Source organism: Rhizobium sp. P1_C7 (assembly GCF_056406295.1).
In genome coordinates this window covers 1-56,443 of the sequence record NZ_JBFUAL010000017.1, presented here as the reverse complement: position 1 = coordinate 56,443, position 56,443 = coordinate 1, and the positions used below count along the sequence as shown (strand labels likewise).

The 56,443-nt window shown below is 59.8% G+C and carries 49 protein-coding genes, 2 tRNA genes and 3 pseudogenes (1 of these 54 cut by a window edge); 34 read left to right on the top strand and 20 right to left on the bottom strand.

Annotation, left to right across the window (positions count from 1 at the left end; all coding sequences use genetic code 11):
• The 7 genes from AC1D2R_RS22710 to AC1D2R_RS22680 all read left to right on the top strand — a co-directional run.
• Positions 1–57, top strand: the final stretch of a protein-coding gene (locus tag AC1D2R_RS22710) for a twin-arginine translocase TatA/TatE family subunit (protein WP_477970718.1). 144 nt of this gene lie to the left of the window's left edge; 57 of the gene's 201 nt are visible here — the last part of the coding sequence; its start codon lies off the left edge, out of view; its stop codon occupies positions 55–57.
• A gap of 49 nt (positions 58–106) precedes the next feature.
• On the top strand, positions 107–757 hold the full coding sequence (tatB, locus tag AC1D2R_RS22705) for a Sec-independent protein translocase protein TatB (protein WP_477970716.1): 651 nt from the start codon (positions 107–109) through the stop codon (positions 755–757).
• A complete protein-coding gene (tatC, locus tag AC1D2R_RS22700; RefSeq protein ID WP_477970714.1) occupies positions 754–1,581 on the top strand; it encodes a twin-arginine translocase subunit TatC in 828 nt (275 codons plus the stop codon). The genes tatB and tatC overlap by 4 nt, the downstream gene beginning before the upstream one ends.
• A gap of 102 nt (positions 1,582–1,683) precedes the next feature.
• Complete coding sequence (gene serS / locus AC1D2R_RS22695; RefSeq protein WP_477970712.1) at positions 1,684–2,967, top strand: serine--tRNA ligase; 1,284 nt, start codon at positions 1,684–1,686, stop codon at positions 2,965–2,967.
• Between the two features lie 4 nt (positions 2,968–2,971).
• Positions 2,972–3,739 (top strand): 5'/3'-nucleotidase SurE, encoded by a 768-nt coding sequence (gene surE / locus AC1D2R_RS22690; protein ID WP_477970710.1) that lies wholly within the window; start codon positions 2,972–2,974, stop codon positions 3,737–3,739.
• 6 nt (positions 3,740–3,745) lie between these two features.
• Positions 3,746–4,399, top strand: a complete 654-nt coding sequence (locus tag AC1D2R_RS22685) for a protein-L-isoaspartate(D-aspartate) O-methyltransferase (RefSeq protein WP_477970708.1) — start codon at positions 3,746–3,748, stop codon at positions 4,397–4,399.
• A 128-nt stretch (positions 4,400–4,527) separates the two neighbouring features.
• Positions 4,528–6,087, top strand: a complete 1,560-nt coding sequence (locus AC1D2R_RS22680; RefSeq protein WP_477970706.1) for a peptidoglycan DD-metalloendopeptidase family protein — start codon at positions 4,528–4,530, stop codon at positions 6,085–6,087.
• Between the two features lie 76 nt (positions 6,088–6,163).
• On the opposite strand, the gene AC1D2R_RS22675 is transcribed toward AC1D2R_RS22680, so the two are convergent.
• A complete protein-coding gene (locus tag AC1D2R_RS22675; RefSeq protein WP_477970704.1) occupies positions 6,164–7,039 on the bottom strand; it encodes an ATP-binding protein in 876 nt (291 codons plus the stop codon).
• 195 nt (positions 7,040–7,234) lie between these two features.
• Here AC1D2R_RS22675 and yajC point away from each other — a divergent pair, with 195 nt between their 5' ends.
• From yajC to AC1D2R_RS22640, 7 genes are all read left to right on the top strand, one after another.
• Positions 7,235–7,582 carry a preprotein translocase subunit YajC gene (gene yajC, locus AC1D2R_RS22670; protein ID WP_477970697.1) on the top strand — a complete coding sequence of 116 codons (348 nt, stop codon included), beginning with the start codon at positions 7,235–7,237 and terminating at the stop codon, positions 7,580–7,582.
• 55 nt (positions 7,583–7,637) lie between these two features.
• Positions 7,638–10,199, top strand: a complete 2,562-nt coding sequence (secDF, locus tag AC1D2R_RS22665; RefSeq protein ID WP_477970695.1) for a protein translocase subunit SecDF — start codon at positions 7,638–7,640, stop codon at positions 10,197–10,199.
• A gap of 4 nt (positions 10,200–10,203) precedes the next feature.
• The gene (locus AC1D2R_RS22660; protein ID WP_477970694.1) at positions 10,204–10,590 is read left to right on the top strand and encodes an Mth938-like domain-containing protein; all 387 of its coding nucleotides are present in this window, start codon (positions 10,204–10,206) and stop codon (positions 10,588–10,590) included.
• Between the two features lie 2 nt (positions 10,591–10,592).
• Entirely contained in the window at positions 10,593–11,444 is an 852-nt protein-coding gene (locus tag AC1D2R_RS22655) for a phytoene/squalene synthase family protein (protein ID WP_477970693.1), read from the top strand.
• Positions 11,445–11,514: 70 nt separating this feature from the next.
• Complete coding sequence (locus AC1D2R_RS22650; RefSeq protein WP_477970691.1) at positions 11,515–11,982, top strand: hypothetical protein; 468 nt, start codon at positions 11,515–11,517, stop codon at positions 11,980–11,982.
• Positions 11,983–12,150: 168 nt separating this feature from the next.
• Complete coding sequence (locus AC1D2R_RS22645) at positions 12,151–12,813, top strand: peroxiredoxin (RefSeq protein ID WP_477970689.1); 663 nt, start codon at positions 12,151–12,153, stop codon at positions 12,811–12,813.
• 41 nt (positions 12,814–12,854) lie between these two features.
• A complete protein-coding gene (locus tag AC1D2R_RS22640; protein WP_477970687.1) occupies positions 12,855–13,892 on the top strand; it encodes an MBL fold metallo-hydrolase in 1,038 nt (345 codons plus the stop codon).
• A 43-nt stretch (positions 13,893–13,935) separates the two neighbouring features.
• On the opposite strand, the gene trmFO is transcribed toward AC1D2R_RS22640, so the two are convergent.
• The 3 genes from trmFO to AC1D2R_RS22625 all read right to left on the bottom strand — a co-directional run bounded on the left by trmFO (position 13,936) and on the right by AC1D2R_RS22625 (position 18,193).
• Complete coding sequence (trmFO, locus tag AC1D2R_RS22635) at positions 13,936–15,369, bottom strand: methylenetetrahydrofolate--tRNA-(uracil(54)-C(5))-methyltransferase (FADH(2)-oxidizing) TrmFO (RefSeq protein WP_477970685.1); 1,434 nt, start codon at positions 15,367–15,369, stop codon at positions 13,936–13,938.
• Positions 15,370–15,451: 82 nt separating this feature from the next.
• Positions 15,452–17,524: a 2Fe-2S iron-sulfur cluster-binding protein gene (locus tag AC1D2R_RS22630; RefSeq protein ID WP_477970683.1), complete on the bottom strand. Its 2,073-nt coding sequence runs from the start codon at positions 17,522–17,524 to the stop codon at positions 15,452–15,454.
• Between the two features lie 51 nt (positions 17,525–17,575).
• Complete coding sequence (locus tag AC1D2R_RS22625) at positions 17,576–18,193, bottom strand: glutathione S-transferase family protein (RefSeq protein WP_477970681.1); 618 nt, start codon at positions 18,191–18,193, stop codon at positions 17,576–17,578.
• 112 nt (positions 18,194–18,305) lie between these two features.
• Between AC1D2R_RS22625 and AC1D2R_RS22620 the strand changes: the two genes are divergently transcribed.
• Complete coding sequence (locus tag AC1D2R_RS22620; protein ID WP_477970679.1) at positions 18,306–19,211, top strand: LysR family transcriptional regulator; 906 nt, start codon at positions 18,306–18,308, stop codon at positions 19,209–19,211.
• A gap of 113 nt (positions 19,212–19,324) precedes the next feature.
• Here the strand turns inward: AC1D2R_RS22620 and AC1D2R_RS22615 are convergent, their stop codons facing one another.
• Positions 19,325–19,468, bottom strand: a complete 144-nt coding sequence (locus tag AC1D2R_RS22615) for a DUF1127 domain-containing protein (RefSeq protein WP_080725599.1) — start codon at positions 19,466–19,468, stop codon at positions 19,325–19,327.
• Positions 19,469–19,765: 297 nt separating this feature from the next.
• Complete coding sequence (locus AC1D2R_RS22610) at positions 19,766–19,909, bottom strand: DUF1127 domain-containing protein (protein ID WP_289802728.1); 144 nt, start codon at positions 19,907–19,909, stop codon at positions 19,766–19,768.
• Positions 19,910–20,753: 844 nt separating this feature from the next.
• On the opposite strand from AC1D2R_RS22610, the gene AC1D2R_RS22605 reads away from it, so the two are divergent.
• The 4 genes from AC1D2R_RS22605 (at position 20,754) to tig (ending at position 24,337) form a co-directional block, all read left to right on the top strand.
• On the top strand, positions 20,754–21,857 hold the full coding sequence (locus AC1D2R_RS22605) for a DUF2157 domain-containing protein (protein ID WP_477970677.1): 1,104 nt from the start codon (positions 20,754–20,756) through the stop codon (positions 21,855–21,857).
• Positions 21,854–22,444 carry a GDYXXLXY domain-containing protein gene (locus AC1D2R_RS22600; protein ID WP_477970675.1) on the top strand — a complete coding sequence of 197 codons (591 nt, stop codon included), beginning with the start codon at positions 21,854–21,856 and terminating at the stop codon, positions 22,442–22,444. The genes AC1D2R_RS22605 and AC1D2R_RS22600 overlap by 4 nt, the downstream gene beginning before the upstream one ends.
• Positions 22,445–22,599: 155 nt before the next feature.
• Positions 22,600–22,684, top strand: a tRNA-Leu gene (locus AC1D2R_RS22595).
• Positions 22,685–22,861: 177 nt separating this feature from the next.
• Positions 22,862–24,337, top strand: coding sequence for a trigger factor (gene tig, locus AC1D2R_RS22590; RefSeq protein WP_477970673.1), 1,476 nt, complete (start codon positions 22,862–22,864; stop codon positions 24,335–24,337).
• Positions 24,338–24,400: 63 nt separating this feature from the next.
• Here the strand turns inward: tig and AC1D2R_RS22585 are convergent.
• From AC1D2R_RS22585 to AC1D2R_RS22555, 7 genes and pseudogenes are all read right to left on the bottom strand, one after another.
• Positions 24,401–25,067 (bottom strand): annotated as a pseudogene (locus tag AC1D2R_RS22585) (IS3 family transposase); the annotation flags it as partial.
• Between the two features lie 96 nt (positions 25,068–25,163).
• Positions 25,164–26,978, bottom strand: a complete 1,815-nt coding sequence (locus tag AC1D2R_RS22580; protein ID WP_477970671.1) for a B12-binding domain-containing radical SAM protein — start codon at positions 26,976–26,978, stop codon at positions 25,164–25,166.
• A gap of 157 nt (positions 26,979–27,135) precedes the next feature.
• On the bottom strand, positions 27,136–28,542 hold the full coding sequence (gene sthA, locus AC1D2R_RS22575) for a Si-specific NAD(P)(+) transhydrogenase (RefSeq protein ID WP_477970669.1): 1,407 nt from the start codon (positions 28,540–28,542) through the stop codon (positions 27,136–27,138).
• 100 nt (positions 28,543–28,642) lie between these two features.
• Entirely contained in the window at positions 28,643–29,230 is a 588-nt protein-coding gene (locus tag AC1D2R_RS22570) for a dual specificity protein phosphatase family protein (protein ID WP_477970667.1), read from the bottom strand.
• 81 nt (positions 29,231–29,311) lie between these two features.
• Positions 29,312–29,988 (bottom strand): annotated as a pseudogene (gene radC / locus AC1D2R_RS22565) (RadC family protein).
• Between the two features lie 121 nt (positions 29,989–30,109).
• Positions 30,110–30,946, bottom strand: a complete 837-nt coding sequence (map, locus tag AC1D2R_RS22560; RefSeq protein WP_477970665.1) for a type I methionyl aminopeptidase — start codon at positions 30,944–30,946, stop codon at positions 30,110–30,112.
• A gap of 594 nt (positions 30,947–31,540) precedes the next feature.
• Entirely contained in the window at positions 31,541–32,854 is a 1,314-nt protein-coding gene (locus tag AC1D2R_RS22555; RefSeq protein WP_477970663.1) for a DUF2778 domain-containing protein, read from the bottom strand.
• Positions 32,855–33,228: 374 nt separating this feature from the next.
• On the opposite strand from AC1D2R_RS22555, the gene AC1D2R_RS22550 reads away from it, so the two are divergent.
• Positions 33,229–34,251: a methyltransferase gene (locus tag AC1D2R_RS22550; protein WP_477970661.1), complete on the top strand. Its 1,023-nt coding sequence runs from the start codon at positions 33,229–33,231 to the stop codon at positions 34,249–34,251.
• Between the two features lie 25 nt (positions 34,252–34,276).
• Here the strand turns inward: AC1D2R_RS22550 and phaC are convergent, their stop codons facing one another.
• Complete coding sequence (gene phaC / locus AC1D2R_RS22545) at positions 34,277–36,121, bottom strand: class I poly(R)-hydroxyalkanoic acid synthase (RefSeq protein WP_477970659.1); 1,845 nt, start codon at positions 36,119–36,121, stop codon at positions 34,277–34,279.
• Between the two features lie 148 nt (positions 36,122–36,269).
• Here phaC and AC1D2R_RS22540 point away from each other — a divergent pair, with 148 nt between their 5' ends.
• The 4 genes from AC1D2R_RS22540 (at position 36,270) to recJ (ending at position 41,455) form a co-directional block, all read left to right on the top strand.
• The gene (locus AC1D2R_RS22540; protein ID WP_477970657.1) at positions 36,270–36,686 is read left to right on the top strand and encodes a gas vesicle protein GvpG; all 417 of its coding nucleotides are present in this window, start codon (positions 36,270–36,272) and stop codon (positions 36,684–36,686) included.
• 224 nt (positions 36,687–36,910) lie between these two features.
• Positions 36,911–38,131, top strand: coding sequence for an LL-diaminopimelate aminotransferase (locus tag AC1D2R_RS22535; RefSeq protein ID WP_477970655.1), 1,221 nt, complete (start codon positions 36,911–36,913; stop codon positions 38,129–38,131).
• Between the two features lie 64 nt (positions 38,132–38,195).
• Positions 38,196–39,518, top strand: a complete 1,323-nt coding sequence (locus AC1D2R_RS22530; RefSeq protein ID WP_477970653.1) for a homoserine dehydrogenase — start codon at positions 38,196–38,198, stop codon at positions 39,516–39,518.
• A 134-nt stretch (positions 39,519–39,652) separates the two neighbouring features.
• Positions 39,653–41,455 (top strand): single-stranded-DNA-specific exonuclease RecJ, encoded by a 1,803-nt coding sequence (gene recJ, locus AC1D2R_RS22525; RefSeq protein WP_477970651.1) that lies wholly within the window; start codon positions 39,653–39,655, stop codon positions 41,453–41,455.
• Positions 41,456–41,474: 19 nt separating this feature from the next.
• Here recJ and AC1D2R_RS22520 read toward each other — a convergent pair whose 3' ends face one another.
• Positions 41,475–41,948, bottom strand: coding sequence for an Lrp/AsnC family transcriptional regulator (locus AC1D2R_RS22520; protein ID WP_477970649.1), 474 nt, complete (start codon positions 41,946–41,948; stop codon positions 41,475–41,477).
• A 97-nt stretch (positions 41,949–42,045) separates the two neighbouring features.
• On the opposite strand from AC1D2R_RS22520, the gene AC1D2R_RS22515 reads away from it, so the two are divergent.
• The 5 genes and pseudogenes from AC1D2R_RS22515 (at position 42,046) to AC1D2R_RS22495 (ending at position 46,777) form a co-directional block, all read left to right on the top strand.
• Positions 42,046–43,251 carry a diaminopropionate ammonia-lyase gene (locus tag AC1D2R_RS22515; RefSeq protein ID WP_477970647.1) on the top strand — a complete coding sequence of 402 codons (1,206 nt, stop codon included), beginning with the start codon at positions 42,046–42,048 and terminating at the stop codon, positions 43,249–43,251.
• Positions 43,248–43,928, top strand: a pseudogene (locus AC1D2R_RS22510) (Zn-dependent hydrolase); the annotation flags it as partial. The gene AC1D2R_RS22515 and the pseudogene AC1D2R_RS22510, both read left to right, overlap by 4 nt.
• A gap of 132 nt (positions 43,929–44,060) precedes the next feature.
• Positions 44,061–45,215, top strand: coding sequence for a M20 aminoacylase family protein (locus AC1D2R_RS22505; RefSeq protein ID WP_477970645.1), 1,155 nt, complete (start codon positions 44,061–44,063; stop codon positions 45,213–45,215).
• A 26-nt stretch (positions 45,216–45,241) separates the two neighbouring features.
• On the top strand, positions 45,242–46,054 hold the full coding sequence (locus AC1D2R_RS22500; protein WP_477970643.1) for an aldolase: 813 nt from the start codon (positions 45,242–45,244) through the stop codon (positions 46,052–46,054).
• Between the two features lie 141 nt (positions 46,055–46,195).
• The gene (locus AC1D2R_RS22495; protein WP_477970641.1) at positions 46,196–46,777 is read left to right on the top strand and encodes a hypothetical protein; all 582 of its coding nucleotides are present in this window, start codon (positions 46,196–46,198) and stop codon (positions 46,775–46,777) included.
• A 28-nt stretch (positions 46,778–46,805) separates the two neighbouring features.
• On the opposite strand, the gene AC1D2R_RS22490 is transcribed toward AC1D2R_RS22495, so the two are convergent.
• Positions 46,806–46,880, bottom strand: a tRNA-Glu gene (locus tag AC1D2R_RS22490).
• A gap of 404 nt (positions 46,881–47,284) precedes the next feature.
• Here AC1D2R_RS22490 and AC1D2R_RS22485 point away from each other — a divergent pair.
• The 3 genes from AC1D2R_RS22485 (at position 47,285) to AC1D2R_RS22475 (ending at position 50,879) form a co-directional block, all read left to right on the top strand.
• Positions 47,285–47,578, top strand: coding sequence for an HdeA/HdeB family chaperone (locus tag AC1D2R_RS22485; RefSeq protein WP_477970639.1), 294 nt, complete (start codon positions 47,285–47,287; stop codon positions 47,576–47,578).
• A 1,292-nt stretch (positions 47,579–48,870) separates the two neighbouring features.
• Positions 48,871–49,239, top strand: a complete 369-nt coding sequence (locus AC1D2R_RS22480; RefSeq protein WP_477970637.1) for a SpoIIAA family protein — start codon at positions 48,871–48,873, stop codon at positions 49,237–49,239.
• 620 nt (positions 49,240–49,859) lie between these two features.
• The gene (locus tag AC1D2R_RS22475; RefSeq protein WP_477970635.1) at positions 49,860–50,879 is read left to right on the top strand and encodes a porin; all 1,020 of its coding nucleotides are present in this window, start codon (positions 49,860–49,862) and stop codon (positions 50,877–50,879) included.
• Between the two features lie 163 nt (positions 50,880–51,042).
• Here the strand turns inward: AC1D2R_RS22475 and AC1D2R_RS22470 are convergent, their stop codons facing one another.
• Both AC1D2R_RS22470 and AC1D2R_RS22465 read right to left on the bottom strand, forming a co-directional pair.
• On the bottom strand, positions 51,043–52,317 hold the full coding sequence (locus AC1D2R_RS22470) for a DUF2254 domain-containing protein (RefSeq protein WP_477970633.1): 1,275 nt from the start codon (positions 52,315–52,317) through the stop codon (positions 51,043–51,045).
• Between the two features lie 402 nt (positions 52,318–52,719).
• Complete coding sequence (locus tag AC1D2R_RS22465) at positions 52,720–53,619, bottom strand: carbonic anhydrase (RefSeq protein WP_477970631.1); 900 nt, start codon at positions 53,617–53,619, stop codon at positions 52,720–52,722.
• 542 nt (positions 53,620–54,161) lie between these two features.
• Between AC1D2R_RS22465 and AC1D2R_RS22460 the strand changes: the two genes are divergently transcribed.
• Positions 54,162–54,473 (top strand): potassium channel family protein, encoded by a 312-nt coding sequence (locus tag AC1D2R_RS22460; protein ID WP_477970629.1) that lies wholly within the window; start codon positions 54,162–54,164, stop codon positions 54,471–54,473.
• Between the two features lie 122 nt (positions 54,474–54,595).
• On the opposite strand, the gene AC1D2R_RS22455 is transcribed toward AC1D2R_RS22460, so the two are convergent.
• Together AC1D2R_RS22455 and AC1D2R_RS22450 are read right to left on the bottom strand one after the other, a co-directional pair.
• Complete coding sequence (locus AC1D2R_RS22455) at positions 54,596–54,808, bottom strand: hypothetical protein (RefSeq protein ID WP_477970627.1); 213 nt, start codon at positions 54,806–54,808, stop codon at positions 54,596–54,598.
• On the bottom strand, positions 54,805–55,935 hold the full coding sequence (locus AC1D2R_RS22450; RefSeq protein ID WP_477970914.1) for a DUF2092 domain-containing protein: 1,131 nt from the start codon (positions 55,933–55,935) through the stop codon (positions 54,805–54,807). The genes AC1D2R_RS22455 and AC1D2R_RS22450 overlap by 4 nt, the downstream gene beginning before the upstream one ends.
• A 328-nt stretch (positions 55,936–56,263) precedes the next feature.
• Here AC1D2R_RS22450 and AC1D2R_RS22445 point away from each other — a divergent pair.
• Positions 56,264–56,443, top strand: a 180-nt coding sequence (locus AC1D2R_RS22445) for a transposase (protein WP_477970625.1), incomplete at its 3' end; no start/stop codon positions are given.

Below are 56,443 nucleotides of genomic sequence, written 5' to 3'. Positions count from 1 at the left end.
CCCGAGGCTACGACCAACGGCAAGACCGTCGATCACAAGGCCGACGAAACGAAGTAATCACGTCCGGGCAAACGCAGCCCCCGCGTTGCCCGCCCAGGAGCCTTGAATGTTCGATATTGGCTGGACCGAGCTGCTTGTCATCGCGGTCGTACTGATTGTGGTGGTTGGTCCAAAGGATCTGCCGCCGATGCTTCGTGCGTTCGGAAAAATGACGCAGCGTGCCCGAAAGGTCGCAGGCGATTTCCGGGCCCAGTTTGACGAAGCTTTGCGCGAGGCCGATCTGGATGACGTCCGGCAGACTTTGAGCGATGCGCAGAAGCTGAACCCTGTCAACAGTCTGCGCGAAGCCATGAATCCGCTCAGGCAGATGGGCAATGAGATCAAGGCCGACCTGCAGAAGTCGACAACAATGGAAAACAAGACCGAAGTCCCGCCGGCTGTCATGTCCACGCCTGAACCGTCGATGAGCTTGCCCGAGACACCTCCGGTTATGTCGCCTCCGACGCCTCAATCGGCTGTAGCAGCCGAACTGCCTGGTGCCGCCGCTGTTGCGGAGACGCCAAAGGCAGTGCGCAAGCCACGTGCCAAGGCTGCGGATAAGGTCTATGCGGCAGCGGCTATCGCCGTTGTTCCGGCTGAAAAAACCAAAAGCGCACCCGCAAAAGCCACCGCAGCAAAGAAGCCGACGTCCGTTGCCGTCGAGTCCACAGCCGCTCCGAAGAAGACGGCAGCCAAAAAGAAGAAGGACGACGCATGAGCGGTGAAATCGAAGACAAGCCGCAGCCTTTGATCGAGCACTTGATGGAGCTGCGCAAACGGCTCATGTGGTCGATCGGCGCGTTTTTCGTTGCCTTCATCGTGTGCTTCGTCTTTGCGAAGCATCTCTTCAATGCGCTGGTCTTTCCGTACAAATGGGCGGTCATGTGGGCCCATCTCGATGTGTCCAAGGCGCAGCTTATTTACACGGCACCCCAGGAATTCTTCTTCACGCAGGTGAAGGTCGCGATGTTCGGCGGTCTCGTGATCGCCTTTCCGATCATCGCGGCGCAGATCTACAAGTTCGTAGCGCCTGGCCTTTACAAGAACGAGCGCGCCGCTTTCCTGCCGTTCCTGATCGCTTCGCCGGTACTGTTCCTCATGGGCGCATCCCTGGTCTACTTCTTCTTCACGCCGATGGTCATGTGGTTCTTCCTGACCATGCAGCAGGCACCGGGCGAGGGCGATGTCGCGATTTCACTGTTGCCGAAGGTATCCGAATATCTCAGCCTCATCATGACGCTGGTTTTCTCCTTCGGCCTCGTGTTCCAGCTCCCTGTGATCACAACCCTGCTGGCGCGCGTTGGGCTTCTGACGTCGGATTGGCTTCGGGAGAAGCGCAAGTTCGCGATCGTGCTCGCCTTCGTTGTCGCGGCGGTGCTGACGCCTCCCGATCCGATGTCCCAGATCGGCCTTGCGCTGCCGACCATCATTCTCTACGAGATTTCTATCTACGCGGCGCGACTCGTGGAGCGCCAGCGTGCTCGTGAGACGGTCAAAGAGGCTGACGGGTCCGCGGACGTTGTCAAGACGGACAGCGTCTGAGCAGTCCTCCTGAAACTCTCTTAATGAGCGCTTCCGAACATCCGGTTGAAGCCCGGTCAGGCTTTGACCGAGCTATCCTTTTTGCAACGACCTGGAACGACAATGCTCGATATCAAATGGATCCGTGAGAATCCCGAAGCGCTGGACGCAGCCCTTGCCAAGCGTGGCGCGGAGCCCTTGTCCGAAGGCCTGATCGCGCTTGACGAGAAGCGTCGCTCAGCCGTTCAAAAGGTGCAGGACATGCAGTCCCGCCGCAACGCCGCCTCGAAGGAGATCGGTGCGGCAATGGCGCAGAAAAAAAGCGAGCTTGCCGACAAGCTCAAGGCGGAAGTCGGTGATCTGAAGGTGCTGCTTCCGGCGGCTGAAGAGGACGACCGCAGGTTTTCGGAAGAACTCAACGACCTGCTTTCGCGCATCCCGAACATCCCTCACGACGACGTTCCGGTCGGCGAGGACGAGAATGGCAACGTGGTTGCCCGCGTGGTCGGGGAAAAGCCGCGCTGGAACCACACGCCAAGGGAACACTACGAAATCGGCGAAGCGCTTGGCTACATGGATTTCGAAAAGGCTGCGAAGCTCTCTGGCTCGCGCTTCACGGTGCTCACGGGTCCGTTGGCCCGCTTGGAGCGAGCGCTCGGCCAGTTCATGATCGACCTCCATACGAGCGAGCACGGCTACACCGAAGTCAGCTCGCCGCTGATGGTGCGCGCCGAAGCGTTGTTCGGCACCGGCAACCTGCCGAAGTTCGAGGAAGATCTCTTCAAAACGACGGATGGCCGCTACCTCATTCCGACCGCCGAGGTGACGCTGACCAACTTGGTGCGTGAGGAAATCCTCGATCACGATAAGCTGCCGCTCCGTTTCACCGCCCTGACGCCGTCATTCCGCTCCGAGGCGGGTTCGGCCGGACGCGACACGCGCGGCATGCTGCGCCAGCATCAGTTTTGGAAGTGCGAACTCGTATCGATCACCGACGCCGAGAGTTCAATCGCAGAGCATGAGCGAATGACGGCCTGTGCAGAAGAAGTTCTGAAGCGCCTTGGTCTGCATTTCCGTACCATGACGCTCTGCACGGGCGATATGGGCTTCGGCTCGCGCAAGACCTACGACCTGGAGGTCTGGTTGCCGGGACAGGATACGTATCGCGAAATCTCGTCCTGCTCAGTCTGCGGCGATTTCCAGGCTCGCCGTATGAATGCGCGCTACCGTGGTAAAGACGACAAGACGACCAAGTTCGTTCACACGCTGAACGGCTCTGGAACGGCGGTTGGCCGCTGTCTCATCGCAGTGCTTGAAAATTATCTCAACGAAGACGGCTCCGTGACAGTGCCGGATGCGCTGCTGCCATATATGGGCGGCCTGACCAAGATCGAACGGGTAGCCTGAGACGATGCGCATTCTGCTTACCAACGACGACGGCATTCACGCAGAAGGCCTCGCGGCGCTGGAGCGGATTGCGCGTACCCTCTCGGACGACGTCTGGATCGTCGCCCCGGAGACGGACCAGAGCGGTTTTGCGCATTCCCTGAGCCTCTCAGAGCCATTGCGTCTGCGCAAGATATCCGACAAGCACTTTGCCCTGAGGGGCACGCCGACCGATTGCGTTATCATGGGCATCAAGCGGGTGATGGAGCTAAAGCCGGACCTCGTGCTCTCGGGCGTCAATTCTGGCTCCAATGTTGCCGACGACGTTACCTACTCGGGAACGATCGCCGGGGCCATCGAGGGCACGATGCAGGGGGTGCGCTCCTTCGCGTTGAGCCAGGCTTACCTCCACGAGGACGGTGCACGCATCGTTCCCTGGAAGGTCTGCGAGGCACACGCGCCGGCACTGCTCGAAAAACTGATAGCGCTCGATCTGCCCGAGGGGACCTTCCTCAATCTCAACTTCCCTAGCTGCCGGCCCGAAGAGGTCGAGGGCGTTGAGGTGACGGCGCAAGGAAAGCTTGCCTTCAACCTGCAGGTCGACGCCCGCGCCGATGGCCGCGGATTTCCCTACTATTGGTTGAAGTTCGGAGAGCGTGCCGGCGCCCTTATTGAGGGCACGGATATTCACGCTCTCAAACATAGCAAGGTTTCGGTAACACCTTTGAAACTGGATCTGACTGATTATTCCGTACAGGACCGCGTGAAGCGGGCGCTTTTGGGTACGGAGTAAATCGCGTTGACGTCAAGGCTGGTCGAGAAGGAAGGGTTTGCGGCCCTCGTATTGAGGCTGCGGGCTGAGGGCGTGTCCGATATTGACCTGCTGACCGCCGTCGAACAAACGCCGCGCTCGCTCTTCGTGCCTCCGCAGTTCGCGGAACAGGCCTATTCCAGCCGTACAATCCCCATCGAATGCGGATCCTTCCTCGAGGGCGTCGATCTTGCCGTGCGCGTCCTGCATAGCCTGAAGGTCAAGCCCGGTCAGCGTGTATTGGAAATCGGCACCGGAAGCGGCTTCATGACGGCGGTCATGGCTCGCATGACGGAACGCGTTCTGACGATCGACCGCTACAAGACGTTGACGGGCAATGCCCACCGGCGTATCGAGTCGCTTGGGATCCGCAATGTCATCGTCCGCCAGGCAGATGGCAGCGCTGGCTTGCAGGGCGAGGGGACCTTCGATCGCATACTGGTTACCGCAGCATTCAATGCGATGCCGCGCTTTTATGCGGACCAGCTCGTATCGGGCGGCTCGATGATCGCCCCGTTGATGATTTCAGACACGGAATGCCGTCTTGTGCGCTTGACGAAGACCGGTAGCCGTTTCGAGCGCGAAGAGCTGTTCAACTCCCCCTACCTGCCGATTGTGCCGCGCGTCGCATCCCAGCTCTGAGCGGCCTGCGAATCTATGGTTAGCAATCTCTCAAAAAGATCTCACCGATTTCGGCGCCTTAACCCGGTGGTAATACTAACACGCTTTAATAAACCCACAAACGGTTGCGTCATTCAGTGGGTCGAGTCATGCGTTTCAGTCTTTCGCCAAAGTTCGGGAAGTCTGCCGGTAATGTCCTGATTGCGGCTTTCCTGGCGAGTGTCGCAACGGGATGTAGTTCCGATGTGTCACGTTTCGGTGGTCTGTTCTCTTCGTCCGGTCAGGACCAGCTTACGACCAATTCAATTCCGCGCAGAAGCGCGAGCGGCTCGCAGGCTGATCCAGTGCCCCAGGCTGATTTGCAGGGGGGGTATTTGGCGGGCGGTCAGTCCATGAACCAGCAGCCGTACCCAGCGCAGCCTGCCTACGGCTCCAGTGCCCGCATGGCCTCGGCTCCTGTGTCCGTGCAGCGGTCGGAGCTTTCGGCGCCCGGTACAGTTTCACCGACTCGCGAAAAGCAGGTCGCCCTCGCGCAGCCTTTCCCCGCGTCGACCGCATCCACAAGATCTGCACAGGTCCTCGTTCCGCCCAAGGCGGACACGGACGCGATCGTTACCGGAACAACCCCCAGGGTCTCCGGCTGGTCGTCTGCAAATGCACCGTCCGTGACGCTCCGGCCTGGCGAAAGCGTCGCGATACTCGCCAAGCGCTACGGCGTTCCGGAGAAGGAAATTCTGCGTGCCAACGGTCTGAAGACGGCTGCCGCCGCCAAACCCGGTCAAATCGTCCTGATCCCGACCTACAATGGCGGCAATGCCGCCAAAGCCTCGGCCCAGGCAGCCGACATCTCCAAGAACGGCCAGTCGCCAACGCCGGGCAAATCGCAGGAGCAGAACCTCGCGGTTGTTCCCGGTGCGAATTCCGCCCGCGACAAGTCGCTGGCGAGTGCCGATCCGACCAGCAAAACACCCGGTGCAGGCAAGAGCCCGAAGGGCGCAGGCGGCACCTATGTCGTCAAGCCCGGTGACTCGCTTGCCAAGATTGCCAAGGCGACCGGCAGCAGTATCGATGAGCTGAAGGCCGCAAACAACCTCTCGGCTGGGTCGATCCGTATCGGTCAGGAACTCAACCTGCCGAATAGCGCGAGGTCACCGGATGGAATGAAGACGGCGTCGATCCCGGCCAAGGCCGAGCCGAAGCCGGTCGCACAGCCAGCGGCTGACACGGCGACGGCCGCCGCCCAGCCGGCCTCCTACACGGCACCGGTCGCGACCGAAACCGTCGATGAAGCCGCCAAGAAGGAGGTTGCATCTGCTGCTCCGGAGGCGACCGGCATCTCCAAGTATCGCTGGCCGGTTCGCGGCGCGGTCATCGCCGCCTACGGAGCCAACGTCAATGGCAGCCGCAATGACGGTATCGACATCTCCGTGCCGCAGGGAACGCCGATCAAGGCCGCCGAAAACGGCGTGGTCATCTATGCCGGCAACGGCCTGAAGGAACTCGGCAACACGGTTCTCGTCCGCCACGATGACGGTACCGTCACGGTCTACGGCAATGCCGACACGCTGAGCGTTGCCCGCGGCCAGAAGATCCAGCGTGGCCAGACGGTCGCAGTCTCCGGCATGAGCGGCAACGTCAAGCAGCCGCAAGTTCACTTCGAGGTTCGCAAGGACGCGACCCCGGTGAACCCGATCACTTTCCTCGAATAGGTAATGCGTCTCGAGGAGCAAGCAAAAGCCCGGCCGAAAGCCGGGCTTTTGTCGTTTTGAAAGGGTATCCTCTGCGTCAGGCGCGATCCAGAACGATACGCATGCGGCCGGCGAGATCCTGAATATACTGCCATGCAACTCGGCCGGAGCGCGCCCCGCGCGTCGTGGCCCATTCCAGCGCTTCCGCGTGCATCCTCTGGCGGTCATGGGCCAGCTTGAAATGGTCGGCATAGCCGTCGACCATTGTCAGGTAGTCCTCCTGGCTGCACTTGTGGAAGCCGAGCCAGAGGCCGAAGCGGTCCGAGAGCGACACCTTCTCTTCGACAGCCTCGGACGGGTTGATCGCGGTCGACTGCTCGTTCTCCATCATGTTGCGTGGCAACAGGTGCCGGCGGTTGGAGGTCGCATAGAACAGCACATTGTCCGGCCGGCCCTCGACGCCGCCGTCGAGCGCTGCCTTCAGCGACTTGTAGGCGGTATCGTCGTGATCGAAGGACAGGTCGTCGCAAAAGACGATGACGCGCTGTGGCGTATCCTTGAGCAGGTCAAGCAGCGTGGGCAGGCTGGCGATATCTTCGCGGTGGACTTCGACGAGCTTCAGCGACACGCCGCTTTGGCTCCTGACATCCTCGTGGACGGCCTTCACCAGCGAGGATTTTCCCATTCCGCGTGCACCCCAGAGAAGAACATTGTTGGCTGGGTAGCCATCGGCAAAGCGCACGGTGTTCTCATGCAGGATGTCGCGCACTCGGTCGACGCCGCGGATGAGCTTTAAAGCGACACGATTCGGCCGGGCCACAGGCTGCAGGTGCTGGCGGGCGGGAGACCAGACGAAGCAGTCTGCCGCATCCCAGTCGTTGGCTGCAGGCGCCGGGCCTGCAAGGCGCTCGACAGCATCCGCAAGACGGCGCAGTTCCGTCAGAATGACGCTGCTGTTCAACTCCTTGGTCATGGCGGCTCCTCCCGTGTGCGGTTTGTTGATTTCGCTGGGAGGTAGCATGGCCTTTTGCCAGTGGAAAGGTTAAGAGGCACTGGAATCGGTACGGTTTTCGGCTGTTTCTGTTGCATTCGCAAAGACCATAATTATAGTCCGGCCACTCGAGAAATGGCGACGTTTCGCCTTCGGAAAAGTTTTGAGGAGTTTAGCATGTTCATCACCCCGGCATTCGCCCAGGCCGCAACCGACACCGCGGCATCGCCTTTCGGGTCGGGCTTTGAAATGATCATCCTGTTCGTGCCGCTGATGGTTGTCTGGTATTTCCTGTTGATCCGACCACAGCGTGCCCAGGCAAAGAAGCGCGAGGAGACGCTGAAGGCGATACGCCGTGGCGACCAGGTTGTCACCGGTGGTGGTCTCGTCGGCAAGGTCACCAAGGTTGTTGACGACAAGGAAGTCGAAGTGGAAATTGCCGACGGCGTGCGCGTGCGCATCGTCCGCACCGGCATCTCCGAAATCCGCGTCAAGGGTGAACCGGTCAAGGCAGACGCCGCGTAGTGAAAACCACACATCCGCGAACCGGATTCCCCGGATCTGATATAGTCGAGAGAAAATGCTTCATTTTTCCCGCTGGAAGACCGTTCTGATCTGGTTTGTGGTGCTGGTGGCCGTACTGATTGCGGCCCCCAATCTGCTCTCGGACGGGAGACTCGGCTTTCTGCCGTCCTGGCTGCCCCACAATCGCGTTACCCTGGGGGCTGACCTTCAGGGCGGAACGCATCTGGTCTTCCAGATCGAGCGCGCCGATATCGTCAGGGAGCGGCTCGAGACGACTGTCCGTGAGATCAGCAGCAAGCTGCGCCAGGCCAACATTCGCTACACAGGCCTGACCGGCAATGACCAGACCGTCACCGTGAAGATCACCGATCCGAACCAGGTTCAGGTCGCGATCGTTTCCCTTAAGGACCTGACTGCGACCACGAAGACCGATTTTCTTGGTGGTTCGAGCCAGAACGTCAGGCTGCAGCAGAGCGACGGCGGCCAACTCACGCTTCAGATTAGCGATACCGCGATCGAGAGCGGCATAGGTGACGCGCAGGCGAAGTCCTTGGGCATCGTCAGTCGCCGCATTACGGAAGCCGGCAACGCTGATTTCGCCGTTCGCGCCGAAGGCGCCGATCGGATCGATGTGCAGGTATTGGGCTCCGTCGATGCCGAGCGCTTGAAGAGCATTCTGAACGAGCCCGCCAAGCTCTCCGTTCGCATGATGGACGAGAGTATGTCTGGCCAGGAAGCGCTTGGCGGACGCTGGCCGGTGACCTCGGAAGTCCTCTACTCGCTGGACGACCCACCGATTCCCTATCTCGTCGACCGCACGGACTTCATCGCTGGTAAAAACATCACCGACGTGCAGTCGACGGCGGATGCTCAGACGCAGGCGGTGTCGATCAGCTACAAGCTCGATGCAGAAGGGACTGAGCGTCTGGCACAGAAGACGCGGCAGAATATCGGCCGCCACCTCGCGATCATTTTCGATGACCAGGTGATGGCAGCCCCCCTCATCAGCGCCCCAATCGTCGACGGCACGGGCATCATCCCCGTCAGCTTTTCCGAAGACGGTGCACACGATCTCACACTGATGCTGCGAGCCGGGGCTCTGCCCGCCACGCTGACAACAGTCGAAGAACGCACCGTCAGTCCTGCTCTTGGCGCCGAATCGACACGGGCGGGGCTTTTGGCCGGGATCGTGGCGGCGATTCTGGTGATCGGCCTGATGTTCGGTTTCTACCGCGGATTGGGCATCATCGCCGCGCTTTCGCTCTTGCTGAACCTCATCCTGATTCTCGCTGTGATAAGCCTCATCGGCGCGACGCTCACGCTGCCCGGAATCGCCGGCATCGTCCTGATCATGGGCATGGCCGTCGACGCCAATGTTCTGATTTACGAACGCATTCGCGAAGAAGCCAAGAGCGGGCGCCGGTTTGCCGAGGCGATCGAAAGCGGATTCTCGAAGGCGATCATGACGATCCTCGATGCGAACGTCACGATCTTCATTGCGGCTGTGATCCTCTACTTCCTGGGTAACGACGCAGTACGCGGCTTTGCCGTCACGCTTGCCGCCGGCATTCTTACGACTGTTTTTACAGCAGTTACCCTGACACGCTGGATTGTCGTAACCTGGCTTCACAGACGTCACCCCAAGCATCTTCCCAAGGATGTTCACACCGGTATCTTCGACCGCGCAAACATTCGCTTCATGGGTATCCGCCGCTACACGTTTACAATTTCGGCGGCGCTGTCGATTGCGGCAATGATAGGCTTCGCGACCGTTGGCATGCATCTCGGCGTCGATTTTGCCGGCGGCTCGATCGTAGAGGTCAAGGCAAAGCAGGGTGCTGCGGACACCGACGACATCCGCGCCCGCCTGGGCGATCTGAATATCGGCCCTATTTCTGCTCGTCGCCTCGGGGATACGTCAAGCGCGCTGATCCAGCTGGAATCCCAGGGTGGCGGTGAGAATGCCGAGCAATCGGCGATCACGCTGGTGCGGGATGAGCTCGGCGAGGACTATGATTTCCGCCGTGTCGAAGTCGTCGGTCCGGCGATATCGGGCGAACTGACGAGGGCGGCGACGCTTGGCGTCCTGGCCTCGCTGTTGGTCATCCTGATTTACATCTGGGCACGCTTCGAATGGCAGTTCGCCGTCGGAGCGATCGTGGCAACGCTGCATGACATCATTCTCATGTTGGGCCTCTTCGTCCTCACAGGCCTAGAGTTCAATTTGACGAGCGTGGCCGCACTCCTGACGATCGTCGGCTACTCGCTGAACGACACCGTGGTGATCTACGATCGATTGCGCGAAAATCTGAAGCGCTACCACAAGATGCCACTGCCAATCCTGATCGATGCGTCCATCAATCAGACGCTGTCGCGCACAGTCCTGACCGCGGCGACCACGCTGCTCGCGCTCGCGGCACTTTCGCTTTTCGGCGGCGAAGTTATCCGCTCGTTCGCATTCGTCATGCTCGTCGGCGTTGCCTTGGGCACTTTCTCCTCCATTTACATCGCAGCACCGGTACTGATTGTCTTCAAACTTCGCCCGGACGCGCTCGACAACGATCAAGACAAGAAAGCAGCGGAACCGGATTCCCAATCCGGCAATTCGGCAGTGTGAGAATATGGCCAGAGGCATAGAAATACGTGAGGCGCATTTTCCTGGACGCGCCCCGATCGATACGTACGGCAATGGCGGTTTCCGCTTTGCAGATATGTCGCATCGCGGTTCGATCCTATGCCTACCCTCCGGCATCCACGGCTGGGATATGGATGCGACAAAGCCGCTGTCGATTGAGAATTTCGAGCGGGTCCTTGCCGAGGCCGGCGACATCGAGTTCCTGCTGGTCGGGACAGGTATTGACATGAGTCCGATACCGGCCGACCTGAAGGCGGCGCTCAAGGCGGCCGGGATCTCTTCGGATCCGATGAATACGGGCGCCGCGGTGCGCACATTTAACATCATGCTTCTGGAATCCCGCGCCGTGGCCGCGGCATTGATCGCGGTCTGAGCATGGCCGATTTCTCATCGAGGAACCAGGATATCTGCCTGGCGATGCTGCGCGACAGCGATCGCGACCGCTATCTGGCATGCCTGTTGTCACCGCTGGACAGGCGCGGTGCTCTGGCAGCACTATATGCCTTCAACGCAGAGCTTGCCCGCGTCCGCGATCTCGTCCACGAACCGCTTCCCGGCGAAGTTCGCATGCAATACTGGCGCGATCTTCTGGAAGGCAATGCCCATGGAGCGACGGAAGCAAATCCGATTGCTGCCGCTCTGTTGTCGGCAATCGAAGCTCACCGCTTGCCGCGGCAGACGCTTGTGGACATGATCGATGCACGCATATTCGATCTCTACGATGATCCCATGGAGACACGCGTCTCACTGGAAGGCTATGCTGGCGAAACAGCATCCGCCTTGATCCAGCTGGCAAGTCTCGTGCTCGGGCCGGACGAGGCGGTGAGTTCCGCTGAAGCCGCAGGCCATGCTGGGGTGGCTCAGGCGATTGCCGGGTTGCTTCTGCTGATGCCACTGCATCGTCATCGGGGCCAAGTTTACATTCCCCTGGAAATTCTCGCTGCGACCGGGCTCGACCGAGATACCTTTCTCGCGGGGCGTGACAAGGCGCGCATTTCCGCGGCGATAGAGGCTTTTGCCGGGCTCGGGCGCGATCATCTCGCCGGGGCGAGAGGTGTCGGGATCTCGCCTGGCGTGTTTCCCGCCTTTCTGCCGGTCGCGTTGGCGGGCCATGTCCTCGTAAAGGCCCAGAAGACTGGCGCGGCGCTATTCGAGCGGTCGCTTCAGCAGTCGCAGTGGCGCCGGCAGATCAGCATGACGCTGGCCCTCACGCGGAAGAAAATCTGATGCTGTTTAAATTCGCGCAAGGCTCGTGCGTTATGATGGCCGTTGTTGCCAGTTTTGAACGGAGAGCGGCGTGAGCATTATCGTCTGGTGCGTTCTTTTTGCCATCGTGATCGTCATAGCTTTTGTCTGCGTTCGCATGGCTGCGCGGAACCAGGAAGAGGGCTTGCACGATACCGGGCTCGCGATCATCGAGTTCAATCGAGCATTCCCGCACGAAGCAATCCGCCAGCTGCAGGCGACCGCCAACGGCCAGGCTGTATTCGTCCGCCTGCACGACAACAAGGCGGGCCTCATGCGCAATATGCTGAGACACTATGCCTGCCACCTCATCGAGCCGGGCAGGGTGCGTGTCCTGAGCTCTGAAACGGGCAAGGGATTGACCATCGAATTCCTCGACGCGCCCCATCATAGCGGCACGTTCGAGTTTGCCTCGCCCAAGGAGGCGTCGGAAGTTTCGCTCTGGCTGCTCGGCAATTATCTCGCCGAGCCGGACAGGGAGATTCTGGCGAACGTTCCCACAGCTGCCAACCGCCACTAGCGCCGCCGGAACGGCATTTGTTGTCGCAGCAACAGATTGGAGCGCGGCCTCATCCTGTTTGATGCGTCGCTTCGAGCGTTTTGCGTTGCCTTGCAACCCAAACAGGTCCAAGATTTACCTCACCGGGCGAATGTTTTAACGCGGTTCACAACGCGATGGAGGTGCATGATGGTTCTAGCAATCAATGATATCGCTCCAGATTTCGAAGCCCAGACAACCCAAGGAAAGATCAGTTTTCACGACTGGATCGGCAATTCTTGGGCGGTGCTGTTTTCCCATCCCAAGGATTTTACGCCTGTATGTACGACCGAGCTCGGCTACATGGCCAAGATTAAGCCAGAGTTCGACAGGCGCGACGTCAAGATCATAGGCCTCTCTGTCGATCCGCTCGAACGCCATGCCGGCTGGTTGAAGGACATCGAAGAGACGCAGGGCGTCAGGGCGAACTATCCGATGATCGCGGACATCGATTACGCGGTGTCGAAGCGCTACAACATGCTGCCGGCTCTGGTCTCCGGGGATCCGACTGACCGTACCCCTGCGGACAATCAGACGGTGCGCAACGTCTTTGTCATCGGTCCCGACAAGAAGATCAAGCTGATCCTTGTCTATCCCATGACCACCGGGCGGAATTTCGACGAGGTGCTGCGTGTCATCGATTCCCTGCAGCTGACCGCCAGGCACAAGGTGGCAACGCCCGTGAACTGGAAGCAAGGCGAGGATGTTTTCATCGCCGGTTCGGTCTCCGATGACGACGCCAAGAAGCAGTATCCGCAAGGCTGGGCCGCTCCGAAACCCTACATCCGCATCGTGCCGCAGCCGCACGGGTAGCCGGGTTCCAGAGCCGTTCTCAACCGAAGCAGGAGATGGCGATGATCTTCCGTCAGCTTTTCGATCCAGCGTCGAGCACCTATTCGTATCTGCTGGCAAGCAGACACGGCGGCGAGGCGCTGATCATCGATCCAGTTCTGGAGAAGGTCGACCGCTATCTGCAGCTCGTGCACGAGCTGGACCTCAAGCTCGTCAAGGCGGTGGATACGCACATGCATGCCGATCACATCACCGGTCTTGGCGCCCTGCGCGACAAGACCCACTGCATTACCGTCATGGGCGAACAGACAAGGGCGGACATCGTCTCCATGCGTCTCTCCGATAACGATAAGCTTACGATCGAGGGACTGTCGCTTGACGTCATATACACTCCCGGCCACACGGACGATTCCTACAGTTTCGCGCTGCCTGACCGGGTGTTCACCGGCGATACACTGCTCATTCGTGGGACCGGCCGCACCGATTTCCAGAACGGCGATCCGCGGGCGCAATTCGAGTCGATCTTCGGGCGTCTGCTGAAGTTACCGGACACCACATTGGTCTACCCGGCACACGACTACAAGGGCGACACCGTGTCGACCATTGGCGAGGAGAAGGCATACAATCCGCGTTTGCAGGTGCACTCGGCCGACGAATATGCGGACGTGATGAACAACCTGAAGCTCGCCAACCCGAAGATGATGGATGTCGCTGTGCCGGCCAACATGCACGTCGGGCTGAATCAGGAAGAGGTGGTCCGTCATGGCTGGGTACTGACGGCCCAGCAGGCTCTAGGGCTTCTCGGCGACAGCAATGTTGCCCTGATCGATCTGCGCGAAAACGGCGAGCGGCAGCGAAATGGCACGATCCCGGGCTCACTGCATGTTCCCTATCCGGACCTGGAGAAGAACATCGGGGACGGCGGCATGCTGCATGCGTTGGCGCAATCAACCAACAAGCGCTTGGTCTTTTATTGTGCTTTCGGCGAACGTTCGGCCATGGCGGTTCAAGCCGCGCACGACGCCGGGCTTGCGTCGGCCTTTCATATCCAAGGCGGCATTGACGCTTGGAAGAAGGCTAGCGGTCCGGTCACTCACTGAAGCGACGAGGAGGGCGGACACCTCCGTGTCCGCAGCTATGGAATCAGCCTGTCTCAGCAAGGTGCACGGTTTGGCCGAGCCAGTTCGCGCAATCGGCAACCGCCCGCTTGGCGATTAGCTGCCGTTTCATGATCGTCTTGTCCTTGCCGCGGAAGCGCTTGACGCCCTCTGGTTTGACGATCGAACCCGGCTCAAGCTCCGGGAATAGGCCGAAGTTGATGTTCATCGGCTGGAACGATCGTTTGCCGGGCTCTTCGTCGACGACGAGATGCCCGCCGGTGATATGGCCAAGCAGCGAGCCGAGCGCCGTGGTCGCGGGAGGCAGTGATGCTGCCTCGCCCTTGCGCTCCGCCGCCGCGAAGCGACCCGCCAGCAGGCCAACGCTGGCACTCTCGACATAGCCTTCGCAACCTGTGATCTGGCCAGCGAAGCGCAGGCCGGGCCGGGACTTCAGTGTCAGCGAAGAGTCGAGCAGCGTTGGCGAGTTGATGTATGTATTGCGGTGAAGGCCGCCGAGGCGGGCGAATTCCGCATTCTGCAGGCCTGGAATCATTCGGAAGATGTCCGCCTGAGCGCCGTACTTCAGCTTCGTCTGGAAGCCGACCATATTATAAAGCGTTCCAAGCGCATTGTCCTGGCGCAGCTGAACGACCGCATAGGCCTTCACGGTCGGGTTATGGGAGTTCGTCAGCCCCATTGGTTTCATCGGGCCGTGGCGCAGCGTTTCGCGCCCACGCTCGGCCATGACTTCAATCGGCAGGCAGCCGTCGAAATAGGGCGTGCCTTCCCATTCCTTGAAGCCGACCGTGTCGCCGGCGATCAGGGCGTCGACGAAGGCGTTATATTGGGCTTCGTCCATCGGGCAGTTGATATAGTCCTTGCCGGTGCCGCCGGGACCGACCTTGTCGTAGCGCGACTGATACCAGCAGATATCCATGTCGATGCTCTCGCGGTAGACAATCGGGGCGATGGCATCGAAAAAGGCAAGCGCATCCGCGCCGGTTTCCGCCTGGATGGCGCTTGCGAGCGAGGGCGCCGTCAACGGTCCGGTTGCGACGATTGCCAGATCCCATTCCTTCGGCGGCAAGCCCGTGACTTCCTCTCGAACGACTGAAATCAATGGATGGCTGTGGACGGCCGCGGTCACCGCAGCCGAAAAACCGTCGCGGTCGACGGCAAGCGCCCCGCCGGCTGGGACCTGATGCTTGTCGGCACAGGCCATGATCAGCGATCCGGCCATCCGCATTTCAGCGTGGATGACGCCGACAGCATTGCTGGTCGCGTCGTCGGAGCGGAACGAATTCGAGCACACGAGCTCGGCCAGATCGTCCGTCTTGTGCGCATCGGTGCCGCGAACGCCGCGCATCTCATGCAGGACGACCGGGACACCTGCGTTGGCGATCTGCCAGGCTGCTTCCGAGCCGGCGAGCCCGCCGCCGACCACGTGGATGGGAGAATGGGAAGAGGTCTTGTTCATGCGCGGCTGATTATCACGCCGAGCCGGCGCAGGAAACCGAAGAATCGCGATGCGCGCATGACCTCCGCGCTGGAGAGGGCGCCTAGAGATCGAGTTCCAGGCGCACACCCTCGCTGCCCGCAGCCGGTACCGAGCAGCAGATCAGCGCTTCATCGTCGGCGACATCGGCCGTCGGCACCTTGGTGTAGGCCACGGCGCCGGACAGGACCTTCGTCCGGCAGCTTCCGCAATTGCCGAGCCGACAGCTAAATTCAGGTGCCAGTCCTCGCGCTTCGGCAAGTTCCAGCAGTGTACCGTCACCTGGCTCCCAGCGTGCCTCCTTTCCCGATTGCATGAAATAGACCGGTACCGGACTCTTTGCCGCCGGCCGAGACGGCGCGCTCTTTGCCGCTGCATCGTCGGCTCGCGCAAGCGAGGCTGCTCCGAACGCTTCGGCGTGAATGCGGCGATCGGCAATGCTGAGGCCGCGCAGGCCGTCATAGACCGATTGCATGAAGGCTGGCGGACCGCAGAGATAGAAATCGTAGTCATTGAACGGCAAGACCGCCGAGAGCAGCGCCATATCGACACGGCCCTGCTTCTCATAGTCTTCTCCGGCGACGGCGCCTGCGGCGTCGCTGAGCAGCCGAACGAGCCTGACGACGCCGCCGGACGCTTCGAGCAGTGACTGGATCTCATTGTTGAACGCGCGCTCTGCCTTGCTGTGCGCCGAATAGATCAGCCAGGTCGGCCGTATCCGTCGCGTCCGAAGCCCCTCGTAGACGACGTGCCGAAGCATGGCGAGCAGGGGCGTAATGCCGATTCCGGCTGCAAGCAGCACAGCCGGCCGCGCCTCCCGCGCGTCGATCGTGAAGGCACCTGCCGGCGCGCGCGCCTCGATGATGTCGCCTAGCCGAACCGTGTCGTGCAGATATGTCGAGACCAGGCCTTTGCGGTTGACGCTGATGCGATAGATGCCATCGGACGGCGCCGCTGAAAGCGTGTAGGTACGGATCGCCGCCAATTGAGATCCCTCTGGTCTGACACGGATCGGCAGGTGCTGCCCTGCGAGATGAGCGATAACACCGCCGGAGTCGGCTGGCTCGAGATAGAACGAGCGGACGGTTGCGCTTTCCTGAACGACCCGTGCGACACGCAGCGGTCGCCAATTGCGCGAAAGCTCAGCCGCGCGGATTCGGCCGGCCGCTTCATCCCAATTCCCGGTCATCAAGGAGTTGGGAGATTGCCCGTCGGAACGCGATTGCCATCTGAGCGCCAGTGCATCGGGTCTGTAGACGATCTGCCGCGGGCGAAAGCGCCAGAGGCGTTCGGCACCCTGGAAGGCTGCAATTTCCGGCGAATCAAGCACGATCTCGGCATCGCCGGACAATTGCAGCATGTCGCCGCTCTCGAAATCGGCAAAGACGAGGCCGACACGCGGATTGGCGAGAATATTGCCGAGCGTGTTGAAGAAGAGATTGCCGGCAAAATCCGGAATCGTCAGCACGCCGTCGTCGCCGATCCTGATGAAACCCGGCTTGCCGCCGCGATGTGAGACATCGATCTGCCGCTCGCCACTCTCGCGTTCGACGTAGGAGGCGACGAAGAAGGTGTCCGCCCCTTCGATCATGTCAATCGCGCGCCTATCGCGCCGATCAAGCGCGACAGGACATTGCCCCGAGGGCTTTGTGCCATCGCGTACGAACGTGAAATCCCGCAACTGGATATACTGCGGACAATTGCCGTAGGCCTGGCTGACACGCACATCGAAGCTGTCCATTGCCTTGCGGCTGATCGTCCCGTTCAGCCGATTGCGCCGGCGCGTGTGCAGTTCGATGCCGAGCATCCCTATGGCGTCGCCGTCCTCCATGCCCTGATCTGCGGGATCATGAGGCTCACGCGGGAGGTGTACGCTGAGCCTGTGGGGATCCGGGCTCTTCAGAAAGCCCGGGCGGTTGGCGCGCAGCGTCGCCCAGGCGTTGCCTTCGGCGTCCACTGTCCCGAGGACGACGAAAGGCAGTTGCGGGTAAAACTGTCGATGCTGGTCGATCAGGTGATCGCGCAGGACACGCCGGCCGACTTCGCCCATGCGTTCGGCGACGCCCACTTTTTCCTGCAGCGCAATCTCTCCCTGATGCCAGGGAGAGATTGTTTCGCGGTTCTCGTTCGTGAGCATAGCGCTCTCCTTCGCGGATGGCCGTATCCGCCGTAGTGGGCCAATTGATTGTCAGGCCATGTCGGCCAATCCGACAGGCGTCCTTTGAAAGGGATGGAAGCCGGGCAGGGCCTCGACCCGCTGGAGCCAGGCCGTGACGTCGCGATAGATGAAACGATCGACGTTTCCTTCCGGCGCGCGGGCGATGTAGCTGTAGAGCGCAACATCAGCGATCGTCGGCCGGCCCGCTGCGATCCAATCGCGATCGGCAAGCTGGGCGTCGATCAACGCAAGAATCCGGTGAGCACGCGCAATCACTTCCTCCACCTCAAATTTCGCCCCGAAGACGGTCACGAGCCGCGCGGCGGCTGGCCCGTAAGCGATCTCACCGGCAGCAACCGATAGCCAGCGCTGCACCGCAGCCGCCCCCGCGGGATCTTCCGGAAGCCAACCCTCTGGGCCATGCTTCTTGGCGATATAGACAAGGATCGCGTTGGAGTCGGTGATTATGGCATCGCCGTCCTCCAGCACCGGAACCTGGCCGAAGGGATTGAGCGAGAGAAAGGCGGGGCTCTTGTGCTCGGCGGAAGCAAGATCGACTTCGACAATCTCCGCGTCGACGCCAATCAGCGAAAGGAAGAGGCGAGCGCGATGGGAATGGCCCGAAAGTGGATGAACGTGGAGTTTCATTGGCCTAGTCTCCGTTTGAATTGAGCAGACGATAATTGTTTCATCGATCGTGTAGAATTACGGTATTTGGAAAGATACTGTTTCAGATATCGGAATAGACAGGAGGTGGGCCATGGATCGACTTCAATGCATGAGGGTGTTGGTCAGGGTTGCTGAGACGGCAAGCTTTGCCGAGGCGGCGCGGCAACTGAACATGAGCCCTCCGGCGGTTACCCGCGCTATTGCATTTCTGGAGGACGCCACGGGTGCGCGGCTATTCGTTCGATCGACCCGGTCCGTGAAGCTCACGCCATCCGGCGGTCGCTATGTCGATGATTGCAGGAGGATCCTCGCCGATATCGAGGAGGCGGAAGCATCTGCAGGCGGCTCCCATGCAACGGCGTCCGGAATGCTGACGGTCACCGCGCCGGTTCTGTTCGGACAGTTCCACATCATCCCCGTCATGACGGAATTTCTGGCATTGCATCCGGCCGTCACAGGCCGAGCCCTCCTGTTCGACAGGATCGTCAGCCTTGTGGAAGAGGGCATCGACGTCGCAATCCGCATCGGGCACCTGCAGGATTCCGATCAGACTGCGATCAAGGTCGGGAGCGTGCGTCGAGTGGTTTGCGGAGCACCCTCCTATTTCGAGCGCTTTGGCGAGCCGAAGACACCGAGCGATCTCTCCCGACACGTCACGATCGTGAACACCGGTTCTTCGGCGCCGCTCGATTGGCACTTTGCCCCAGAGCATGCAGCGGTGACGCTTCATCCGCGCATGTATTGCAACACTGTCGATGCGTCCATTGCTGCGGCGATGACAGGCTGGGGTCTGTCGCGCGCGCTCTCCTATCAGGTCGTTCGGCAGGTTGCCGCCGGCCAGTTGCAGATGGTTCTGGAGGACTATGAAGAAGAACCGCTGCCCATCCATGTCGTTCACGTGGAGGGCCGGCATGTGTCCGCGAAGACTCGCAGCTTCGTGGACTTCGCGGTTCAAAGACTGCGGGCGCTCGAACTTGGAGCTGCGGGCGCTTCATGAGGAGCGGGATCAACCCTTTGTCTTCGAAAGTCGCCGCTCACGGCAGAGCATGGCCCTGGAATCAAAAACGGCGCCCTGGAGGCGCCGTTTTTGAAGCTACACGCGCTCCGCTATTAGCGGAAAGCGCGGGAAGCGATGTTGCGGATCTCGTAGCGGCTTACGCCGATGTCGGAGAGTGTCTGGTTGGACAGGCTGCCAAGTTCGCTAAGGGTGCGGCGGTAGCTGAGCCAGCTCTTTGCAATGCGGATCGGGTTCATGGTCTAGTTCCTCAGAATGATGATCGTGGGCGGCGTCATTGCCGCCTCAACCGTTGACATTCATATAGGCGTTCGCCGTGAAATTGTGCAGTGCAATTATTAGGCTCCTGCCATGCAATTGTGCATGTGATGCACATGGAACGTGCAGGCGATAATAATTGAGCAGAGGTGTGAGTGGAGGATCCTGTGCAACCAGGGTGCTATTGAGTGATTTAGACAAAAGAAAACGCCCGTTGCCGAAAGGCAGCGGGCGTTTTGTGTAAGAGATCTGCTCGGGAGGAAGCTGACCGCCTGATACTAGCGGGTCGCTTCGCGTGCAACGCGATGGATATCCGATCGGTCGATGCCGAGGTCATGCAATTCGCGGTTGGTCATACGGCCGAGTTCGCTGACGGTCTGACGATACTTGCGCCAGTTGTTGAAAGAGCGTGTGAAGTTCATTCTGATCCCCTTTCCGAGGGCTGCGTCTGCCAGCTGCCGCCCATCGGCGCTGACCTGTATTTGATGGCCATAAGATATGTTGCACCGCGAAGGGGCGGTAGAGCCAAGTTTTCACGACACGTATGCGCCTGATGCAATGCTCGCCATGTGAAACCCGGAATCTCGCCGCCGGCTGGTCAATGAATAGGCATAATTGGTGCTGGCGGGTGTTTTTTGGCTGATTGCGTTCCCGATATCGCGACAATGCGTAGGTGCGGTGAAGGCCGCCTTGCGCCCGGTTTTTCCGGGATGTGTGAGGTCGTTTACACCAGGGGTCTAGTGGGCGGTCATTGGCAAGTGGGCGGGCGCTCTCATCCCGATTTGAGCGTGGCCGAAGCGCTGTGACGCAAGACGTTTCCGAGGTTTAAAATTCGAATGAGGAAACAAAACGCCCACCGAGGGAGGATCCGGTGGGCGTTGTGTAAATGACTGACAACTGGGAGGAGGAGCGTTGTCAGTCTATCGGAGCGCGCTGGGAGGAGGAGTGCGCAGCTCCGAATCTCGTTACGGATATCATCTCCGCAGGCATCCGGCGAACAGGTGCGCCATCATCGATACTTCTTGCATCTAAATAGTATGACTTATTGAAAATAGTGCAGTGCAATATTTTCATAGTACCAATGCGCAAGACGCATGGCTCTTGAGTCTTTATCGTATGTTGGCAAAGGAAGCTTATCGATCGATTAATATCTGCCCCCAATTTCCCAGGATAGGAATTTGCATAGGGCCGTTTCCTCGGCGGCCAATCAGTGTCTATAACGTTGCAGATTGAGGGCGCGTCGTCGCGCATATTGCGGAGTGGGGCATGTACCGCGGGCGTCTGGAGAGAGATTTGTTGCTATGGGTCGGCAAGGGGTTGCTGGCTGGGGAAACGGCTGAGGCGTTGTTGAAGGAATACGACACGCGCCCCGCAAGCTTCAGCCTCGGTAACGTGTTGATGATCCTGGCGGCCATACTGTTGGCTGCAGCAATCCTTCTCGTTGTTGCGTCGAACTGGGAGGCGATCCCACGATTCGTGCGCGTCTGCCTGATCACAGCTCTTATCTGGGCCGTCCATCTTGGTGCGGCGGCGATGCTGGCGCGCGGGGCGAAAGCGGCTGCTAATGGGCTCCTGGTCATCGGTACGCTGAGCTTTGGCGGGGCGATCTCACTCGTCGGGCAGATGTATCATCTGTCCGGAGACGAACAGACCGTGATGTATCTCTGGTTCGCGGTGGCAGCCGTCTCGGCCGTTCTGTTCCGGTCGAGCGTCGTCGCTGCTGTTGCGGGGTTTCTGGCCTGGGCGAGTTTTGCAGTCTATCTCCATGCCACCGACATGCGCTGGATGCGTTTCGATGCCTGGATGCCGCCGGTCATGGCTTTGGCCGTCATTGGCCTGGTGCGCTATACCAGGGCGGATCGTGCCCGGCATCTTGCCTATCTGTTGCTCGTCGGTTGGCTTGCGTGGCTTTATACACTCGATTCCGATCTCCGGCTTGCCTCTCTCTATGCCGCGGGCGGCATGGCAGCTCTCGTTGTCGTAAGCCTTCCTGCGTCCCCGCTATCCGGCCTAGTAAGGAGTGCCGGCGCCGCGCCGGCCTTCTATGCGTTCCTCGTTGCCGTCATCGGCCTGCTCTTCCTGCATATAGAGTTTGACCAAGGCGGGCCGCTCATTGTGCTGGGGCTGGTCACGCTGGCGGCCGCCATTCTCGCCATTGCGCTGCAGGGGCGCGACAACGGTTCCGTTCGCTACCTCGCCTATACGGCGTTTTCCGTCGAGATACTTTTTCTGGCTTCGGTCACCGTAGGCTCGATCCTCGGCACCTCCGGTCTCTTCCTATGCTCAGGCATGTTCGTGGCAGTCCTCGCCTGGCTCGTTATCCGCCTAGAGCGCCGATTTGCCGGCAAAGCAGGGGAGGCGAGCCTATGAGTATCTTTTCCATGAAGCCGCAGTCCGGGCGCCGCTACCTCGCCGCCGCCGTCGCTGTTGCCGGACTTCAGACGGCGGTGCTTGGGTATGTGATCGAAAGTCGGGCGGCCATCCTGCGCAATGGAACGGACGTGCTGCTGAAAACCGCACCGGTCGACCCGCGCGATTTCCTGCGCGGCGATTATGTGGTGCTGAACTATGACATATCCTCGGTTCCGGTTCAGTCGATCACCGGTGAGATTCCCACGGAGCCGGGGGAGCGCAGCCTTTGGGTTCGGGTGAAGCAGGGCGAGGGCGGTTTCTGGGGCGTTGTCGAATCGTCGTTCCAGCCTCTGCCGGCACAGGAGGCCACTTCCGTTCTGCACACCAGGCCGTTTTACAGCTACGGCACCGCTCAGACTGAGAGCATCCATGTCGACTATGGCATCGAGCGCTATTACGTGCCGGAAGGCGCAGGCTTGGCGCTGGAGCAGGCGCGACAGGAGGGCGAGGTTTCAATTGCCGTGCGCGTTGCCGCCGACGGAACACTCCAGATAAGGAGCTTGCTGGTGGATGGTAAGCCTGCCTACGACGAGCCTCTTTACTGATGTGGAGCGGTATCGTGTGCTAGGCCGCAAGAATAGGCCAAAATCCCTGTCATCTGGCCTTCATTTTTCCTTTGCCTCTACCAAATCGGGTGTTATAGAGACGCCGCGCTCCGGAAGGCCTCATGTGCAGGCAAATGCATGCGGTTTTTGAGAACGCGGGTATGGTGAAATTGGTAGACACGCCAGATTTAGGTTCTGGTGCCGCAAGGCGTGGGAGTTCAAGTCTCTCTACCCGCACCAAGAGCTTGCAGGCGGGGGGCAACAGGTGTCCTCGATTGCCCGGTAGCAAGCGCCGTTCCGCCTGGGGTGGAACGAATGAGAATTGAGAACAAGCCACGCCCGGCAACTTTCCGGCGTCGTGCTCATAGAAACGAACGGCGTCTGGGCACGGCCGCCACGAAATGAAGGTAGGAAGACATGCAGGTTATCGAAACGCTCGCTGAAGGGCTGAAGCGCGAAATCAAGGTCGTAATCCCGGCCAAGGACATGGAAGTCAAGATGAACGAGCGTCTTGCCGACGTGAAGGACAAGGTCCGGATCAACGGCTTCCGCCCGGGCAAGGTTCCGACCGCACACCTGAAGAAGGTGTATGGGAAGTCTATCATGGCCGACCTCGTCAACGAGATCGTTCGCGAACAGCCGACCGCCATTCTTGCGGAGCGTGGCGAAAAGTCCGCAACGCAGCCAGAAGTCGCGATGACGGAAGACAAGGACGAAGCAGACAAGATCCTCGCCGCCGAGCAGGATTTCGAATTCACGCTCTCCTACGAAGTTCTGCCGCCGATCGAACTGAAGTCCATCAAGGGCGTTAAGATCACGCGCGAAGTCGTCGACATCTCCGACGAGGAAGTCACCGAGCAGGTCCTGAAGGTTGCTGAAAGCGCCCGTTCTTACGAAACCAAGAAGGGCAAGGCCGTCGACGGCGACCGCATCACGATGGACTACCTCGGCAAGGTCGACGGCGAAGCCTTCGAAGGCGGCACCGATCAGGGCGCTGAACTCGTTCTCGGCTCCGGCCGCTTCATCCCGGGCTTCGAAGACCAACTGGTCGGCACCAAGGCCGGTGAAGAAAAGACCATTAACGTCACGTTCCCGGCTGACTACCCGGCCAAGAACCTCGCTGGCAAGGAAGCCACCTTCGACGTCACCGTCAAGGATGTTGCAGCTCCGGCCGACGTTGAAATCAACGACGAACTGGCAAAGAAGCTCGGCCTTGAATCGGCTGACCGTCTGAAGGAGATCGTCCGCGGCCAGATCGAGTCGCAGTACGGTTCGCTGACTCGCCAGAAGGTGAAGCGCCAGATCCTCGACCAGCTTGACGAAATGTACAAGTTCGAGACGCCGGCGTCGCTCGTCGAAGCCGAGTACAACGGCATCTGGAGCCAGGTCGCCAACGACCTTGCGCAGTCCGGCAAGACCTTCGAAGACGAGGACACGACCGAAGAACAGGCTCGCGAAGAGTACAAGAAGCTTGCTGAGCGCCGCGTACGCCTCGGCCTCGTCCTCTCCGAAATCGGCGAAAAGGCCGGCGTCGAAGTGAGCGAAGACGAAATGCAGCGCGCGATCTACGAACAGCTGCGTCAGTATCCGGGCCAGGAAAAGCAGATCCTCGACTTCTTCCGCAGCCAGCCGGGTGCGGCGGCATCGATTCGCGCTCCGATCTTCGAAGAGAAGGTCATCGACCATCTGCTGACTGAGATCGACGTCACGGACAAGAAGGTAACCAAGGAAGAGTTGCTCGCCGAAGAAGAAGGCGCCGAGAAGGAAGCCAAGAAGGCTGCGCCGAAGAAGAAGGCTGCTGCCAAGGCCGAAGCCGCCGAAGGCGAAGAAGCCGCTGCCCCGAAGAAGAAGGCCGCGCCGAAGAAGAAGGCTTCCGAGGACAGCGCCGAGTAATCTTCGGCCATTCGATCTCAATGGAACCCCGCCTCGTGAACTGACCCCGTAAAGGTGGACGGTTCATAAGCTGGGATGATTTAAGGGCTGGGTCCTGTATTTCACGGGACTCGGCCCTTTGAGTTTCAACCTGATGCGCTCGTTGTTGTGGTAACGGATATAGTCTTCGACGCCATCGCGCAGCTTCTCGATGCTCGCGAAGGTGTTGGTATGGAAGAACTCTGACTTGAGTGTTACGAAGAAGCTTTCCATGGCTGCGTTGTCGAAGCAGTTTCCCTTGCGGGACATGCTTTGGGCGATGTTGCGGTTTTCGAGTATCCGTCTCCAGGCCGGCATCTGATACTGCCAGCCTTGATCGGAATGCAGGATCGCCCTGTCGTCATCATCCAGCGTGGTCAATGGCCTTGTCGAGCATGTCCTTGACCAGCTTGGAGATCGGCCGCCTGGTCGTCTCACACCCGATGATCTTGCCGTTGTGGATGTCCATGACTGGCGACAGGTAGAGCGTCTCGCCGGCGACATTGAACTCAGTTACGTCAGTCGTCCACTTCTGGTTCATGCGCTCGGCGTTGAACTGGCGCTGGAGCAGGTCTGGTGCCACGTGTCCGGTCTGGCCTTTGTAGGAACGGTATTTCTTCGGCCGGACCAGCGATTTCAGTCCCATCTCGACCATCAGCCGCTGGATTGTCTTGTGATTGACCGCCTCTCCACACCCCCGGATCGCAGCCGTAGAGGTCCAACTTTCGAGGGTCAGTTCATACCGCGGGGTTTTTTTGTCCCCACTCGCCGGGCTTCAGGAAATGACGATGCGTCCCGTCGGCAGCGCTCAGCCGGCCCGGTGTGCGTGTGTCAGCTCCGCCACTTTCTTGATATGGGAGACCGCTGCGAGGCCGCCTGCCGTCTTGGTGAATAGCTCGAGCGTCTCGTCTTCGTGGTCGCTGACCGGTGTCAGCGCCTGATCCATATAAGTCTTCATCTTCTTATCGCGCGCAATGAAGAATGCGTTTGCCGCCAGCCGCGCGATGGTTCCACCCAGGGAAACATGCTTGACGGCCGTCTCCCAGATGAAACGCGGCCAGAAGACGAGTTCGCTTTCGCGCGGCAGTCCGGGGCGCCGCTCCGAAGGGTGCTTCAGCCGAAGCAAGCCGCTCTGCAGCGGATGCACGTTTTCGAGCGGTACGGTGGTCGCAAAGGACACGAGGATCTTGACGAGGCTCGCCAGTGGAACGCCGCTCGCGACGGCACGGCGCAGCAGCGTCTTCATGTGCTCGGGCGTATAATAGAGGGACCAAGCCTCCTGATAGATGCTTTCCCATTCTGCTTTGCTCATTTTGGGATGGGCCGTGCAGACGTGCTCGACGTCGTAGATATTGAGATCGGCATCCATCTCCACATCCTTCTTCCAGAGCGTCTGATGGTCTTCCGAGCCCGGCAGCGGTGTCAGGCAGAAGAACTCGATCACATCAAGAGGAAGTTCATGCTGGATGATGGCGATGTCGCGCCGGATCGATTCCGGCGTGTCGGCCGGGAACCCGAGGATATAGCCCGCAAGCGTCATGATGCCCTGGGCTTTCCAGGCAAGCAACATCTTGCGGTACTCGGTGATCTTGTTTTGGTTCTTTTTGGCGATCGTCAGGTTGTCCGGGTTGACGTTTTCCAGCCCGATGAATACGCGCGTCACGCCGGCACGCTTGGATTTCTCGATGAAGTTGGGGATCTTGTGACAGAGCGTGTCCACCTGGATCATCAGGCCGAGTGGAATGCCACCTTTCTCCCTGAGTTCGATCAGCCGGTCGAAGATCGCTTCCCAGTCCCGGTTGCGGGCGAAGTTGTCGTCGGTGATGAAGAACTTGTGGATGCCCTGAGCCCAGTTCATCCTCACCAGCTTCTCGACATCGTCGGCGGTGCGGAAGCGCGATTTGCGGCCCTGCACATTGATAATGGTGCAGAAGGAGCACTGATAGGGACAGCCGCGGCCGGCATCGAAGCTCGTGCTGAGGCCGAGCGTCTGCGCAACGTTGGCCTTGGGGAGGAAAGGAACGGCCGCTCCTTCGATGCTGGGCAGGTCGTTCATGAAATTGTAAAGCGGCGCCAGCGTGCCGGAAGCGGCATCCTGCAAAACCTTGTCGAGCCGTCCTTCGGCCTCTCCGGCAAACATCGATATTCCCATCTCCCGGCAGGCATCGAGTTCCACCGCCTTGCCATCAAGCATTGCCAGGCATCCGGAAACATGGAAGCCGCCCACCGACACAGCAACGCCCGCATCGCGGAACGGACGGGCGATATCCAGCGCACGGGGATACTGATTCGACTGCACGCCGACCAGAGCGACCATGCCGAAATTGCCGTTTGCTTTCAGACGGCTGAGAAGGGAGGGAATGTTGACCCGGGTGTTGGTCTCGTCGATGACCGTTATGTCGATGCCCACATTCGGTCCGAGGACTTTGCGCTCGGCACAATCGGCAGCTATCCCGTAGAGTGCCGCCAGCGAGTTCGACGGGATCATGGCGCGCCACCAGCGGATCACATAGCCATCGTCATCGTAGTGAGATGGCTTGATCAGGATGAGCTGGAAATTCCGTTCAGACGACTCGGACAGATCTCGCACGGTTACTCGCTGGTAAGAGAGAACCCAATGCATCGACGCTATCAGAGACTGTGAATATTACAAGGAGAGCTTTGATCTGGACGCGCAGGACGGAAGCGTTATCTAACGGGTTGCCAATATCGTTCTTAACTAATTGTTTTTACAGCATATACAACAAAAGTACGGGGACGGTCTTCGGGTGGTCGGGACATCAAAGCTCCGATTTGATGTCGCCCATGCGGTTCCAGGCATCGAGGCCGGCAATCTTGTAGGCCTCTGCGAGAGTCGGATAGTTGAAGGTGTTTTCGACGAAATATTCGACGGTGCCCTTCAGGTTCAACACGGCCTGGCCGATGTGAACCAATTCGGTCGCGCCTTCGCCGACGATATGGACACCCAGCAGACGGCGTGTCTTCAGCGAGAAGATCAGCTTCAGAAGCCCGGTGTCCAGGCCCATGATATGGCCGCGCGAGGTCTCGCGGAAGCGGGCGATGCCGCACTCGTAGGGAATGCCTCGCTCCTTCATTTCCTCTTCGGTAAGGCCGCAGGTCGAAATTTCGGGAACGGCATAGATGCCGTAAGGGAAATACTTCGGCGGCTCCTTGGCGACGGCGCCGATCGCTACACGAGCAGCGATACGACCCTGTTCCATCGAGGTGGAGGCAAGACTTGGGAAGCCGACGACGTCGCCGGCGGCGTATATGTTCGGTACCGAAGTCTGGAAGGTCTCGGGATTGACCTTGAGGCGACCGCGGCTGTCTGCTTCGAGACCGGCAGCAGCAAGATTGAGCGTGTCGGTCGCGCCCATGCGGCCGGCCGCAAACAGAACCATGTCGCTCACCAGCCGGCGGCCGTTGTCGAGCAGCAGTTCGACTTTGCCGCTTTCGAGCCTTGTCACCTTGTCGGCCTTGGTGCCGAGCATGATCTTCATGTTGCGATCGCGCAGTTGGTAGGTGAAATCCTCGATGATCTCCTTGTCGATGAAGTCGAGCATCGTCGGTTTCGGATCGATGACCGTGACGGCAGTATCCAGCGCGCTGAAAATCGTCGCGTATTCGATGCCGATAACACCTGCGCCGATAACGGTCATCGAGCGCGGCAGTTCCTGGATCTCCAGCAGCTCGTCACTGTCGAGAACGGTCTTGTTGTCGAAGGGAATATAATCCGGCCGAAACGGCTTGGTCCCGACGGCAAGCAGAATGCTCGCACCTGTCACCTTCAGCACTTCGCCGTCGTCCTTGACGACTTCGAGTGTCGAGGGGTCGGCAAAGCTCGCCTTGCCGCGGATGTGCTGGACGCGGTTACGCGCGAACTGATGCTCGAGAACCTCGACTTCGTGATCGAGCGTTATCAGGAGCCGGCGCCTGAGATCGTCGGCGCTGATCTCGTCCTTGACGCGGTAGGCCCTGCCGTAAAAGCCGCGTTCGCGCCATCCTGAGAGATTGAGCGCCGTCTCGCGCAGGGTCTTGGACGGGATGGTGCCGGTGTGAACGGAGACGCCGCCGACGCGCTTTCCCTGTTCGATGACCAGCACTTTCTTGCCGAGCTTTGCGGCTTGGATTGCGCCGCGACGGCCCGCCGGGCCGCTGCCTACAACAACGAGATCGTACTGGAACATAGGCTGGCCCCGATTGGAAAGCTGGAATCATTTTGCGATGCAAAATGTCGCGCGATCACGGGTAGCTGGTCAATGTTGCAGATTGATTTACGTCCGACTATCAGGATTGAGCGAAGCCAAACAGGGGTTCCATCTTCTCGAAGGTGCGATCCATGGCGAACGAACGCGAGATCGGCAGCCCCAGATGGCCGTAAAAGATCGACATCTGGCTTTCAGCAGTCTTTTCGTTCGACTTGGCGATCGCGGCCAGATAGAGCGCCGAGGCAAGTCCCGTGCGGTCGGCGCCCGACCGGCAGTGGATCAGGATTGGCTTCGGCGCGTCGCGCATGATCTTGATGAGGGCCTGGGCCTTTTCCTCGGACAGTTCACTACCGGCGGACATGCTGAAGTCGATGTGCGTTATGTTGAGCGCCTTGGCTTGGGCAACCTCGACGTTGTACCAATCCGGCTTGTTGGATTCTCCGCGCAGGTTCAGGATGGTCTTGATCCCATAGTGCTTTTCCAGGTCCGTGATCGCTTCCGCGGACGGTTGCGACGAGCGATAGAGTTCGCCGGGAATGACTGTGTGGAAGTTATCCGTAGCCGCGAGATAAGAAAAATAGCCGCCAACGATGAGAAAGAGCAATATGCCTGGGTATAGTGCCATCTTCCGGTAGAGGGAATTCCGGGAAGCGATTTTCTTCGTCATCAATGGTCCCTGATCAGGATGGTTGCAGCATCGCTGTTTTGTCACCGAAACCTGACGGGCACCTGAAAACGAAGAACAGAGTTAGATCAGACGCAGGCCTTTCAGGCTCGTGACCATCCTCGCCGATGATGATGTGATCGTCGACCGAAATCCCTAGCGGCCTTGCGGTCTCGATGATCAACTTGGTCATGTCGATGTCCGCACGGGAAAGGGTAGGATCGCCCGAGGGATGAGTTTTGCTCGAGGATCGAGGGCGGTCGCCGAAAGCTCCAACGCGCGCCTTACCACTCCGCGCCGATAGACCGGCGGATGATCGACCGTGCCAAGCCTCTGCACCTCGTCGGCAATCACTATTTCGCTTGTCGAAAGAGAGAATGCGGAACTGCTCGCGTGTCTCGTGCGCCATTGCTGCGTGGCAATATTGGATGACGTGGGCCCACGAGGAGAGCAGCTGCTTGCCCTGGAGCTGATTTTTCGGCGTCCTGTGGGCGACCCTCGAAATCAGCTTCAGATCGAACCAACCGTTTCGCCGACGCACCTCACCCCCTGCGGCAGCGGCGTCGGCGCGCGAGGGCCCCGAAGCTGTCGAGTAGTGCCCTTGCCGACAGGTTTCCTATCCCTGCGCGGAATCAGTCGAAAGAACAGCAGTTCGAGCAGCTCGTAATCGGCAAGCGCCGTATCCCATGCTCGCGAAAGCGAGTGCGCAGCCGGCCATGTGCCTGTGGCAATGCTCTTCCTTGGCCGGTTGCACCATGCAGTCAGGTCCCTTTGGGAGACTGTTCAGCAAAGAACGCCCGCTCGACGGCCATTTCATCGGCTGCCTCGAAGTGGAGATCTTCGTCCCCGATGAACGGCGCGACTTCTTTTGCCATCAGCCGTTCATCGGCTGAGGGGCGGCAACCCCGGTCTGTCGAGGCCGGCTGGCGAGAGTGTAAAGATCTCGCAGCCATCGGCGGTCACACCGACCGTGTGCTCGTATTGCGCCGACAGCGACCGGTCGCGTGTGACGGCCGTCCAGCCGTCCGCGAGAACCTTCACATGCGGGCGACCAAGATTGATCATCGGCTCGATGGTGAAGATCATGCCTTCGCGCAGTTCCGGCCCTTCGTTGGCGCGGCCGTAGTGCAGGATATTTGGAGAGTCGTGGAACAGCGAGCCCACGCCATGGCCGCAGAAATCACGCACCACCGAGCAGCGTTCCGCTTCCGCATAGGTCTGGATCGCTTGGCCGATGGCGCCGGTGCGGGCTCCGGGACGAACGGCGGCAATGCCGCGCAGCAGCGATTCATAGGTGACCTCCAGCAATCTCTCGGCAGCGCGCTTCACCGCTCCCACGGGATACATTCGGCTGGAATCTCCATGCCAGCCATCGACCACATAGGTCACGTCGATGTTGACGATATCGCCTTCGCGAAGCGGCTTCCCGTCGGGAATGCCGTGACAGACCACGTGGTTGATCGACGTACAGGTCGACTTCGTGTAGCCGCGATAGTTGAGGGTCGCCGGATAGGCGCCGTTGTCCATCCCGAAATCGAACGCGAACCGATCGATCGCGTCGGTCGCGATGCCGGGCTGAACGATCGCGGCAAGCTCGTCCAGGCAGCGTGCCGTGACCTGACAGGCCTTGCGCATGCCCTCGAATGCCTCTGTGCCGTAGAGCCTTATGGCGCCGGTATTCTTCGACGGCGCGGAGGAAGCTTCGATGTAATTTACCATTCTAGGGCCTTAGCAGAAACTGTCTTTGTCGTACATAATGTAGCTATGCCGGCTTCGTCCATCGTGATCAATGGGCCGGCGGCGATTTATGGCACAGCGCCCTTGCCATGCGACGTTGCCGTTCCGTGGCGAAACGCGGTTGCGTTTCACACATTCGCCAACGGCAAGGCTCCCCCTCACGCCGCGCATTCGACCCGTGGTTTGAACCTGCATGCTTACCCGGACGGGGCACTGGAAATTGCCGAGTAGGAGTAAAGATAGATGGCGCTTCCCAGTGCCCGTTCGGCGGGTTTCCTTGGGTGCTGAAAAACTCATTCACGCGACAGAAGGGGTCATTCACGGCGCGGACGCGCCGTAGGAATGAGGGGAGCTGGTGCGGCGAACGCAAGGGGGCCGGCATAGGATTCTGCCCAAGCCGCTGACGCTGCCGATCCGCGCCAACGCCGGCGTCCCCACCCTCATCAAGTCAGTTGTCCGGCCTGGCTATCCTTGAGCCTAGTCTAGCATTTGTGACGGCGACGATGTGGCTCGGGAAGGGAGGCGCTGCATTCGCCAGTAGCGGCAAACGCAGTCTCCAATAGCCCCACTCGCCACCTACGATCGTGATGAAAACAGTGAAGCGAGGGTGGAAGCCGGCTTGTTCGGCATGCTGGTGACGACGACGAGCTGGCGGATGTCTCCGCGCTTGAAGGCAGCTAGGAAGCGCTTGTAATCCCTGACGGAAACGCAACCGTTTGAATCGCCGCGGGCGCCTAGCATGTAGGTGTGGGCAAGAAGGCCGACGCGGTTGTAGACGTTGCCGGCGCCGCCGACGGGATTGAGGCGGATCGCTTCCACGCCGTGGAACAGGCTCTCGCGCATCGTCAGGGCATAGGTATGTGGCGGTGTCGGTCCCCTGTTCTTTTCGTGCACGTATCGCGGATTGTCGCGCATTTTGCCGAGGCCTGAATGGGCTTCCAGGCGTTCGCCGTTCGGCAGGTAAACGACATTGGCGGAGATGTCGTAGACGGCGACGCCATTTCGGGCGATCGGATTTGAAAGCCGCTTGGGAACGACAGGGATTTCGCCCTCGTCGTCACCGACGTCAGGTCGGGCATAGGCAAGCACCGGTTCTGCGGGACCGGTTGCACGCTCGGCTGCCGGCGCTCGCTTGTTCAAGCCGTCCGGACGCGCCATAGGCAATGGCACGGTAGCGTTGCTGTTGTTCAAGACGAGATCGAATGGCTGGGCAGAGCCTTCTCCTGCCGCGTCTTTCATTTCGGCATCGGCCGCAACGCTTGCAACCTCGACCGCGCGAGGCTTTTCGGGGATCATCGAGTTGCGGGCGGGTTGCGCCGCAGGCCCGGCTGCTGCGGGCGGCGGAGCGAGGAGCGCCAGAAGAGCAGGGCCTTCAAGCGCCGCGACTTCTTCCTTCGATGGAATGACGATGCGATCGTCCGACCTGGCGCTGGCCATGGCGGGCGCTGCCGCCGGAGCGTCGTCCTTTGACTCTCGTTCAACCGGTGCCGCGGCGGCCAGTGTCGTGGCCTGCGGTGGATTGGATTCGGCAACAGCGAGTGGTGCGGAGCTGCCGATAAACGCCGTCGTCAGAGCGGATGGCGTAACAACGCGGTCGCCCTTGGCCGTCAGCGCGCCCAGCCGCGAAAATTTCGTGACGTGGACGATGCGTTCCCTGGCCGGCGCGATGGCCGCCACCTTGGGCTTGAGCGCGATGTCCGCCAGCGATCCGGGTTGCGGAGAAGGCGTTATCGCATGCATCGCCGCCACGGTCGTAACGACCCACGCGGAAGCGGCAAAGCCGGCACCAAAGAGAGTTGCACCTGAGAGAATGCGGAATGAGCGGCGTAAACGAAAAATGGACTTACCTATAGGCCTGGTATTGGCAAACACTTCGACCGCAAACGCCATGGCACTCGTCTTTCACAACGCGTTACTAGGCCGGCGGTACTGACACATGGATACTTCTTCGCCGGGGCGGGTAACGGAGCAACGGGGCCAAATTGCGGCCCGGTGCCATTTACCGCCGATTTGCAGGATGACGAATTATGGTAACCAATTTCTTTACGTGATCGATTTATCTGCATCGACCCGGCACGTCAGCGATCTTGCACCCGCGTGATTTTCCCGTTGTCACGGCTTTTCGGGGTGCTGCTCTGTACTGTCGGGGTGGCCGAAAAAACGATCTCGATCCATCTGATACGAATGTCATATTAGGAGGTCGTGTAATTCAGTTCGGCTTCTGCTATAGAGTGTGTCGTTGGATCTCTTGGGAGGGGAAGCCGATGTCTTCGACGGATGGTGTGGCTGGCAGCGATGTTTCGCCGGCCTTGGTGGTCGAGGGGATGTTCGCATACCGCAAGACTGCTGCGCTGAAGGCTGCAATCGAACTCGATCTCTTCACCACGATCGGCGGCGAACGCCGAACGACAAAGTCAGTGGCGGCAGAGTCCGGATATGCCGAGCGCGGATTGCGCATTCTCTTCGATTTTCTGGTGGTGGCAGGATTCCTGACGAAAATTGGTGAGGAATACGCGCTGACGCCATCCAGCCAGGTCTTTCTCGACCGGCGTTCGCCTGCCTATATGGGGGCGGCAATCGATTTCCTGGCATCCCCGGAGATGTTGTCGCTGTTCCTCGACGACCCGTCCGCCTGCGTGCGCAACGGCGGCGCGGTCGGTCTGGCAAACGTCGCGCCCGACAATCCCGTGTGGGTGAGGTTTGCGCGGGCCATGGGTGCGTTCACCGGGGGCAGCGCGCAGGCTTTGGCATCCGAGGTCGCAGGATGGGCGAAGCTGCCGGCCAAGGTACTGGACATCGCTGCCGGTCCGGGAGCCTTCGGGATCGAGATTGCCAAGGTGGCGCCGTCCGCCCGGATTGTCGCTCTGGATTGGAAGCCGGTCCTGGCCGTGACCGAGCAGAATGCCGACAATGCCGGCGTGGCTGCCCGCTTCAGCTTCGTGCCGGGCAGCGCCTTCGACGTTGATTGGGGCATTGGATACGACCTCGTGCTGCTGCCGAACTTCCTTCACCATTTCGATAGCGATGGCTGTGTCATGCTTTTGAAGAAGGCGCATGCGAGCTTGGCGCCCGGGGGCCGGGTTGCTGTCGTTGAGTTCGTTCCGAACGATGACCGGGTGTCGCCCGAATTTCCAGCTGGATTTGCCTGGGTGATGCTCGCGACGACGCCGAAGGGCGATGCCTATACCGCGCGGGAATTCGCCGATATGGCGAGGCTCGCAGGCTTCCGCGATATCGTCGCCAAGCCGCTGCTGCCATCGCCGGCAACCCTGATCTTCTTCGAGTGATCTGGTTGGAAACCGGCCCGCTCCCTCAGGTCCGCTCCATCACATAGCTGCCCGGTGCTTCCTCTATCGCGTTCAGCGCGGCGCCTCCCGGCTTGCGTGCCGGAACGCGCTTTGCATCCTTGGCTTCGATCCACGTCTGCCAATGCGGCCACCATGAGCCGGCGAATTCCTCTGCTGCGCCGAGCCAGGTCTCATAGTCGCCTTTGACGGCGCCCCCGCTCCAATATTGATACTTCTTCTTGTCCGGCGGATTGACGACGCCCGCGATATGGCCGGAGCCCGCAAGCACGAAATCGACCGTTCCGCCGAAGAACTGGCTCCCGACAAACACCGATTTTGCAGGAGCGATATGATCCTCGCGCGTCGCCAGATTGTAGATCGGGATCTTGACGTCCTTGAGCGAGACGTTCTGGCCGTCGAGGACCATTTCGCCCTTTGTCAGCGCATTTTTAAGATAGCAGTTGCGCAGGTAGAAGGCATGGTTTGCTGCTGCCATGCGGGTCGAATCGGCGTTCCAGAAGAGAAGATCGAAGGGCATGGGCTCCTGGCCCTTCAGATAGTTGTTGATGACATAAGGCCATATGAGCTCTGAAGCGCGCAGCATGTTGAAAGCGATCGCCATCTTCGAGCCGTCGAGGTAGCCGATCTCCTCCATATGCCTTTCAAGCCGTGTCAGCTGTTCCTCGTCGACGAAGACCTTCAGGTCGCCCGCATGGGCGAAATCCACCTGCGTGGTGAAGAGCGTCGCGGTCTTTATGCGCTTGTTTTTTTCCTTGGCATGCAGCGCAAGCGTGGCCGCGAGCAGCGTGCCGCCGACGCAGTAGCCGATCGCGTTCACATCCTTCTCGTCGGTCGCCTTTTCGATCGTCTCCAGGCCGAAGTCGATGCCTTCGCGGGCATAGGCTGCCCAGTCTTTCCGCGCATGGCGCGCGTCCGGATTGACCCAGGAGATGACGAATACCGTGTGCCCCTGATCGACGCACCATTTGATAAAGGACTTCTGCGGGTTGAGGTCGAGGATATAGAACTTGTTGATCCATGGCGGGCAGATCAGGAGAGGGCGCTTCAGCACCGTTTCCGTCGTGGGCTCGTATTGGATGATCTGGCATATGTCGTTTTGCGCGATGACCTTGCCCGGCGTCATAGCCATGTCGCGCCCGACCGCGAATTTGCTCATGTCGGTCTGGCGCAGCTTAAGATCGCCATGACCGGCCATGATGTCCTCGGTCAGCATCTTCATGCCGCGTACCAAGTTCTCGCCGCTGGTCGCGATGGTCTCGCGGTAGAGCTGCGGATTGGTGGCAACGAAGTTGGTCGGCGAAAGGGCGGCGGTGATCTGCATGACGTAGAAGCCAGCCTTGTGGCGGGTGTGCTCGTCGAGGCCCTCTGTCTCGGATACCAACTTCTCGGCCCAATCAGCGGTGACGAAATAGGCCTGTTTCAGAAACTCGAAGAAGGGATTCTTCTGCCAGTCCTCATCCGAAAACCGCTTGTCCCTGCGCTCCGGCTCGGGCGCGGCCGATTCGTCCTGCATACGCTGCATCGAGCGCATCCAGACACCGAAGAAACTACCCATCAGTTGTGTCTGCGCGTCCAGGGCACGCCGCGGGTCCGAGATCCAGTACTCGGTGACCTTGGACAACGTCTTGACCATGTCGGTCATGGGCTCGACGGCATTCTCGCTGATCTCCCCGCGCTCGCGGGGTGCAAGCCACGCAGAAGCCGCTTTGCCTAGGTTCTCCAGGGCACGGGCAAAATTCAGCGCCATCGCCTGGGGATCCTTCATAAGGTAAGGATCGAGGTCCTTCGCGTCAAAGCCCGGAGCTTTCGCCCGTTCGCCGTTCGCCTGCTTGCTGTCGGTCACGTGCATCCTCCGGCGGCAGCATGTTTCTGCAAATCAAGTTGTACATCTGGATGGATCGAGAAAACAAGTTCCGCTGAGGGGCGTTCATGCTATTGCTTTGTGCCGGCGGCGAATTTAACAAGTCGAAGCAGCTTAAGCATCTGGAACCTCTGGCATGACGAAGAACGGCATTCGCACCATCGCAAACGTGACCCGCATCGCGCTGATCGGCGCCGCCGCGGCCATGGCGCTTGCGGGATGCATGCGAACGCCGGAGGAAAAGGCGGCCTTCGCTGCGAAGCAGGCGGCCCCGACCCCCGTGGTCATGGAACCAACCAAGGGTGCTGCGCCCACAGAGAGCGGCCTGTCGCACTACAAGGACGGCTATCCCGGATTCGGTGCGCCACTGACGGCCGCGAACGTACAGATGAGCGACGAGGAAGCCGGAAACCTGCAGCAGAAGCTGACGGCGCTCGGTGCGCAGCGCAAGGCGGGGGCGATTTCGGAAGCTGAGTATCAGCGCCGCGTGGCCGAATACCGCAAGCTTGCCAAACAGCATGGCGCCGACACGCTCTCCAAAATTGCCAATTAGGCCTTGCCTTCGAGGCGATTTGGAAGCAAAGCCTTTCGTCAGTAGCGGAAGATGAAATTTTCCTGATAATGCGCGGTCTGTGCGGCGTTTCGCCAAAGAATCGCCGCGCGTTGAAAGTCTGATCAATACGGCGCTGGCGATTGTGAAGTTCGTATCGCGAGCAGCCCGGAATTAGGACGAACTTCGAGCGCGGCCGCAGTGGCCGCATTTCCGTGGGGAAAGAGATGGAAGAGTTTCACAAAGTCCGCCGTTTGCCGCCTTACGTTTTCGAACAGGTCAACCGTTTGAAAGCTAGCGCGCGAGCGGGCGGCGCCGATATCATCGATCTCGGCATGGGAAACCCCGACCTTCCGACACCGAAAGCGATCGTCGACAAGCTGTGCGAAGTGGTTCAGGATCCGCGCACGCATCGCTATTCCTCCTCCAAGGGCATTCCCGGCCTCCGCCGTGCCCAGGCTGCCTACTACGCCCGCCGTTTCGGCGTGAAGCTCAATCCGGATACCCAGGTCGTTGCGACCCTGGGCTCCAAGGAAGGCTTCGCCAACATGGCACAGGCGATCACTGCGCCGGGCGATGTCATCCTTTGCCCGAACCCGACGTATCCGATTCATGCGTTCGGCTTCCTGATGGCAGGCGGCGTGATCCGCTCCATGTCGGTCGAGCCGGACGAAAGCTTCTTTCCGCCGCTGGAGCGCGCGGTGAAGCACTCGATCCCCAAGCCGATCGCATTGATCCTCAACTATCCGTCGAACCCGACGGCCTATGTTGCGACGTTGGATTTCTACAAGGACGTCATCGCCTTCGCCAAGAAGCATGATATCATCGTGCTGTCGGATCTCGCCTATTCGGAGATCTATTTCGACGACAACGCCCCGCCGCCCTCCGTTCTGGAGGTTCCGGGTGCGATCGATGTGGCGGTCGAGTTCACGTCGATGTCGAAGACCTTTTCCATGCCCGGCTGGCGCATGGGCTTTGCCGTCGGCAACGAGCGCCTGATCGCGGCGCTGACTCGCGTCAAGTCCTATCTCGACTACGGCGCCTTCACGCCGATCCAGGTTGCTGCCACGCACGCGCTGAACGGAGACGGCACTGACATTGCGGAGGTTCGCAGCGTCTACAAGCGGCGCCGTGACGTCATGGTCGAATCCTTCGGCAAGGCTGGCTTCGACGTGCCGCCGCCGGCTGCTACGATGTTTGCCTGGGCAAAGATCCCGGAGAAGTTCCGGCATCTCGGTTCGCTGGAGTTCTCCAAGTTGCTGGTCGAGAAGGCCGATGTAGCCGTGGCTCCCGGTATCGGCTTTGGCGAACAGGGCGATGATTACGTGCGCCTTGCACTGGTGGAGAACGAGCATCGTATCCGCCAGGCCGCCCGCAACATCAAGAAGTTCATGTCCACTTCGGACCAGACGATGCACAATGTCGTCTCGCTGAACGCACACCGATGATATAATCCCTAAACGGCAGCCTCTTCCGGCGGATGCCTATCATAACAAATTTCAGGATCGATCCATGGCAGATGCCCTCAAAATTGGCATTGCGGGCTTGGGTACCGTTGGTGCTTCGCTTGTCCGTATCATTCAGCAGCGCAGCAACGAGCTTGCCGCAACATGCGGCCGTCCGATTCTGATTACGGGCGTTTCAGCTCGCGACAAGACCAAGGACCGCGGCATCAATGTCGGCGGTATCGAGTGGTTCGATCGGCCGGAAGACCTCGCGGCAAAGGGCGATATCGACGTCTTCGTCGAGCTGATGGGCGGTGCCGAAGGCTCGGCCAATGTTTCGGTTCGCGCGGCACTGCAGCGTGGTCTCCACGTGGTGACAGCCAACAAGGCGCTGCTTGCCTATCATGGCGTCGAGCTGGCGACGATTGCGGAAGAGAAGGGCGCGCTACTGAATTTCGAAGCAGCTGTTGCCGGGGGCATTCCGGTCATCAAGGCGCTGCGCGAATCTCTGACGGGCAACACGATCGCGCGCGTCTACGGCATCATGAACGGCACCTGCAACTACATCCTGACCAAGATGGAGAAGGAAGGCCTCTCCTTCGCCGATTGCCTGAAGGAGGCGCAGCGTCTCGGTTATGCCGAAGCCGATCCGGCTTTCGATATCGAGGGCAACGACACCGCCCATAAGCTTTCGATCCTGACGACGCTCGCCTTTGGCAACCAGATCGCGGTCGACGACATCTATCTCGAGGGCATCACCAACATCTCGATCGAGGACATTCACGCCGCCGCCGATCTCGGGTACCGCATCAAGCTGCTCGGCGTTGCGCAGCGGACGGAAACCGGCATCGAGCAGCGTGTGCACCCGACGATGGTGCCGATCGATTCCGTCATCGCCCAAGTCGATGGCGTCACCAACGCGGTGGCGATCGAATCCGACGTGCTCGGCGAACTGCTTATGGTCGGTCCGGGTGCGGGCGGCAACGCGACCGCGTCTTCCGTCCTCGGCGATATCGCCGACATCGCCAAGAGCCGCCCGGGCGTACAACAGGTTCCGGTCCTCGGCCATCCCGCGAAGTCACTGGAGCCTTACCGCAAGGCGCAGATGCAGAGCCACGAGGGCGGTTACTTCATCCGCCTGACCGTGCTCGACCGCACCGGCGTCTTCGCGAGCGTCGCCACCCATATGGCCGAGAACCAGATCTCGCTCGAATCGATCGTTCAGCGCTCAAAGCAACACCTGGCGCCTTCGCACCACCAGACGATCATCATGGTCACCCATGCGACCACCGAGCACTCGGTGCGCAAGGCGGTCAATGCGATCAAGGAAGAGGGCTTCCACGTCGGCGAGCCCCAGGTCATCCGCATCGAGCGCCCGAAAGAGAACTGATCCGCAGAAATTCCTTCTTCCCGCTGGGGAGAAGGAACGGGCAGGCGTTGCCACCTAGCCGGAAGCCGCTTAGATGTGCCCGTGTCGCTCCGGTCCCGGGGTGGTGACATCAGACGAGGCAAAGAGGCGACAGAGTGGAAATACCCTCCGATCCGGTACAGCGCGCGTTTCTTGGCGTGGAGAAATCCGTTCTCGACAATCGCTGGATTTCGCGGCTGGATCAGGCGGGCCAGAACCGCGCGCTTGCGATGTCACAGATGCATGGCCTGCCGGACCTGATTGCGCGCGTCCTGGCCGGGCGTGGCGTGAGCGTTGACGAGGCTGTCGAATTTCTCGATCCGACGCTGCGCAACCTGATGCCCGACCCCTGTACGATGACGGATTGCGAAAAGGCCGCAAAGCGGCTTGTCGAGGCGATCCGCGGCCGACAGCAGGTGGCGATCTTCGGCGACTACGATGTCGACGGTGCCTCTTCCTCGGCCCTGATGTATCGCTTCCTGACGCATTTCGGTGTCGAGGCGGCGATCTATATTCCTGACCGCATCTTTGAAGGCTATGGGCCGAACGCCGCCGCAATAGATCAGTTGATCGACAACGGTGCGCGGCTGATCGTGACTGTCGACTGCGGCTCCACGAGCCACGATGCGCTGGCCGCGGCCGCCAGCCGTCATGTCGACGTCGTGGTCGTGGATCACCACCAGGTGACACACGAGCTTCCGCCCTGCCACGCTCTGGTCAATCCGAACCGGGAGGATGATCTCTCCGGTCAGGGGCATCTCTGCGCAGCCGGCGTCGTCTTCCTCGTGCTCGTTGCCACGTTGCGCCTGTTGCGCGAGGCCGGCGACCAGCGCGCAAGAGCTATCGATCTCTTGCAGTGGCTCGACATCGTGGCGCTGGCGACGGTCTGCGATATCGTTCCCCTGAAGGGGTTGAACCGGGCCTACGTCGTGAAGGGCCTGATTGCCGCGCGCCACCAGGGAAATGTCGGGCTTTCGGCGCTGTTTCGCAAGGCCGGCCTTGCCGGGCCGGTGACGCCCTACCATTTCGGCTTCCTGATCGGCCCGCGCATCAATGCCGGCGGCCGCATCGGCGATGCTGCGCTGGGCAGCCGGCTGCTGGCGCTGGAGGACACCGGCGAGGCGGAAGTGATTGCCCAGAAGCTCGATGAACTCAATCGCGACCGCCAGCTTATGGAAGCCGCGATGCTGCAAGAGGCCGAGGCAGAGGCACAGGCCGAATATGGCGACGGCGAGGGCGCTTCGGTGATCGTCACCGCCCACGAGAAATGGCATCCCGGCATCGTCGGGCTGATTGCCGCGCGCCTCAAGGAGAAGTTCAAGCGCCCGGCTTTTGCGATCGCATTCGATCTGTCGGGCAAGGGCACCGGCTCGGGACGCTCGATCAACGGTTTCGACATGGGCAAGATGGTGCGCGCGGCCGTCGACGAAGGCCTGCTCGTCAAAGGCGGCGGCCATGCGATGGCGGCGGGATTGACGGTCGAGCGCGAAAAGCTTGGCCGCCTGCGCAGCTTCTTCTCGGAGCGCGCCGAGAAGACCGTGGCGAGCCTCGTCGCCAACGAGACGCTGAAGATCGATGGCGCGATCGGCGCAAGCGGTGCGACCATCGACCTGATCGACCGCCTGGAGACGGCAGGTCCCTATGGATCCGGTCACGCGCAGCCGATCTTTGCGATTCCCGCGCACCGCGTGCGCGATGCCCGCATTGTCGGCGAAAAGCATGTGAAGGTGGCGCTCGAAGCAATGGACGGCGCTCGTCTCGACGGAATTGCCTTCCGTGCCGCCGATACGCAGCTCGGCAACCTGTTTTTGAACTCGCGTGGTGCCAACGTTCATGTCGCGGGTTCGCTGGGTGCCGACCACTATCAGGGCTCCCGGCGTATCCAGTTGCGCGTGCTTGATGGCGCCCCGGCGCGGTGAGCCGAAAGCTGGCGCAGGATCAGAGCGGCACGGAGAGCGTCGATTTGACGTTGTCCATGGCGACGAACGTCCTGAATTTCTGGACGTTGCCGCTATCGAAGAATAGCCGCCGCGTCAGTCGCTCGTAGTGCGCCATGTCGGGCACGAGCACCACCAGCACGAAGTCGGCCTCACCGGTGACATAGTAGCACTGCTGCACCTCGGGAGCGGCGGCGAAGCTTTGTTTCAGTACATCGATCAGATCCGTTCTCTCGCTCTCGACCTCCACCTCCACGAAGATCGTGATCGGCTGGCCGACCTTGGCTGGATCGAGCAGGGCTGAATTTTGCCGGATGACGCCGCGTTGCTCCATGCGCTTGATCCGCCTCTGGACCGCGGGCGCCGACAGATTGACTGCCTCTCCGATCGTTCGCTGCGGCGTGGTATTGTCCTGCTGCAGGATCCGCAGGATTGCGATGTCGAACGCGTCGAGCGCCGCTCGGCTGGATGGCATCGGGTGCTCCACGAAACAAACTTGCAAATGAGGCGCGCAAATGCAGCGCATTTTTCGCCTCGCTTGCAATATATCCTTGGCGAACGGAGCGATCGACATGTTTTTGAAAAATACTCACATCGACTACAACACGGCTGTGTCCGCAACCGACGCCGAGACGCTTGGCCTGGAGGCGGCCGAAAACGCCGAGCGGTATCTCCGGCATCGCGAAAACCACGCGGAAACGCCGCTGCACGCTTTGCCGGCTTTGTCCCGAGCGCTCGGTGTTGCGTCCATCCATGTGAAGGACGAAGGACACCGCCTCGGCCTCGGCAGCTTCAAGGCCCTCGGCGGATCCTATGCCGTCATCCGCCTCGTGCTTGACGAGGCTGCACTGCGTCTCGGTCGTGCGGTGGATGTGTCCGAGCTGCAGATCCCGGACGTCCGGGCCGTCGCCGCAACCATGACCTTCGCCTGCGCGACCGATGGCAATCATGGCCGCTCGGTGGCACAGGGAGCGAAGCTTGTCGGCGCCCGGTCGGTCATCTCGGTGCATTCAGGCGTCAGCGACGAACGCGTGGCCGCCATCGCCCGCTTCGGGGCGGAGATTGTCCGGGTCGACGGCAACTACGACGATTCGGTCGCCGAGGCCGCACGCGTCGCGACCGAAAAGGGGTGGATGATTGTCTCGGATACGTCATGGCCCGGCTATGAGCGGGTCCCGGGGCTGGTGATGCAGGGCTATACCGCGATGGTGCGGGAGGCGCTGCGCCAGATGCCGTCCCCTCCGACCCACGTCTTCGTGCAGTGTGGTGTCGGCGGCGTTGCCGCAGCCGTTGCGGCCCACCTCTTCGCGGTTTTCGGAGCGGCGCGGCCAATCTTCACCGTGGTCGATCCCGCACGGGCCGCCTGCATGTTCGAAGCGGCCAGGGCGGGCCGCCCAGTTAAGATCCGGCATGGCGAACCGACTGTCATGGCCATGCTGGAGTGCTACGATCCGTCACCGGTCGCCTGGCGTATCCTGTCCCGCGTGGCCGATGCCTTCATGACGGTGGACGAGGAGGATGCGATTGCTGTTATGAACCGGCTGGCACGCCCGTCCGCCGGCGATCCGCCTGTTGTCGCCGGGGAAAGCGGCGCCGCCGGCCTGGCTGGCCTGATCCGCGCGCTGGACGATCCGGCCGCAAGGGAGGCGCTCGGCTTGAACGGTAATTCCCGTGTCTTCGTGATCAACACCGAAGGGGCGACCGATCCGCAGCGTTACGCACAACTCGTTGGAATTGCGCCGGATAATGTCGCTGTCCGATCAGGAGCTCCCGCATGAACGAAGGTTCCGTCAACCGAGAGCGGCTTGCCGGCCGCATCCGTCAGCTTGGCGATGTCGGCCGGGAAGACGGAAAGCTCACCCGCCTCGCAGCCTCGGATGCAGACAGGGCAGGCCGCGACCTGTTCGTCTCCTGGCGTCGCGAGGCCGAGCTGGATGGCGCAATCGACCGCATCGGCAACATCTTCTGCATCTGGAATGCCGGCGGGGATGAGGGCAATGCACCCATCTTAATTGGCTCGCAGGTCGACACGGCGATCAATGCCGGGATCTACGACGGATGCTACTGCGTTCTCGCCGGACTGGAGTTGATCGAGACGCTGGGGGAAGGCGGGTTCGCGCCATCGCGTCCAATAGCCGTGGCAGCCTTCACCAACGAAAAAGGCGTGCGCTACGCGCCCGATGGGGTGGGTTCCCTGGTGGTCTATGTCGGCGGACTGTCGGTTGACGACGCATTGTCCACCGTCGGCACGGACGGATCTGTGCTTGGCGAAAGGCGGCTGGACATTGGCTATCCCGGCACCCAGGAGCCCTGGTTTCTGGAGCCGCACGTCTATCTCGAGCTGCATATCGAACAGGGACCCGTGCTCGAGCGCGAAGATTGCGCGATCGGTGCCGTCAAGAACCTTCAGCGCATTTCATGGCAGCGCATCACCGTCGACGGTGTTGCCAACAACTTTTCGTTCCGAGCGTCGGCGGCATCAGCCACAATCCACGGTGGCTTACTGCCGGGGCCGATCTTGTCGCAAGCGCAAACATTCTGCTTGATGTTGTCAGCGAACTGACCTCGCGAGCCCGAAGGAACCCAGATGACCGATTTGCAAGCCCTGCACGCAGAGATGACGGCTTGGCGTCACGATCTCCATGCTCATCCCGAATTCGGCTTCGAGGAGAGGCGCACCTCGGCCTTCGTTGCAGCCAAGCTGCGGGAATTCGGGCTGCAGGTGGTCGAAGGAATCGGCGGCACCGGCGTCGTTGGAACCCTCTCGCGGGGTTCGGGCAATCGCTCCATCGCCCTGCGTGCCGACATGGATGCACTGCGTATCACCGAACAGGGACAACAGGCTTATCGTTCGCAGAGGCCCGGCACGATGCATGCCTGCGGCCACGACGGGCACACGGCGATGCTGCTGGGCGCGGCAAAGGTTCTGGCAGAGCAGGGTGGCTTCGACGGGACCGTCCGGTTCCTGTTCCAGCCCGCCGAGGAATGGGGCAAGGGTGCACTTGCGATGCTGAACGACGGCTTGATGGAGCGCTTTCCGTTCGAGGAGATCTATGGCCTGCACAACATGCCGGGTTTGCCGATCGGCCATCTCGAAACCCGTGCTGGGCCTGTCATGTCTGCGGAAGACAATTTCGAGATCGTGCTCACTGGTGTCGGCGGGCACGCCGCCCGTCCGCATGCGGGCAACGAAGTGCTGGTCGCGGCCTGCGCGCTGGTCACCAACCTGCAGACGATCGTTTCGCGCCGGCTGAGCGCCGCCGATATTGCCGTCGTCTCGGTGACGGAACTCGTCACCGATGGCACCCGAAACGCGCTGCCGGGGCTTGCGCGCGTTCTTGGCGACGCGAGAAGTTTCCGGCCGGAAGTGAGCGCCGACATCGAGAGACAGATGCACACGATCGCGGCGGGAACGGCCCTTGCCTACAATGTTGCAGCGGAGGTGGCATACACACGGGAATTCGTGCCGCTGTTGAACGATGCCGCACTGGTCGACGAGGCATTTGCCGCAGCGCTGTCGGTACTGCCCGCGGGGAGCGTGAAGACAGCTCGCGAGCCGATGACCGCGTCGGAAGACTTTGCCCGCTTTCTCGAGCACGTACCGGGTTGTTTCGTCTTCACAGGCAATGGCGAAGCGTCCGCACCGCTGCACAATCCGAACTTTGATTTCAACGATGCTGGCCTTCTGCACGGAGCCCGCTACCATGCCGCAATCGTCCGGCGTCGCCTGCCGCCGACCTGAATCTCAACGATCCCATTGGAAGAAACATGGCCCACCCTCTCAACATCCCGTCCATCGCCCAGACAATTCCCGGCAACAATACTCCCGGTGCGAACCAGCCTGATCTTGACAGCGAAATCGTATGGCAGGCACGGGTCGATCTTACCGCCTGCTTCAGAATGGCGGCCAGATTCGGGTTGGAGGAGGGCATCTGCAATCACTTTTCGGCGGTCGTCCCCGGCTACGACGACCTGTTCATCGTCAATCCTTACGGGCACGCGTTCCGCGAATTGAGCGCCTCGAAGCTTTTGATCTGTGACTTCCATGGCAATGTGGTGTCGGGCGACGGGCAGCCGGAAGCGACGGCTTTCTATATCCATGCCCGCATCCACAAGCGGGTGCCGCGTGCAAAGGTGGCGTTTCACACCCACATGCCGTATGCGACCGCGCTGTCGATGACGGAAGGCGACCCGCTCATCTTTGCCGGGCAGACGGCGCTCAAGTTTTACGGGCGCACTGCCTTCGACAGGAATTACAATGGCCTGGCGCTGGACGAACGCGAAGGTGACCGAATCGCCGCCGCCATCGGCGATGCCGACGTGGTCTTCATGAAGCATCACGGCGTCATGGTGCTTGCGCCCAATATCGCCGAGGCATGGGACGACCTCTACTTCCTGGAGCGCGCCTGCCAAGTGCAGACGCTGGCGCTGTCGACCGGCCGGCATGTGCTTCCGGTCGATCCGGCTATCGCGGAAGCCGCTTATCGGCAGATGCGAGAGGGCGATCCGGAATCTGCCCGGCTCCATCTGGAGGCAATCAAGCGTACGCTCGACGCCGAGGAACCGCAGTATCGCGACTAAGGCCGGCGAGGAGGGCGGGTGAGTGCCGCAGATACGGTAGCCCCGTGACATCCGTGCAATGTTGCGCCTAGTCTATCCCTCCGAACGGCTTTCAAATTGTAGGAGGCCAAGGCAACGAATGGAGCGGAAAGCCTGTGTGACATGATGAGGGGTCATTTGCGAATTCTGGCTGCGTTGCTGTCCCTGTCACTCATCAGTGCCGGACCGGCTGACGACGGGCGATGGTATACCGGGGACTATACCTTCTCCGACGAGCTTGGAGGTTTTCGCATCCTGTCGGTGACAGGCTCGGGTACAAGATCCGATCCTTTCGAAATCAACGAGGAACTCGACGTCGCCGCACCCGTCACTCTGGTGATCAGGGCCGCGAAGCCAAGTCAACGCAACACGTTGCCCGAGCGTGCCTTCCACCTGCGCGTTGTCGCCATGAATAAGAGTGGCCTGGCCTGGATCGGGTTCGAATTCGAACTTCAGGAGGTTCGTGGCAAACCCAGCGACTTCAATGACGGTCTGTCATTTGGTCAGATTAACCCCAATCCGGACTTCATTTCGTCCAACCGGTTTTCCCGCTTCGAAAACCGCTTCGAGAATTTCGATCGCCTACGCTTCGAAGGCGGTCACGCTGATCCCCTTGATCGAACGGAGTTTGACTTCTTTGTCACCGACGTCACGCCTGTTGCCGAGTTCTATTTGGTGCAGGACCCGCGCATACCTTCCTCGTGAGGTACAGATTACAGAGAAAGCGAGTGGCTGGCACGCCCTAGGGGAATTGAACCCCTCTTTACAGAATGAGAATCTGTCGTCCTGACCGATAGACGAAGGGCGCATCGTCCCACTTGAAATAGGAACGACTGGCGCCTTCTACAAGCGTGGAATTGGATGGAAATCAGACAGAAGTGGCACGTCAATGAGAACGGTCCAATCCGCGAGTCCGAATCGTGGACTGGGTTGGATGACGAGTGAAGGATCTCTGCATGGCTCGAGAACCGTGCCGGGACAACCGCTTTATCTGGGGACGAAGAAACGCCGCTTTTGTCGGCGAGTGACCTGTATCCTCGCGTAAGCTCTATAAAAATATGCCTATCCCACCCGTACCATGCTATTATTAGTTGTTTCTAAATCTATCTTTGCCGAGGTCGATCATGATCGTGGCATGGTGCGGTTTCCAAACATACCACCACACACGAGCACTCGCTCCGACAACGGGCGAGGCTGTTTGGGAGGACGACAATGATACGCCTTGTTTCAATCACACTAGCAGTCGCAGGCTTTGGCTTGGCTGGTCAGGCGTTGGCAGCAGATGTGGACATGTCAAAGATTACCTGCAAGGAAGTCGGTGCCATGCCAGCAGCCAAGACTATTGGCGTGGCGATGTGGGTGAATGGATATGTCCATGGCAAAGCTGGAAACGCCATGATTGACAGCGATAAGGCCCATGCCAATGCAGAGAAGGTGGCAGCCTATTGCAAGAGCAACACCAGCTCTACGCTAGCTGACGCTATAGAAGCGGTTTCCAAGTCGTAATCCGAAGCTGTGACGGTGGCGGTATTTGAGCCGCCACCAAGGTCATCGACACCACGATTGTGGCCTTTTCAACCGGAGGACAGACAATGTTCGGATACAAGCCCCTATTCAGCGCTTTGGTGGCTGCGATATTCTTGGCAGGCGCACCAGCTATGTCCTGGGCAACAGAGCAAGGACAACAGCGCAAGGCTGCGCGTGATGTTCGCCAGGACAGCCGCCAGGGCGCGCGAGACACAAAGCAGGCATGCCGCTCCGCAAACGACAAAAGCAATGCGGCGTGCCGACAGGACAAGCGGGATACTAAGCAAACGGGGCGTCAGACGGGCAGAGACATCAAATATTAGGCAAATAGAGCTCGCGACACAAAGCAACCCCGTTAGGTGCCGCGCGGCGGGCTTCTGGCTGATCGTCAGCCCCGTGCTTTCGGATAGCCATTTGGCCCGTCGGACAACTTATCGGTCCACTTCAGCCGGGTAGGAGTATGTCTAAGAGCCAAGCTCGTTGCTGAACTCAATCAAAGCGCTGTGCAAGCAAGGGCGTCCAGGTGCGCAACCATTTACGCAATCTGGCGGTACCGCCGAAGTTTGCCTCGAGACAGCTAGAGGTGGCCGCGTCCGTACCGAAAAGCGGAGCGCCCTAAAGCAATTCGCTATTAAGGGCTTCCCGGCCCCCATCCGATCTGGCCCCTGTATTGGAGGAGACCTCCAGGTCGTCTTCCACGGCGTTCATACTATGGAACGCACGAAATACTGCCACGCGGAAGTACCCAACGGTAGACGAGAGCGTAAACAATCGTGGAATCCCGACAGGGTGCAGAGCTTCCGAAGCCTCCTGTGCCGGCTTGCGACGAGTCTGACCCGTCAGTGGTTATACCGCACTATAGTGGCTACCGTAACATACTTCCCACTCGCCCGACTCCCTTGCATCATCGCGGTAGATTGGGGGAGCGCTTGATGGGGCGCCATCGTACCGACCCAGAAAACCAGGAAGCGGCGCGGCGTGGGCGAACCAGGCTGATGCTAAGGCTTCCGGCTGTGCGAACGCAACTTCACAACGTCAAGGATGGTTCGTCCTTCGATGAAATCTTCGAAGCGTACGATGCGGCATGTTCCGCACTCGAAAGATTTCGCCACAGCCTAGATTGGCGCGATCGCGTTTTGATCGAGGAGTATGAAACGGTATGTGCCGAGATAGAGGCTGACGTTGTAAGAGAGTTTCTACGCGCACCCTAGGCAAGACCTGTCTTTCCGAATTGATCGAGCTGACGAGTGTTGGGGACATGGGGAAGGGCGATGATTACCGTTGAGACAATAAGCGACAAAAGTATCCTTATTATTGCACCGCAAGGTCCACTCGAGCGGACCGACTTCGAGCTGATCGCAAAAGAGTTTGATCGCCTCATGGCTTCGACAGGCAAGGTGACTGGTCTGATGATCAAGACGAAGTCCTTCCCTGGTTGGGAAAACGTTGAAGCAATTACGGCCCACCTGAGATTCGTCGCCAATCACCATGGATCAATAGAGCGGATTGCGGTCGCGACCGACAGCGGCTTTCTGAAGATATTTCCGGGCTTCGCCGGCTATTTCGTTCACCCCGAAATCCGCGTTTTCGCCCTCGAGGAAACGGATCAAGCGCTCTCTTGGCTTGAGAAGGGAAGTTGATGACGATGGCCGTGCGCTCCTCTCGATAGCTGTTGAAAGTTCAAGCGAGCTTGCCGCACAAAGCCGCACAAAGCATTGGTTGAATAGCCTTAACTGCGAGCGTCGAGCAAAACTCGCAGCAGGGACGCCAGCCGGGACCGAACAGGCAACCGGGCACGGCTGGCGTCAACTACTTTGCAGTTCCGCTAGTCTATAGTCTATTGAATATCGCCCTTCGCTTGCTGAGGAAGCCTGACTTCTCGCGGCGTCTCTTCCGCAACCACCTCGCATTCTGATTTTCTGTGTGCAGCCTTCGAGGCACTCAAGGAGATGCTTCTAGTCACCGCAGGTTCTCGACTGCAGGCGAAGAAGGCTGCGAAAATCGCCCGTCATGGTTTTTCGGGATGCAAGCAGTCTAGCGGATCTGTTTCAACGGCGCGATGGCTGACGACTTTCTGCCCGCATAGAAAGTGGCGCATCGAGGGGGCCGCGTTTCGGCAAGTACGCAACTGCAATTCACTGTTTCATTTAGATCACAACGCGGCGCAATCTACGCCGCCGGTTGCGACAACGACTTGCGCTTTCCTGCTTACAAGTGCAACGCTAGTAGTTACGGGACTGCGACGTAGGGGAAATACTTCATGAAACTCAGACACTTGCTTGTAGGTACGGCCATCTTGATCGCAGCATCGGCTGACGTCATGGCGGCTGACGCGATCGTCGCCGCCGAGCCGGAACCAGCAGAATATATTCGCGTGTGCGACGCCTACGGCACCACGTATTTCTATATACCGGGCACTGAAACCTGCCTGCATATCGGCGGATATCTTCGTTTCGAGGCCCGCTATGGCCGCGACCAGTCGGGAACGTCGGACTGGTCGCTCTGGCAGCGCGCCCAGGTGAGCTTCATTTCCAAGAGTGAGACCGAATGGGGCACGCTCACGGGCTGGCTCACCTTGCGTGGCGAGGCCGAGAACGCGACCGACAACACCGTCTTCCTGGACGAGGGCTTCATAGACCTCGCCGGCTTCCGTGCCGGCATGCAGTATAGCTGGTGGGATGACGATCCGAGCGGCGAAACCGATGTCGTGGCCAGCAACGAGACGAAACACAATTCGATTCGCTACCAGTATGAGACCGACAATTTCGCGGCCGGCATTTCGCTGGACGAGCTTGATGACGAATATGAGACAAAGCCGGGCGAAGGTCCAAATGATCTGGGCATAGCCGCGCAGATCTCCGGCAAGGCCGGGTCGTTCAGCGGATATCTTCTTGGCGGTTATGACACCGATACGCAGGAGTTCGCTGTTCGTGGCATCGGCTATGCCGACGTCGGCCCCGGCCAGCTCGGCGTTTATGGCGTCTACGCCAGCGGCGCGAACTATTACTACGAAGACTCGGAATGGACGGTGGGCGCGCAGTACGTCTGGAAGGCGACCGACAAATGGACCTTCACGCCGGGTGTCCAGTATTTCCATGCAATTGATCTGGACGCCGATGGCGATGGCTTCACGGGAGGCGATGCCTGGACCGGTGGCATCACGATCGACTACCAGATCGCCGAGAACTTCGCGGCAAAACTGAGCACGCAGTATTACGATTCCGACGACGACGATGACGACCAGGTGGAGGGGTTCCTGCGTCTTCAGCGAAACTTCTAGGAGCGTACTCCGGGCCATCAGACGTCTGGGGGAATCCGTAGGTGTCAATGGATGCGCTTCGCCGACGCGTCGGCGGGTCGCCAGGATCGCACCACGATTCGCGTCCTGCCGACACCGGCAGCAAAGATGATGCAATCGGGGGGGCTGTTCATGCTGCGCAATACTATGCCGAACCGCCGAGCCCCTGTGTGTCAGCGATGCGTGCAAGCGCTGCATCTTCCGGCAGGAGATAGACCTTTTCTATTGTCCGGTCGAGCAAATCCCGCTCCAGCCGCAGTGCCGCCCTTCGGCATGCGGGCAAAGTCTCTTCAAGGTTGTCTATCATGGCGCGAAGCCTTCGTGCGATCTGAAGGTTCTCCGTTCCATAGATCCGGATTTCACGGCATGTGAGCTGCACGAAGTCCTCCCAGTCTGGTACCGGCAACACGACGCGCAGGCGACCTTGGGCGTCGCATACATGTTCATTCCCCAGTTCGCGGCGCCCGACACTGCGTAGCAGCCGGTGCAACTGATCGATTGCTAGGACCGCGGTCGTCGGGTCGTTTATCGCCTTCGAGAGAGCCTTGGTGGCGATGTCGACGATGACCCTGAAGGCGAAGGTGGGATCCTGCTCGATGGTTCGCTCGCGCCCGAAGGCTACCGTCTCGCGAAGGTCATTGTCGGCAATTGCCGCGGCGCCACCATACAGGCGAAACAACGGTTGTCGCTGCGATACAAAGTCACCGATGCGGGAAGCAAGCTCGATGATGCCGTCCGTCTTTTGCGCACGCGCCGTCAGGGCCTTCACGTCGATCGCGAGAATGATGGCTGAGGAGCCGGGATGCGCGACGATGCGATCGGGATTGCCATGCGCCGGCCTTGGTTGGCGCGGCGCGGGGACCTCCACCGCCAGGCGATCGGGATAGACGAGGTTGAGCACCTCGAAGCCTTGCTCGGCGACGCGATAGATTATGCTGACCGGCCGCAGCAGACGAGCGGAGTAGTCGATGAAATAAAGGAAGGCCGCCAGCGACAGCACCCCAAGAATCCCGGAAAGCCATACGATGAACGGCGGAGCGGCTGCGTTCACGCGACTTATGGCGGCGATGGCAAAGAGCAGAGTGAAGATGAACAACCCCACCGTGAAGCGGATAACATTATCGCGCAGCAGCGTGGTCGCTATGATCCGGGGCGTAAGCTGGCCGCTTGCGATCTGGATGGCGACGAGCAGCGAGCCGAACGTGAAGACGATGAAGGAAAGCGCCAGGCTGATGATGGCCTGCATTGCTGCGAGAGTTCCCTCGGTGCCGAGTGGCCAAAGCGGCACCCACCGCGTCCACTCCTCGAGCGCAAGAGCGGTGCGAAAGAACAGCTGCTGAAGGATGAGTGCAAAGAAAGGCACGATCCACAGCGAGGATCGCAAGTAACTCCTAAGCGCATACAGCTTGTTCCAGCGCATTTGGTCCTGTCCCCTCCGCTCGATTCAACCGGGTGATGCCCGTCTGCTTCAAAAGAGCGCCGCCAGAATGACGCCCGTGCTTTCGTCGTATGCCTGGTCATGAAACAGCGGTTTCTACACTGCGGTTCGGCCCTCATCTGGATAGGGATCCGGACGTGAAGGACAGGTTCCACTTCATCCGTTTCAAGAGCAATACAGCCATTTGGTGAACCGTTGGCACCTCGGATACCCGACCAACGCAGATCCACCGCTTTGAGCGATAATCATACCTCGCGTCGCCGCGGCGGCAGGCCGGTGCTCTTTGCCCGCGCAGCGATCGAACGTGACATGAGTCGGCCCGCCATTGAGACCCCGCAATGTCATCGGCATGTCGGTGGCTCCAAGGATGCACCGGAGCCTCCGTCAAGGGGTATCTAGCAATGCTCGTATTCGAGGGGAGGATACCAAGAGATCGCATATCGCGACGAATTCATTCGCGTCCCGTGGCGCCGGCGCTAGGCCGAACCAGTTCGATCCTTCGCGCCGCGGCGACCACACTAGCCGCTCCTCCAGAAGATAAACGCCGTACACGATCCCCAGGTCACTGCGGCCGGCCAGGTTGAGGCCCGGTCGCATGCCATGCGCGGTAAGCGCGGCGTTCAATGCGATCGCCACCTCGATCAGTGTGGTCCGATACCCCGACCGTCGAACGACCTCCGTCCCATGGACCCGCTCCAGCCAGGTCGCGCCAAGCTGGATGACGACCAGAGTGCGGTCCACGATATGCCGCAAATCCTTCTGCGACATGATCTCCATATATTTAGCGGGTTCCAGATGAACATCGACCGCCGCCGAAACGGCACCACACTTACTGTGGCCGAGAACGACAATGGTCCGCAGGCTCGCGAGATGGTCAACCGCATAGCTCAGACTACCCATCACGTCGTCGCCCAAACCATTGCCTGCAGTTCTGACAACAAACAGGTCGTTGGGGCCTTCGGAAAAGATCAACTCGACGGGAACTCGGGCATCGGCGCAGCCGACAATCGCTGCGAACGGCTGTTGCTTGGGTGTCGCGCTGCGGCCAGGAAGAAGTCCGACATCACGCGGATCAATGTCGATACTCAGCCTTGCTGGTTTCGATGTGGAAACCTGAGCGAGGAGTTCGGCAAAGGCGCGGTTTCCGGCTTCGAGTCTCAAGCGGGCAGCGGCTGAATCGGACGGCAATGGCTTGCGCGCACCGTCAAACGCGAACCGGTAGGTTACCTCGGCAAGACAGGCCGGATCTTCCATGGAAAGGCCTTCAGGCAGCTTCTTCGCCATGCGGGAACGTCTCCTCCAACAGCAATCGGCCGCGGTGCTACGGCACGACCGAACAACCCACCTCAGAGTAGCACTATTACGCGTTTTGTGTACCAGATCGTAGAGGGTGGCATGGAAAGCCCCGAAAAAGGATCTAGCATGTTCAGCTCTCCGTGGGCATGCGTATCGGCGCGATTACATCCGAATTGCGCTGTGCTTATTTTGTAGCGGCGACGAAAGTGAGAATAGTCCCCCGGTATACACTGCAACTGATGTATTTGGGGGCCCAACAAATGAACTTGCAACAATGTAAAACCCTAAATTTTTGCGAGCATTTTGATAGGGGTGATGCTACTTTGGCTGCTTCTGAACTTCATCGCGTCCTGGGAGACACCAAATACTGAGTACCGAGCGCGGGCTGTGCGCCACGCCCGGCATAGGCGCCGGCGCCGGACACGGGCGAGACGTTTTGGTCTCGCCTTTCCCGGCTCTCCTGACACCCAACCGAAGAAAGGTGGAAAGTCGTGCCAGCAGAATCAGGCAAAGGGACACGCTCAAAGCATATGAGGCGCCTATTCTTCACCGCTCTCGTGGAGCAGCTTGGTGTGGTCTGGCCAATCCTGTCCGGGGTCGTCACGGTCATGGTCGGATGTGGCGCCGCAATTTGGCGCATAGAGGATTGGCGGATCGACGAAGCCCTTTACTTCACCTTCGTGACGGGGCTTACCATCGGCTACGGCGATTTTACCCCCAAACATTTTTCGGCGCGGCTGCTCGCATTGGTGATCGGTTTTTCTGGGATCATCCTAACTGGCCTCGTCGCAGCTGTCACTGTGAAGGCACTGAACGAAACCGATCACGACAGCAAGGAATAGCAGATACGGTAACGTGGGGTCGCCAAGGGGGGACGACGATTTCCAAAAGGAAGCCGTCGTCCAAGTCGGTGGCGCGGCAAATGGATTGTGACCGCACCATCAGCACAGCTGCAAGCGACTACCTAGCAATTATAGGCACCGGAAGCACAGCGGCGTGTCGTCCGGCGCGCAACGCCTGCCACGCTGACCGGCGTCAGCGGTCGTCCTACCCTCGCAACGGCAGGGGAGACGAAACTGGGAATCCAAACAAATGACTGTTGCGGTGCCAAATCACCGATACAGAGCACGGCTGCTAAGACGAGCGCCATGATTGCGGCGCGCTTATAAACGATCATTTTCCTTCTCCCACCACAAAATTCTCCGGCAGGTCGCCGAGCTTGCCCTTGAGGTCGTCTACATCGAGCCTTTCAGCGCCTGTTGCGTTCTTAAAGGTAAAATCACCAAGCGTGACACCATCGCCCGACTTCCAGTCACTGATCTGGACGCTGTATTCCGGTCCGCCTTTCACCTGTGTGGATGAAATCACCAAGCGGCACGGGAAAGGTTGCGCTCCCTGGGCGACCCAAATCTGAAAGTCCACATCGTCCTTCCGGAAGGCAAGGGAATCGCACTCGGTGCCACTGATGACGCCGCTTCCAAGGTCTTTCGAATCGTAGACGCCCTTCATAAGTTCGTCATATGCATTGCTCATCAGCAGGTCAGCCGCCGGAAGAGGCAATCCAAACTTATCCTTCAACTCGTCGATCAGATGATCAACCGTACCGGGCGTCTCGATTTGTGTGTACTTGTTCACATCCTTTCCCAGGAGGGTGAGCGTTTTCCCGTCGAATAAGGCCTCCGTATCGACAAAGCCTCCGGAGCGGGTTGTGCGCACCTTGTCGGGTCGACTGAGGGTCACATTGCCTGAACTGGCCAGTCCCAATTTTTGATCGCTGTTCGTGACAACCTGAAGATTGGCATCATAGGCGAACGAGAGCGCCGTCTGTGCTGCCAAATAGTCCGACATGGCTTTGAGGAGTTTCTTGGCTTCCGGCGAGTCGGTAATTCGCACGAGCTCAACGCGGCGATTGAGCGCCTTGCCTCCACTGGTTTCGTTACTTGCTATCGGCCGGTCCTGCCCAACGCCTGCCTCGCTCAACCGGCTGGCGTCGATCCCTCGCTCAACCAAAGCCGCCTTGATCGCACTGGCGCGCTGCAGGGACAGGTCTCTGTTGCCCTCGGCGCTACCGCTTGCATCGGTATGGCCGACAATTCTCAAGCCCCAGTCAGGAAAATTCTTCAGTGTGGTCGCTATGTCATCGAGAAGCGGTTCCCCGCCAGGCCGCAACGTTGACTTGCCGCTGTCGAAGCGCAAACCATAGACATCATAGTGTTGGCGGGTTTCTAGCGCCTGCTGCATCGATTCTTTGCTGTATTGCCTGGGGGGATCCATACTCTGGGACCACAATGGCGCACTTGCCATGACAGAAATAGCCGTCGCAACTATTATTTGTCGGGCGGAATTTCTCCATATTGATGTTATGCCAGAATGCTTTGGCGGTCCACCGATATACCCAACACGTGAAACAATATCTGCTGGCACGCTCAACATGGCAATAATCCTTCTATGTTGGTGAGGATTAGGTTGAGAATAACATTACACTTCACGATTAATAAGAGTTACGCCACCGATAGTAGCATATACGCATCACAAAATGCGCTTTGTTTATTTTTTCTAGCACTACTTTGGCAGATTAACCGACGGTTAACGATAATCGGCCATCTTTGGCACCTCAAAAGGGGTGCGGTGGATGGTGGAGCAGGATATTGCACTGACGGATTGGCTGAAGCCGTTCGTTGAGAAGCTTGGTCACAAGAAGCGGCGGCAGATGTGCCCGGTATATATTTCGGGCCTGATCGGACCAGGTGATCGCAAGAGTATCGAGCCGATGGCGGAGCGCCTTGCGCCCGATCACTACGACCTACGACCG

What these genes read in the sequence shown, in the direction of transcription:
- AC1D2R_RS22610 (WP_289802728.1), bottom strand. Translation starts at nt 19,909, where the DNA reads ATGAACTTCACACGCTCTTTCAACAACTGGCGCAAGTATCGTCAGACC.
- AC1D2R_RS22625 (WP_477970681.1), bottom strand. Translation starts at nt 18,193, where the DNA reads ATGAAACTCCACGTTCATCCACTTTCGGGCCATTCCCATCGCGCTCGC.
- AC1D2R_RS22620 (WP_477970679.1), top strand. Translation starts at nt 18,306, where the DNA reads ATGGATCGACTTCAATGCATGAGGGTGTTGGTCAGGGTTGCTGAGACG.
- AC1D2R_RS22455 (WP_477970627.1), bottom strand. Translation starts at nt 54,808, where the DNA reads ATGATCGTTTATAAGCGCGCCGCAATCATGGCGCTCGTCTTAGCAGCC.
- AC1D2R_RS22475 (WP_477970635.1), top strand. Translation starts at nt 49,860, where the DNA reads ATGAAACTCAGACACTTGCTTGTAGGTACGGCCATCTTGATCGCAGCA.
- secDF (WP_477970695.1), top strand. Translation starts at nt 7,638, where the DNA reads ATGCTTCATTTTTCCCGCTGGAAGACCGTTCTGATCTGGTTTGTGGTG.
- AC1D2R_RS22640 (WP_477970687.1), top strand. Translation starts at nt 12,855, where the DNA reads ATGATCTTCCGTCAGCTTTTCGATCCAGCGTCGAGCACCTATTCGTAT.
- AC1D2R_RS22600 (WP_477970675.1), top strand. Translation starts at nt 21,854, where the DNA reads ATGAGTATCTTTTCCATGAAGCCGCAGTCCGGGCGCCGCTACCTCGCC.
- AC1D2R_RS22460 (WP_477970629.1), top strand. Translation starts at nt 54,162, where the DNA reads ATGAGGCGCCTATTCTTCACCGCTCTCGTGGAGCAGCTTGGTGTGGTC.
- AC1D2R_RS22470 (WP_477970633.1), bottom strand. Translation starts at nt 52,317, where the DNA reads ATGCGCTGGAACAAGCTGTATGCGCTTAGGAGTTACTTGCGATCCTCG.
- AC1D2R_RS22530 (WP_477970653.1), top strand. Translation starts at nt 38,196, where the DNA reads ATGGCAGATGCCCTCAAAATTGGCATTGCGGGCTTGGGTACCGTTGGT.
- AC1D2R_RS22660 (WP_477970694.1), top strand. Translation starts at nt 10,204, where the DNA reads ATGGCCAGAGGCATAGAAATACGTGAGGCGCATTTTCCTGGACGCGCC.
- AC1D2R_RS22465 (WP_477970631.1), bottom strand. Translation starts at nt 53,619, where the DNA reads ATGGCGAAGAAGCTGCCTGAAGGCCTTTCCATGGAAGATCCGGCCTGT.
- AC1D2R_RS22500 (WP_477970643.1), top strand. Translation starts at nt 45,242, where the DNA reads ATGGCCCACCCTCTCAACATCCCGTCCATCGCCCAGACAATTCCCGGC.
- AC1D2R_RS22605 (WP_477970677.1), top strand. Translation starts at nt 20,754, where the DNA reads ATGTACCGCGGGCGTCTGGAGAGAGATTTGTTGCTATGGGTCGGCAAG.
- trmFO (WP_477970685.1), bottom strand. Translation starts at nt 15,369, where the DNA reads ATGAACAAGACCTCTTCCCATTCTCCCATCCACGTGGTCGGCGGCGGG.
- AC1D2R_RS22505 (WP_477970645.1), top strand. Translation starts at nt 44,061, where the DNA reads ATGACCGATTTGCAAGCCCTGCACGCAGAGATGACGGCTTGGCGTCAC.
- AC1D2R_RS22645 (WP_477970689.1), top strand. Translation starts at nt 12,151, where the DNA reads ATGGTTCTAGCAATCAATGATATCGCTCCAGATTTCGAAGCCCAGACA.
- AC1D2R_RS22630 (WP_477970683.1), bottom strand. Translation starts at nt 17,524, where the DNA reads ATGCTCACGAACGAGAACCGCGAAACAATCTCTCCCTGGCATCAGGGA.
- AC1D2R_RS22480 (WP_477970637.1), top strand. Translation starts at nt 48,871, where the DNA reads ATGATTACCGTTGAGACAATAAGCGACAAAAGTATCCTTATTATTGCA.
- AC1D2R_RS22675 (WP_477970704.1), bottom strand. Translation starts at nt 7,039, where the DNA reads ATGACCAAGGAGTTGAACAGCAGCGTCATTCTGACGGAACTGCGCCGT.
- AC1D2R_RS22580 (WP_477970671.1), bottom strand. Translation starts at nt 26,978, where the DNA reads ATGCATTGGGTTCTCTCTTACCAGCGAGTAACCGTGCGAGATCTGTCC.
- AC1D2R_RS22680 (WP_477970706.1), top strand. Translation starts at nt 4,528, where the DNA reads ATGCGTTTCAGTCTTTCGCCAAAGTTCGGGAAGTCTGCCGGTAATGTC.
- AC1D2R_RS22495 (WP_477970641.1), top strand. Translation starts at nt 46,196, where the DNA reads ATGATGAGGGGTCATTTGCGAATTCTGGCTGCGTTGCTGTCCCTGTCA.
- sthA (WP_477970669.1), bottom strand. Translation starts at nt 28,542, where the DNA reads ATGTTCCAGTACGATCTCGTTGTTGTAGGCAGCGGCCCGGCGGGCCGT.
- serS (WP_477970712.1), top strand. Translation starts at nt 1,684, where the DNA reads ATGCTCGATATCAAATGGATCCGTGAGAATCCCGAAGCGCTGGACGCA.
- tig (WP_477970673.1), top strand. Translation starts at nt 22,862, where the DNA reads ATGCAGGTTATCGAAACGCTCGCTGAAGGGCTGAAGCGCGAAATCAAG.
- AC1D2R_RS22540 (WP_477970657.1), top strand. Translation starts at nt 36,270, where the DNA reads ATGACGAAGAACGGCATTCGCACCATCGCAAACGTGACCCGCATCGCG.
- AC1D2R_RS22555 (WP_477970663.1), bottom strand. Translation starts at nt 32,854, where the DNA reads ATGGCGTTTGCGGTCGAAGTGTTTGCCAATACCAGGCCTATAGGTAAG.
- AC1D2R_RS22655 (WP_477970693.1), top strand. Translation starts at nt 10,593, where the DNA reads ATGGCCGATTTCTCATCGAGGAACCAGGATATCTGCCTGGCGATGCTG.
- tatC (WP_477970714.1), top strand. Translation starts at nt 754, where the DNA reads ATGAGCGGTGAAATCGAAGACAAGCCGCAGCCTTTGATCGAGCACTTG.
- AC1D2R_RS22515 (WP_477970647.1), top strand. Translation starts at nt 42,046, where the DNA reads ATGTTTTTGAAAAATACTCACATCGACTACAACACGGCTGTGTCCGCA.
- AC1D2R_RS22550 (WP_477970661.1), top strand. Translation starts at nt 33,229, where the DNA reads ATGTCTTCGACGGATGGTGTGGCTGGCAGCGATGTTTCGCCGGCCTTG.
- AC1D2R_RS22615 (WP_080725599.1), bottom strand. Translation starts at nt 19,468, where the DNA reads ATGAACCCGATCCGCATTGCAAAGAGCTGGCTCAGCTACCGCCGCACC.
- AC1D2R_RS22535 (WP_477970655.1), top strand. Translation starts at nt 36,911, where the DNA reads ATGGAAGAGTTTCACAAAGTCCGCCGTTTGCCGCCTTACGTTTTCGAA.
- AC1D2R_RS22520 (WP_477970649.1), bottom strand. Translation starts at nt 41,948, where the DNA reads ATGCCATCCAGCCGAGCGGCGCTCGACGCGTTCGACATCGCAATCCTG.
- AC1D2R_RS22570 (WP_477970667.1), bottom strand. Translation starts at nt 29,230, where the DNA reads ATGACGAAGAAAATCGCTTCCCGGAATTCCCTCTACCGGAAGATGGCA.
- tatB (WP_477970716.1), top strand. Translation starts at nt 107, where the DNA reads ATGTTCGATATTGGCTGGACCGAGCTGCTTGTCATCGCGGTCGTACTG.
- yajC (WP_477970697.1), top strand. Translation starts at nt 7,235, where the DNA reads ATGTTCATCACCCCGGCATTCGCCCAGGCCGCAACCGACACCGCGGCA.
- AC1D2R_RS22450 (WP_477970914.1), bottom strand. Translation starts at nt 55,935, where the DNA reads ATGGCAAGTGCGCCATTGTGGTCCCAGAGTATGGATCCCCCCAGGCAA.
- map (WP_477970665.1), bottom strand. Translation starts at nt 30,946, where the DNA reads ATGGTAAATTACATCGAAGCTTCCTCCGCGCCGTCGAAGAATACCGGC.
- phaC (WP_477970659.1), bottom strand. Translation starts at nt 36,121, where the DNA reads ATGCACGTGACCGACAGCAAGCAGGCGAACGGCGAACGGGCGAAAGCT.
- surE (WP_477970710.1), top strand. Translation starts at nt 2,972, where the DNA reads ATGCGCATTCTGCTTACCAACGACGACGGCATTCACGCAGAAGGCCTC.
- AC1D2R_RS22485 (WP_477970639.1), top strand. Translation starts at nt 47,285, where the DNA reads ATGATACGCCTTGTTTCAATCACACTAGCAGTCGCAGGCTTTGGCTTG.